The sequence below is a fragment of the Streptomyces sp. NPDC093089 genome, assembly GCF_044754405.1.
GTDB lineage: Bacteria > Actinomycetota > Actinomycetes > Streptomycetales > Streptomycetaceae > Streptomyces.
On the sequence record NZ_JBIVPA010000001.1, the window covers coordinates 535,117 to 590,266 of the forward strand.

Annotated in this window: 54 protein-coding genes, 2 tRNA genes and 1 pseudogene (1 of these 57 cut by a window edge); 18 read left to right on the forward strand and 39 right to left on the reverse strand. The window is 70.9% G+C overall.

Annotated elements, in window-relative coordinates; translation table 11 throughout:
- Positions 1-576, reverse strand: the 5' portion of a protein-coding gene (locus ACIQFX_RS02535; protein ID WP_402458102.1) for a Cof-type HAD-IIB family hydrolase. 306 nt of this gene lie to the left of the window's left edge; only the first 576 of its 882 coding nucleotides appear in the window; its start codon is at positions 574-576; its stop codon lies off the left edge, out of view.
- Between the two features lie 248 nt (positions 577-824).
- Between ACIQFX_RS02535 and ACIQFX_RS02540 the strand changes: the two genes are divergently transcribed.
- A complete protein-coding gene (locus ACIQFX_RS02540; RefSeq protein ID WP_402458104.1) occupies positions 825-1,130 on the forward strand; it encodes a hypothetical protein in 306 nt (101 codons plus the stop codon).
- A gap of 22 nt (positions 1,131-1,152) precedes the next feature.
- Here the strand turns inward: ACIQFX_RS02540 and ACIQFX_RS02545 are convergent, their stop codons facing one another.
- The 6 genes from ACIQFX_RS02545 to ACIQFX_RS02570 all read right to left on the reverse strand — a co-directional run bounded on the left by ACIQFX_RS02545 (position 1,153) and on the right by ACIQFX_RS02570 (position 7,128).
- On the reverse strand, positions 1,153-2,055 hold the full coding sequence (locus tag ACIQFX_RS02545; RefSeq protein ID WP_402458107.1) for an LLM class flavin-dependent oxidoreductase: 903 nt from the start codon (positions 2,053-2,055) through the stop codon (positions 1,153-1,155).
- Between the two features lie 88 nt (positions 2,056-2,143).
- A complete protein-coding gene (locus ACIQFX_RS02550; protein ID WP_402458110.1) occupies positions 2,144-2,596 on the reverse strand; it encodes a hypothetical protein in 453 nt (150 codons plus the stop codon).
- 145 nt (positions 2,597-2,741) lie between these two features.
- Positions 2,742-3,299: an RNA 2'-phosphotransferase gene (locus tag ACIQFX_RS02555; RefSeq protein WP_402458113.1), complete on the reverse strand. Its 558-nt coding sequence runs from the start codon at positions 3,297-3,299 to the stop codon at positions 2,742-2,744.
- Positions 3,300-3,458: 159 nt separating this feature from the next.
- Positions 3,459-4,388, reverse strand: coding sequence for a MerR family transcriptional regulator (locus ACIQFX_RS02560; protein WP_402458116.1), 930 nt, complete (start codon positions 4,386-4,388; stop codon positions 3,459-3,461).
- Between the two features lie 92 nt (positions 4,389-4,480).
- A complete protein-coding gene (locus ACIQFX_RS02565; protein ID WP_402458120.1) occupies positions 4,481-6,283 on the reverse strand; it encodes an SDR family oxidoreductase in 1,803 nt (600 codons plus the stop codon).
- Positions 6,283-7,128: a M24 family metallopeptidase gene (locus tag ACIQFX_RS02570; protein WP_402458123.1), complete on the reverse strand. Its 846-nt coding sequence runs from the start codon at positions 7,126-7,128 to the stop codon at positions 6,283-6,285. Before ACIQFX_RS02570 ends, ACIQFX_RS02565 begins: the two co-directional genes overlap by 1 nt.
- A gap of 271 nt (positions 7,129-7,399) precedes the next feature.
- Between ACIQFX_RS02570 and ACIQFX_RS02575 the strand changes: the two genes are divergently transcribed.
- The 4 genes from ACIQFX_RS02575 to ACIQFX_RS02590 are packed head-to-tail and all read left to right on the forward strand — an operon-like array spanning position 7,400 to position 10,915.
- A complete protein-coding gene (locus tag ACIQFX_RS02575; RefSeq protein ID WP_402458566.1) occupies positions 7,400-8,374 on the forward strand; it encodes an ABC transporter ATP-binding protein in 975 nt (324 codons plus the stop codon).
- The gene (locus tag ACIQFX_RS02580; protein ID WP_402458126.1) at positions 8,371-9,273 is read left to right on the forward strand and encodes an ABC transporter permease; all 903 of its coding nucleotides are present in this window, start codon (positions 8,371-8,373) and stop codon (positions 9,271-9,273) included. Before ACIQFX_RS02575 ends, ACIQFX_RS02580 begins: the two co-directional genes overlap by 4 nt.
- Complete coding sequence (locus ACIQFX_RS02585; protein WP_402458129.1) at positions 9,270-10,181, forward strand: ABC transporter ATP-binding protein; 912 nt, start codon at positions 9,270-9,272, stop codon at positions 10,179-10,181. Before ACIQFX_RS02580 ends, ACIQFX_RS02585 begins: the two co-directional genes overlap by 4 nt.
- A 14-nt stretch (positions 10,182-10,195) precedes the next feature.
- Positions 10,196-10,915 carry an ABC transporter permease gene (locus ACIQFX_RS02590; RefSeq protein ID WP_402458132.1) on the forward strand — a complete coding sequence of 240 codons (720 nt, stop codon included), beginning with the start codon at positions 10,196-10,198 and terminating at the stop codon, positions 10,913-10,915.
- A 184-nt stretch (positions 10,916-11,099) separates the two neighbouring features.
- Here the strand turns inward: ACIQFX_RS02590 and ACIQFX_RS02595 are convergent, their stop codons facing one another.
- Together ACIQFX_RS02595 and ACIQFX_RS02600 are read right to left on the reverse strand one after the other, a co-directional pair.
- On the reverse strand, positions 11,100-12,461 hold the full coding sequence (locus tag ACIQFX_RS02595; protein WP_402458134.1) for a CynX/NimT family MFS transporter: 1,362 nt from the start codon (positions 12,459-12,461) through the stop codon (positions 11,100-11,102).
- On the reverse strand, positions 12,458-13,138 hold the full coding sequence (locus ACIQFX_RS02600; RefSeq protein WP_402458137.1) for a FadR/GntR family transcriptional regulator: 681 nt from the start codon (positions 13,136-13,138) through the stop codon (positions 12,458-12,460). The genes ACIQFX_RS02595 and ACIQFX_RS02600 overlap by 4 nt, the downstream gene beginning before the upstream one ends.
- 131 nt (positions 13,139-13,269) lie before the next feature.
- Between ACIQFX_RS02600 and lpdA the strand changes: the two genes are divergently transcribed.
- From lpdA to ACIQFX_RS02615, 3 genes are all read left to right on the forward strand, one after another.
- Entirely contained in the window at positions 13,270-14,673 is a 1,404-nt protein-coding gene (lpdA, locus tag ACIQFX_RS02605) for a dihydrolipoyl dehydrogenase (RefSeq protein WP_402458140.1), read from the forward strand.
- Between the two features lie 89 nt (positions 14,674-14,762).
- Positions 14,763-15,371, forward strand: a complete 609-nt coding sequence (locus ACIQFX_RS02610) for a rhomboid-like protein (RefSeq protein ID WP_402458143.1) — start codon at positions 14,763-14,765, stop codon at positions 15,369-15,371.
- A gap of 81 nt (positions 15,372-15,452) precedes the next feature.
- A tRNA-Ser gene (locus tag ACIQFX_RS02615) sits at positions 15,453-15,537 on the forward strand.
- Between the two features lie 52 nt (positions 15,538-15,589).
- Here the strand turns inward: ACIQFX_RS02615 and ACIQFX_RS02620 are convergent.
- The 9 genes from ACIQFX_RS02620 to ACIQFX_RS02660 all read right to left on the reverse strand — a co-directional run bounded on the left by ACIQFX_RS02620 (position 15,590) and on the right by ACIQFX_RS02660 (position 25,443).
- Entirely contained in the window at positions 15,590-16,396 is an 807-nt protein-coding gene (locus ACIQFX_RS02620) for an HAD family hydrolase (RefSeq protein ID WP_402458146.1), read from the reverse strand.
- Complete coding sequence (serS, locus tag ACIQFX_RS02625; protein ID WP_402458148.1) at positions 16,393-17,682, reverse strand: serine--tRNA ligase; 1,290 nt, start codon at positions 17,680-17,682, stop codon at positions 16,393-16,395. Before serS ends, ACIQFX_RS02620 begins: the two co-directional genes overlap by 4 nt.
- Before the next feature lie 496 nt (positions 17,683-18,178).
- A complete protein-coding gene (gene pheA, locus ACIQFX_RS02630; RefSeq protein ID WP_402458151.1) occupies positions 18,179-19,114 on the reverse strand; it encodes a prephenate dehydratase in 936 nt (311 codons plus the stop codon).
- Positions 19,115-19,171: 57 nt separating this feature from the next.
- Positions 19,172-20,443, reverse strand: a complete 1,272-nt coding sequence (gene efeB / locus ACIQFX_RS02635) for an iron uptake transporter deferrochelatase/peroxidase subunit (RefSeq protein ID WP_402458155.1) — start codon at positions 20,441-20,443, stop codon at positions 19,172-19,174.
- Between the two features lie 5 nt (positions 20,444-20,448).
- Complete coding sequence (locus tag ACIQFX_RS02640; RefSeq protein WP_402458157.1) at positions 20,449-22,593, reverse strand: copper resistance CopC/CopD family protein; 2,145 nt, start codon at positions 22,591-22,593, stop codon at positions 20,449-20,451.
- Positions 22,594-22,617: 24 nt separating this feature from the next.
- Positions 22,618-23,070, reverse strand: coding sequence for a copper chaperone PCu(A)C (locus ACIQFX_RS02645; RefSeq protein WP_402458160.1), 453 nt, complete (start codon positions 23,068-23,070; stop codon positions 22,618-22,620).
- On the reverse strand, positions 23,067-23,774 hold the full coding sequence (locus ACIQFX_RS02650; RefSeq protein ID WP_402458163.1) for an SCO family protein: 708 nt from the start codon (positions 23,772-23,774) through the stop codon (positions 23,067-23,069). The genes ACIQFX_RS02645 and ACIQFX_RS02650 overlap by 4 nt, the downstream gene beginning before the upstream one ends.
- Positions 23,775-23,810: 36 nt before the next feature.
- Positions 23,811-24,560, reverse strand: a complete 750-nt coding sequence (locus ACIQFX_RS02655; RefSeq protein WP_402458166.1) for a YcnI family protein — start codon at positions 24,558-24,560, stop codon at positions 23,811-23,813.
- 112 nt (positions 24,561-24,672) lie between these two features.
- Positions 24,673-25,443 carry a hypothetical protein gene (locus tag ACIQFX_RS02660; protein WP_402458169.1) on the reverse strand — a complete coding sequence of 257 codons (771 nt, stop codon included), beginning with the start codon at positions 25,441-25,443 and terminating at the stop codon, positions 24,673-24,675.
- Positions 25,444-25,668: 225 nt separating this feature from the next.
- Here ACIQFX_RS02660 and ACIQFX_RS02665 point away from each other — a divergent pair, with 225 nt between their 5' ends.
- Positions 25,669-26,127, forward strand: coding sequence for an ATP-binding protein (locus ACIQFX_RS02665; RefSeq protein ID WP_402458172.1), 459 nt, complete (start codon positions 25,669-25,671; stop codon positions 26,125-26,127).
- 79 nt (positions 26,128-26,206) lie between these two features.
- On the opposite strand, the gene ACIQFX_RS02670 is transcribed toward ACIQFX_RS02665, so the two are convergent.
- Together ACIQFX_RS02670 and ACIQFX_RS02675 are read right to left on the reverse strand one after the other, a co-directional pair.
- Entirely contained in the window at positions 26,207-27,670 is a 1,464-nt protein-coding gene (locus tag ACIQFX_RS02670) for an aminopeptidase P family protein (RefSeq protein ID WP_402458174.1), read from the reverse strand.
- A gap of 127 nt (positions 27,671-27,797) precedes the next feature.
- Positions 27,798-29,249 carry a PP2C family protein-serine/threonine phosphatase gene (locus ACIQFX_RS02675; RefSeq protein WP_402458177.1) on the reverse strand — a complete coding sequence of 484 codons (1,452 nt, stop codon included), beginning with the start codon at positions 29,247-29,249 and terminating at the stop codon, positions 27,798-27,800.
- 554 nt (positions 29,250-29,803) lie between these two features.
- Here ACIQFX_RS02675 and ACIQFX_RS02680 point away from each other — a divergent pair.
- Together ACIQFX_RS02680 and ACIQFX_RS02685 are read left to right on the forward strand one after the other, a co-directional pair.
- Positions 29,804-30,484 carry a bifunctional DNA primase/polymerase gene (locus ACIQFX_RS02680; protein WP_402458179.1) on the forward strand — a complete coding sequence of 227 codons (681 nt, stop codon included), beginning with the start codon at positions 29,804-29,806 and terminating at the stop codon, positions 30,482-30,484.
- 314 nt (positions 30,485-30,798) lie between these two features.
- Positions 30,799-31,395, forward strand: a complete 597-nt coding sequence (locus tag ACIQFX_RS02685) for a hypothetical protein (protein WP_402458181.1) — start codon at positions 30,799-30,801, stop codon at positions 31,393-31,395.
- A 219-nt stretch (positions 31,396-31,614) separates the two neighbouring features.
- On the opposite strand, the gene ACIQFX_RS02690 is transcribed toward ACIQFX_RS02685, so the two are convergent.
- From ACIQFX_RS02690 to ACIQFX_RS02700, 3 genes are all read right to left on the reverse strand, one after another.
- Positions 31,615-32,592, reverse strand: coding sequence for a DUF5926 family protein (locus tag ACIQFX_RS02690; protein ID WP_402458184.1), 978 nt, complete (start codon positions 32,590-32,592; stop codon positions 31,615-31,617).
- A gap of 232 nt (positions 32,593-32,824) precedes the next feature.
- Positions 32,825-33,427: an ATP-binding protein gene (locus ACIQFX_RS02695; protein ID WP_402458186.1), complete on the reverse strand. Its 603-nt coding sequence runs from the start codon at positions 33,425-33,427 to the stop codon at positions 32,825-32,827.
- Between the two features lie 117 nt (positions 33,428-33,544).
- Positions 33,545-34,366, reverse strand: coding sequence for a glycerophosphodiester phosphodiesterase (locus tag ACIQFX_RS02700; RefSeq protein ID WP_402458189.1), 822 nt, complete (start codon positions 34,364-34,366; stop codon positions 33,545-33,547).
- 207 nt (positions 34,367-34,573) lie between these two features.
- Here ACIQFX_RS02700 and ACIQFX_RS02705 point away from each other — a divergent pair, with 207 nt between their 5' ends.
- Positions 34,574-36,184: a S1C family serine protease gene (locus tag ACIQFX_RS02705; protein WP_402458191.1), complete on the forward strand. Its 1,611-nt coding sequence runs from the start codon at positions 34,574-34,576 to the stop codon at positions 36,182-36,184.
- Positions 36,185-36,283: 99 nt separating this feature from the next.
- Here ACIQFX_RS02705 and ACIQFX_RS02710 read toward each other — a convergent pair whose 3' ends face one another.
- On the reverse strand, positions 36,284-36,598 hold the full coding sequence (locus tag ACIQFX_RS02710; RefSeq protein ID WP_402458194.1) for a hypothetical protein: 315 nt from the start codon (positions 36,596-36,598) through the stop codon (positions 36,284-36,286).
- Positions 36,599-37,058: 460 nt separating this feature from the next.
- On the opposite strand from ACIQFX_RS02710, the gene ACIQFX_RS02715 reads away from it, so the two are divergent.
- A tRNA-Ser gene (locus ACIQFX_RS02715) sits at positions 37,059-37,143 on the forward strand.
- Between the two features lie 310 nt (positions 37,144-37,453).
- On the opposite strand, the gene ACIQFX_RS02720 is transcribed toward ACIQFX_RS02715, so the two are convergent.
- The 8 genes and pseudogenes from ACIQFX_RS02720 to ACIQFX_RS02755 all read right to left on the reverse strand — a co-directional run bounded on the left by ACIQFX_RS02720 (position 37,454) and on the right by ACIQFX_RS02755 (position 44,943).
- Positions 37,454-37,921, reverse strand: coding sequence for a hypothetical protein (locus ACIQFX_RS02720; protein ID WP_402458197.1), 468 nt, complete (start codon positions 37,919-37,921; stop codon positions 37,454-37,456).
- 208 nt (positions 37,922-38,129) lie between these two features.
- Positions 38,130-39,368 (reverse strand): hypothetical protein, encoded by a 1,239-nt coding sequence (locus ACIQFX_RS02725; protein WP_402458200.1) that lies wholly within the window; start codon positions 39,366-39,368, stop codon positions 38,130-38,132.
- Positions 39,365-40,111 carry an ABC transporter ATP-binding protein gene (locus ACIQFX_RS02730; RefSeq protein WP_402458203.1) on the reverse strand — a complete coding sequence of 249 codons (747 nt, stop codon included), beginning with the start codon at positions 40,109-40,111 and terminating at the stop codon, positions 39,365-39,367. The genes ACIQFX_RS02725 and ACIQFX_RS02730 overlap by 4 nt, the downstream gene beginning before the upstream one ends.
- Positions 40,112-40,222: 111 nt before the next feature.
- Positions 40,223-40,561 (reverse strand): hypothetical protein, encoded by a 339-nt coding sequence (locus tag ACIQFX_RS02735; RefSeq protein WP_402458206.1) that lies wholly within the window; start codon positions 40,559-40,561, stop codon positions 40,223-40,225.
- A 538-nt stretch (positions 40,562-41,099) separates the two neighbouring features.
- Positions 41,100-42,494, reverse strand: coding sequence for a tyrosine-type recombinase/integrase (locus ACIQFX_RS02740; RefSeq protein ID WP_402458209.1), 1,395 nt, complete (start codon positions 42,492-42,494; stop codon positions 41,100-41,102).
- Positions 42,488-42,691: a helix-turn-helix transcriptional regulator gene (locus tag ACIQFX_RS02745; RefSeq protein ID WP_402458212.1), complete on the reverse strand. Its 204-nt coding sequence runs from the start codon at positions 42,689-42,691 to the stop codon at positions 42,488-42,490. Before ACIQFX_RS02745 ends, ACIQFX_RS02740 begins: the two co-directional genes overlap by 7 nt.
- Positions 42,682-43,077: pseudogene (locus ACIQFX_RS02750) on the reverse strand (replication initiator); the annotation flags it as partial. The pseudogene ACIQFX_RS02750 and the gene ACIQFX_RS02745, both read right to left, overlap by 10 nt.
- A 1,113-nt stretch (positions 43,078-44,190) precedes the next feature.
- The gene (locus ACIQFX_RS02755) at positions 44,191-44,943 is read right to left on the reverse strand and encodes a DnaB-like helicase N-terminal domain-containing protein (protein ID WP_402458214.1); all 753 of its coding nucleotides are present in this window, start codon (positions 44,941-44,943) and stop codon (positions 44,191-44,193) included.
- Between the two features lie 157 nt (positions 44,944-45,100).
- Here ACIQFX_RS02755 and ACIQFX_RS02760 point away from each other — a divergent pair, with 157 nt between their 5' ends.
- Positions 45,101-45,247 (forward strand): hypothetical protein, encoded by a 147-nt coding sequence (locus ACIQFX_RS02760; protein ID WP_402458216.1) that lies wholly within the window; start codon positions 45,101-45,103, stop codon positions 45,245-45,247.
- A gap of 126 nt (positions 45,248-45,373) precedes the next feature.
- On the opposite strand, the gene ACIQFX_RS02765 is transcribed toward ACIQFX_RS02760, so the two are convergent.
- The 4 genes from ACIQFX_RS02765 to ACIQFX_RS02780 form a co-directional block, all read right to left on the reverse strand.
- Positions 45,374-46,240, reverse strand: coding sequence for a GNAT family N-acetyltransferase (locus tag ACIQFX_RS02765; RefSeq protein WP_402458218.1), 867 nt, complete (start codon positions 46,238-46,240; stop codon positions 45,374-45,376).
- Positions 46,241-46,328: 88 nt separating this feature from the next.
- A complete protein-coding gene (locus ACIQFX_RS02770; protein WP_402458221.1) occupies positions 46,329-46,493 on the reverse strand; it encodes a hypothetical protein in 165 nt (54 codons plus the stop codon).
- Positions 46,490-47,614 carry a radical SAM protein gene (locus ACIQFX_RS02775; RefSeq protein ID WP_402458224.1) on the reverse strand — a complete coding sequence of 375 codons (1,125 nt, stop codon included), beginning with the start codon at positions 47,612-47,614 and terminating at the stop codon, positions 46,490-46,492. Before ACIQFX_RS02775 ends, ACIQFX_RS02770 begins: the two co-directional genes overlap by 4 nt.
- Before the next feature lie 193 nt (positions 47,615-47,807).
- Positions 47,808-48,137 (reverse strand): hypothetical protein, encoded by a 330-nt coding sequence (locus ACIQFX_RS02780; protein WP_327163226.1) that lies wholly within the window; start codon positions 48,135-48,137, stop codon positions 47,808-47,810.
- A gap of 322 nt (positions 48,138-48,459) precedes the next feature.
- Between ACIQFX_RS02780 and ACIQFX_RS02785 the strand changes: the two genes are divergently transcribed.
- Positions 48,460-49,806, forward strand: coding sequence for a hypothetical protein (locus ACIQFX_RS02785; RefSeq protein ID WP_402458227.1), 1,347 nt, complete (start codon positions 48,460-48,462; stop codon positions 49,804-49,806).
- Here the strand turns inward: ACIQFX_RS02785 and ACIQFX_RS02790 are convergent.
- Complete coding sequence (locus tag ACIQFX_RS02790; RefSeq protein WP_402458229.1) at positions 49,784-50,317, reverse strand: NUDIX hydrolase; 534 nt, start codon at positions 50,315-50,317, stop codon at positions 49,784-49,786. The genes ACIQFX_RS02785 and ACIQFX_RS02790 overlap by 23 nt on opposite strands.
- Positions 50,318-50,418: 101 nt before the next feature.
- Between ACIQFX_RS02790 and ACIQFX_RS02795 the strand changes: the two genes are divergently transcribed.
- A complete protein-coding gene (locus ACIQFX_RS02795; protein WP_402458231.1) occupies positions 50,419-50,925 on the forward strand; it encodes a hypothetical protein in 507 nt (168 codons plus the stop codon).
- Between the two features lie 476 nt (positions 50,926-51,401).
- On the opposite strand, the gene ACIQFX_RS02800 is transcribed toward ACIQFX_RS02795, so the two are convergent.
- Both ACIQFX_RS02800 and ACIQFX_RS02805 read right to left on the reverse strand, forming a co-directional pair.
- The gene (locus ACIQFX_RS02800) at positions 51,402-52,664 is read right to left on the reverse strand and encodes a hypothetical protein (RefSeq protein WP_402458233.1); all 1,263 of its coding nucleotides are present in this window, start codon (positions 52,662-52,664) and stop codon (positions 51,402-51,404) included.
- A gap of 488 nt (positions 52,665-53,152) precedes the next feature.
- Positions 53,153-53,935 (reverse strand): tetratricopeptide repeat protein, encoded by a 783-nt coding sequence (locus ACIQFX_RS02805; RefSeq protein ID WP_402458235.1) that lies wholly within the window; start codon positions 53,933-53,935, stop codon positions 53,153-53,155.
- Between the two features lie 215 nt (positions 53,936-54,150).
- Here ACIQFX_RS02805 and ACIQFX_RS02810 point away from each other — a divergent pair, with 215 nt between their 5' ends.
- Positions 54,151-54,366, forward strand: coding sequence for an antitoxin (locus ACIQFX_RS02810; RefSeq protein ID WP_402458237.1), 216 nt, complete (start codon positions 54,151-54,153; stop codon positions 54,364-54,366).
- Between the two features lie 220 nt (positions 54,367-54,586).
- Positions 54,587-55,108 (forward strand): O-acetyl-ADP-ribose deacetylase, encoded by a 522-nt coding sequence (locus ACIQFX_RS02815; protein ID WP_402458239.1) that lies wholly within the window; start codon positions 54,587-54,589, stop codon positions 55,106-55,108.
- Positions 55,109-55,150: the final 42 nt, after the last annotated feature.

Sequence of the window (55,150 nt, forward strand, 5' to 3'; positions counted from 1 at the left end):
GCGGGTGAAGGACGCCAGGTCGCCGGCGGCCTCCCCGGCCACCGCGAGGAACACGTCGGGGTCGAGCTCGGGGTGCTGGGCGAGCAGCTTGAGCACGGGGGCGGCGGCGCCGGGCGCCTCCTCGAAGAGGAGCTTCTCGGCGGTGGCGACGGTGGCACCGGGGTCGAGGAAGAACGGCGGGTACTGCGGCTCGTAGTGGATGCCGGTGGTGAGCTCGACGGCGAACGAGGTGCCCGGTGCGGCGGCGCGCAGGGCCGTGACCACGGCGAGGGCGGTCGATCGCTCCAGCGGACGGACCTCGACGAACGTGTTCTCCCCGTGGAGGTCCACGACGGCTGCGCCGTTCGCGCAGATCGCCAGGCCGTGCCCGTGGACGTGGTCGCTGACGACGTCCATCCAGCGGGCGGGCCGGCCGGTGACGAAGAAGACCTCGATTCCGGCCTGCTCGGCCGCGGCGAGGGCGGCGACCGTGCGCGCGGAGACGGACTTGTCGTCGTGCAGCAGGGTGCCGTCGAGATCGGTGGCGATCAGCCGGGGCGCCGGCACGGAAGGGCGCGGGGAACGGGGAGAGGTCACCGCACCATTCTTCCGCACCGCACGCACGTGCGTGCGGGGAGCCGCACATATGAGTGGCCCGGTTTCGGTCGGCCTGTGGCCGATACGGCTCGGTACGACCTCCACGACGGTCCGGTCGCCCTCGGCATGTGGACGTACCGGTCACGTCAAGGCGTACGGACGTGGCCGTAAACGCCCGTTCGGTTCCGGGTTGTGCGGGGAAGACCCTCAGGAGGCAGGGGAGCCGGTGGCGTCTCGGAGGGGTGGGCATGGTCTCGGGTCGGTGGTCCGACGAGTGCGAGTCCTGCGGTGCGCCGTACGGCAGATGGATCGGGAGCCTCGGCATGGCCCTCTGCGGGACCTGCGAGCGGGCCGAATCGGAGCAGCCCGTGAGGGAACCGGTGCTGGTGGGCGACGTGCTGGCCGGCCTGACGGCCGCGGTGTCGTTCGCGGCCGGCTCCGGCGGGTCCGTGCCGGACGCGCGGAACCCGTCGACCGGGACGCGCGACGGGCGCAATGGCGGCGCGGCGCGCACGGACGGCCGACGGGCGCCGGCCAGGGGGCGTCCGGCCTGATCGGCGGGACACCCCCTCGGGCTCAGCCCAGCTGGGCCGGGGCCTCGGTGGCGATCCGCTCGAAGACCGCCTGGTCGGTGGCGAAGGCGGAGTCCGCGATCGGCCAGTGGATCACGATCTCGGTGAAGCCCAGCTCGCGGTGGCGTCCGGCGAAGTCGACGAAGGCGGCCACGGACTCCAGCGGACCGTTCCGGTCCGGGGTGAAGCCGGTCAGCAGGATCTTGTCCAGGTCGGCGACGTCCCGGCCGGCCTCGGCGCACGCCTTGCCGAGCTTGTCGATCTGGCCGCGCAGCGCCGCCACGGACTGCTCGGGGGTCCCCTCCTCGTACAGCTTCGGGTCGCCGGTCGTCACCCACGCCTGCCCGTGGCGGGCGGCCAGGCGCAGGCCGCGGGGGCCCGTCGCCGCCACCGCGAACGGCAGGCGCGGGCGCTGCACGCAGCCGGGGATGTTCCGGACCTCGTCCGCCGCGTAGAAGGTGCCGCGCTCCGTCACCGCGTCCTCGGTGAGCAGCCGGTCGAGCAGGCCCACGAACTCGCCGAACCGGTCCGCCCGCTCCTTCGGCGTCCACGGCTCCTGACCGAGCGCGGTGGCGTCGAAGCCGTTGCCGCCCGCCCCGATGCCGAGGGTGACCCGGCCGCCGGAGACGTCGTCCAGCGACATCAGGTCCTTGGCGAGGGTCACGGGGTGCCGGAAGTTCGGCGAGGTCACGAGCGTGCCGAGCCGCAGCCGCTCGGTGACCGCCGCCGCGGCGGTGAGGGTGGGCAGCGCACCGAACCAGGGGCCGTCGCGGAAGGTCCGCCAGGACAGGTGGTCGTAGGTGTAGGCGGTGTGGAAGCCGAGGTCCTCGGCGTGCCGCCACTTCCGGCGGCCCCCCTCGTGCCAGCGGTCGACGGGAAGGATCACGGTGCTCAGGCGCAGGCTCATGTCACCGAGCCTACGGTGGTCGCCGTCCCCGCGGCCTTCCGTGGCGCCGCTCCGGCCGTCGGCCGCAGGAGCCCGGGGCCGTGGCCGGTCAGCGGACGTTCTTGTTCATCCACGCGGTGAGTGAGACGCCGGGCACGTACTCCGTGTACGTCTCGTCGCCGGGCAGCGGCACGATCAGCCGCCAACCGGGCGGGAAGAAACGGCCCTTCACATGGGCGAGGCCGCCGTGGACGGAGCGGAGGAAGGCGGGGACGGCGTCGCGGGGCACGTCCGCGAACTCGATCCCCTCCACGACGATCTTGGCGTCGTCCTCGGGGAAGACCTGGACGGTGACGGAGGGGGAGCCGCCCAGTTCGACGTAGGCCTCGTGCGGGAGGGATCCGTCCGGGTCGAGGACGGCGAAGGCGCCGGACGAGGTGCGCCTGGACGTCTGGTCCGCGCCGATGTCGTCGGTCACGGTCATCTCCAGGGCGAACTCCTGGGCGATCTCGCGGATCGCGGTGACGACGGCCTCGGTGCTGGGCAGGTGCGGGTGTGCCATGAGGATGATCATGCCGCATGGTCTGTTCCGGGCACGGGTTCACCCTGGAGGGGCCCACTCCCCGGGGAGGGCCACGCCGCACAGGCACACTCGGGGCGGTGCGGCTCGGGGCGGGACGGCTCGGGGCGACCCGGTGCGGGCGGGCTCACCCCGGGAAGCGCAGGAACTCCGGTGGGACGGCGTCGGCCAGCCAGACCCCGTTGGCGCTGATGCGGAAGACGTGTCCGGCCCGGTGCATGGCCCCGGCGTCCACGCTCAGGACGACGGGCCGGCCGCGGCGGGCGCCGACCCGGGTCGCGGTCTCCCGGTCGGGGGAGAGGTGCACGTGGTGGCGGGCCATGGGGCGCAGCCCCTCCGCCCTGATCGCGGGAAGCCGGTCCGCGACCGTACCGTGGTAGAGGTACGCGGGCGGTTCGGCGGCCGGCAGGTCCAGGTCCACTTCGACGGTGTGGCCCTGGCTGGCGCGGATGCGGGTGCCCTCGATCGCGAAGCGCTTCTTGTCGTTGGTCGCGACGACGTGGTCGAGCTCTTCGCGGGTGATCGGGAAGCCGTGGCCGGCGGCGGCGCCCAGGAGCGCGTCGATCTCCGTCCAGCCGTGCTCGTCGAGGGCGAGGCCGATGCGCTCGGGCTGGTGACGCAGATGCTTGGAGAGGTACTTCGACACCTTCACGGTGCGTCGTTCGTCCCTCGGTTGTGAGGTCATCTCGTCAGGATGCCGGAGCCGGGACTGCCGGACCAATGAATTGAATCGCCCTCATGAGTTGCGGCGCACATGTTTGATCCACAGCCAACATGACTTATCCACAGGCAAGTTGGTCACTCTGTGGACAACTACCCTTCAATATCTACTGGATCAGGCAAGTTAATCCATAATGTGGCGATTTGAGGCAAGTGTATCCAATGTCCTTTTGTGGAGCTCTCGTTCGGTGGCCGCGGTGACGAAGGCCGCGACGCCCTCCGCTCCGACGAGATCCTGAACCGCCCTGACCGTCCCGGCCGGTAGCGCCACCGCGCGTGGCTCGTCGGACTTCAGCAGGGGCGCCTCGGGCGAAAGGTGGAACTGGAGGTGCTGGGTCGCCAACAGCTGCATGGCACGTGCCAGTTCGGCGTCGACCGTCTGCTGGGCGAGCGGCCGGAGCCGTCGCACCATGGTCGCCGCCTCGGCCGCGTCGGCGTCCGAGGGCGGCCGGTGCTCCAGATAGCGCGCGAAGACGTGCTCGGTCGTGAACTCCAGGAAACGGGAGGCGATGTGCTCGACCTGATCGCGAAGTTCCCTCAGGTGCCCGGTGATTGCGGTGAGCGGAACCCCGGCCGCGTACAACTCGACGGCCACGGCGAGCTCTTGCGGACTCGGTACGAGGTACTCCTCCGTCTCCCGGTCCGGCAGCGGCTCCAGCACGCCGAGCTCGACCGCCTCCCGGATCGCGTCCTCGTCAGGCCTGCCGCCGAAGCGGGCGTCCAGCTCCGCGCGCGAGATCCGGGCCGCCTCCTCGTCGGTCCACGGACCGTGGACCTCCGCGACCAGACCGAGCACCCCGCCGAGCCCCCGGCCGGTGTCCCAGGCCTCCAGGAGCTCCTTGATCGAGGCCAGGGTGTACCCCCGGTCGAGGAGGTCGGCGATCTGCCGCAGCCGCGCGAGGTGCGCGTCCCCGTACACGTTCGACCTGCCCCGCCGCTCGGGCCGTGGCAGCAGACCGCGGTCCTGGTAGGCGCGGATCGTCCGGACCGTGGCCCCACTGAGATGGGCGAGGTCCTCGATCCGGTACTCCGGCTGTGCTGACTGCTCGGACAAACCCGCTCCCACCGACCGCTTCCCGCACCCCGTCGCCGCGGGGCCCTGCCGGGAGGGATCGTACGACCGCACGTCCCTCCCGCACCCACCCCCTACGCGGGCGGCTGCCAGCGGGCCAGGGCCCGCAGCGCGCCCGGGCTCAGCCGGGACAGGAAGCGGGCGCCCCGGGCCTCCGGCGTCACCGGGACGACGGCCCGGTCGTGCAGGACCGCCCCCAGGATCGCGTCCGCGACCTTCTCCGGCGGGTAGTTCCGGAGGCCGTACAGCCGGGTGGCCTTCTTCTGCCGCCGCTTCTCCTCCGCGCCGTCCGTGACCCCGGCGAACCGCGTCGTCGCCGTGATGTTGGTGTTCACGATGCCGGGGCAGATCGCGGAAACCCCGATGCCCTGACCGGCCAGCTCGGCACGGAGGCACTCGCTGAGCATCAGCACCGCCGCCTTCGACGTGCTGTACGCGGGCAGCGCGCGGGACGGCTGGAACGCGGCGGCGGAGGCGGTGTTCACGATGTGCCCGCCCTGGCCGCGCGCGGTCATCTGCGCGCCGAAGATCCGGCAGCCGTGGATCACGCCCCACAGATTGACGTCCAGGACCCGCTTCCACTCCTCGCTCGTCGTCTCGAAGAAGGAGCCGGCGAGCCCGATGCCCGCGTTGTTGACCAGGACGTCGACGATCCCGTACTCGCTCGCCACCTTGGCGGCCAGCTTCTCCATCGCCTGCTCGTCGGCGACGTCGACGGTCTCGCCCCACGCCTCCGGGGCACCGATCAGCCGGGCCATCTCGGCCGTGCGGGTCGCGCCCTCGCCGTCCCGGTCCACGGCCACGACCCGGGCCCCGGCCTCCGCGAACGCGAAGGCGGTGGCCCGGCCGATGCCGCTGGCCGCGCCGGTCACCAGGACGAGCTGGCCGCCGAACCGCTCGGTGTACTCCGGCTTCACCCCGCTCTTCGCCGCCGTCGCCGCGACCGGCTTCGGCGCCTTCGCCGCCGGCTCCTCGTTGGCCCGCACGAACTCGGCGATCCAGGCGGACAGCTGGTCGGGGCGGGTGCGGGGCACCCAGTGCTTGGCGGGCAGGGTGCGCCGGGTCAGGTCGGGAACCCAGCTCCCCAGGTCGTCGTAGAGCCGCTCGGAGAGGAACGCGTCGCCGGTCGGCGTGATCAGCTGCACCGGCGCGTGGGCGTACGCGTCGGGACGCGGCCGCCCGAGCCGCGCGCGGACGTTGTCCCGGTAGAGCCAGGCGCCGTGCGCCGCGTCGCTCGGCAGGGACGGCGTCGGGTAGTCGCCGGCCGGGACCTTCTCGACCCGCTCCAGGATCTTCGGCCAGCGCTTGCCGAGCGGCCCGCGCCAGGCGAGCTCGGGGAGCACGGGCGTGTGCAGCATGTACACGTACCAGGACTTGGCGCCCTGGCCGAGGAGCTGGCCGACGCGGCGTGGGGTGGGCCGGGCCATCCGCCGCTTGATCCAGTGCCCGAAGTGGTCGAGCGAGGGCCCCGACATCGAGGTGAAGGAGGCGATCCGGCCCTCGGTGCGCGGGACGGTGGCGAACTCCCAGGACTGCACGGAACCCCAGTCGTGGCCGACGAGGTGGACCGGCCGGTCGGGGCTGACGGCGTCGGCGACCGCGAGGAAGTCGTCCGTCAGCTTCTCCAGGGTGAAGCCGCCGCGCAGCGGCGCCGGCGCCGTGGACCGGCCGTGGCCCCGGACGTCGTACAGCACCACGTGGAACTCCTCGGCCAGCCGGGTCGCGACCTCCGACCAGACCTCCTTGGAGTCCGGATAGCCGTGCACGAGCAGGACGGTCGGCCGCTCCGCGTCGCCGAGCTCGGCGACGCACAGCTCTATCCCGCCCGTACGGACCCAGCGCTCCCGCGCCGTGCCGAGGCCGGCGATTCCCGCCATCAGACCGCTCCTTCGTTCCAGCGCCGCACGTGCGGCAGGTCGTCGTCCAGCCAGAAAGCGCTCTGCTCGGGATCCTTCGAGTCGGTGACGACCAGGATCTCCTCGAACTTCGCGCCCGTCCCCCGGAATCCGAGGTGCGGCTCGACCGCCCACAGGCCGGGCCTGGGCGGGTGGTCGGAGAACTTGTACGGCGACCAGAGCGGGGACCAGCCGTCCCGGTGGCCGTGCAGGGCGTCGCTCGCGAGCCCTTTGAGCGCCTGGGTGCCGAACCCGAAGAGCGTAGGCGACCAGCGGCGCTCGCCCACCCGGTCGATCTTGTGGGCGATGACGCCGAAGGGGTAGGCCCGGTGCCGGTTCGCGTACCCCTGGCGGACCATGAGCCGGTCCACGTCCTCGTATATCTCGCGCAGCGTGCGGCGCTCGCGCACCTCGCGCAGGATCAGCTCGCGGTGGTCCCGGAGGTCGGCGAGGAGCTTGTCGTGCAGGGGGTTGAGGCCCAGGCAGCCGCTGTAGCCGATGTCGGCCGTGTACCCCTTGTGAACCGGGGCCATGTCGAGGATGAACGGCATCCCCGCCTCGAGGCGCCGGCCGGTCGGGAAGAACTGCAGGGGGATCTTGAAGTCGACGAAGGCGGTGCGGTCCCCGAACCAGGCGAACGGCCGGTGGAACCAGTCCCGCACACCGCGCTCGTACAGCCACTCCCGCTGCATCCGCGCGGCCTCGCGCTCGGTCACCCCGGGCTTGAGCTGCGCCGCGACGGCTTCCGCGCACTCGTAGGAGAGCCGCTGTACTTCCCTGAACCCCCGCAGCTCCGCGGAGAGTTCCCCTGTCACTGCTGAGGCCATGCCACCCGCCGTCCCGTGTGAGCGCCCGATCGCACTACGCGTCCGTAACTTGACACCGATGAATGTGACAATGCTCGGCGGCTGCGTCAAGGGGTCGGGCGCGAGCCTGTGGAAAACACCGACGGGCGGCCCGGGGGAAGCCCGCCGCGCACACGGGGAAAGACTTTCGTCTCGACCTCCCCTACTGGCTTGTACTCCTCTGGTCGGACAAGGATCGAGCCGTTGGGCTGACGACTGCTGTGGCGCACACCACTACCTTCGAAACGTGACTGTGATCGCGACCGAAAGCCTCAGCAAGCGGTTCCCCCGGGTAACCGCGCTCGACCGGCTCTCCCTGGACATCGGGCCCGGTGTGACCGGACTTGTGGGTGCCAACGGAGCCGGCAAGTCCACCATGATCAAGATCCTGCTCGGCCTCTCCCCCGCCACGGAGGGCCGCGCCGAGGTTCTGGGACTCGACGTCCGGACCTCGGGCGCCCAGATCCGCGAGCGCGTCGGATACATGCCGGAGCACGACTGCCTCCCGCCGGACGTCTCGGCCACCGAGTTCGTCGTCCACATGGCGCGGATGTCCGGGCTGCCGGCGACCGCCGCCCGCGAGCGGACCGCCGACACCCTGCGCCACGTCGGGCTGTACGAGGAGCGCTACCGCCCCATGGGCGGCTACTCGACGGGCATGAAGCAGCGGGTGAAGCTCGCCCAGGCCCTGGTCCACGACCCGAAGCTGGTCCTCCTCGACGAGCCGACCAACGGCCTCGACCCGGTCGGCCGCGACGAGATGCTCGGACTGATCCGCCGCGTCTGGACCGACTTCGGCATCTCGGTCCTCGTCACCTCGCACCTGCTCGGCGAACTGGAGCGCACCTGCGACCACGTCGTCGTCATCGACGGCGGGCGGCTCCTCCGCTCCAGCTCCACCAGCGACTTCACCCGGATCACCACGACGCTCGCGGTCGAGGTCACCGACTCCGACACCCACCCCGACGGCACGGGCGCGCTCCGCGAGGCCCTCGCCGGCGCCGGCGTCACGATCCACGCGGGCGTCGAGGACGGCCTGCCCGGCGCCGGGCACATCCTGCTCCTGGAGGCGGCCGGCGAGGAGACGTACGACCTCGTGCGGGACACCGTCGCCGGCCTCGGCCTCGGCCTCGTCCGCATGGAGCAGCGCCGCCACCACATCGCCGAGGTCTTCCGCCCCGAGGGCGCCGAGGCGTCCGCGCAGCACGAGGAGGTGCAGGCCCGATGAGCACCGACACCTCCAAGGCCGCTCCCGACACGACCCGGATCCACAACATCGGCTACCGCTCCTACGACGGCCCGCGCCTCGGCCGGGCGTACGCGCGGCGGTCGCTGTTCTCGCAGTCGCTGCGCGGCGCGTACGGCCTCGGCCGCAGCGCCAAGTCCAAGGTGCTGCCGATGCTGCTGTTCGCGGTGATGTGCGTCCCGGCGCTGATCATCGTCGCGGTCGCGGTCGTCACCAAGCAGTCCAAGCTGTCGATCGAGTACACGCAGTACGCGCTGTACCTCCAGGTCGTCATCAGCATCTACCTGGCCTCGCAGGCGCCCCAGTCCGTCTCCCGGGACCTCCGGTTCCGGACGGTGCCGCTGTACTTCTCCCGCCCGATCGAGCGCGTGGACTACGTCCTCGCCAAGTTCGGCGCGATGGCCTCGGCGCTCTTCGTCCTCACCGCCTCCCCGCTGCTGATCCTCTGGATCGGCTCGATGCTGGCCAAGATGGACTTCTCCGAGCAGAGCGCGATGTTCGGCCAGGGGCTCGTCTCGGTGGCCCTGCTCTCGCTGCTCTTCGGCGGCATCGGGCTGGTCATGGCGGCCCTCACCCCGCGCCGCGGCTTCGGCGTCGCCGCCGTGATCGCCGTCTTCACGATCTCGTACGGGGCGGTCTCCACCCTCATGGGCATCGCCTACGCCACGGAGAACGAGGGAGCCATCCAGTGGCTCGGCCTGTTCTCGCCGATGACCCTCATCGACGGTGTGCAGACCGCCTTCCTGGGCGCGCCGACGGGCTTCCCCGACGGCGGGGGTCCCGGCGCCGGGGTCGGCGTGGTCTATCTGCTGGTCGTCCTCGCGCTCGTCGCCGGCTCGTACGGCATCCTGATGCGCCGCTACCGAAAGGTCGGGCTGTGACAACGCTCCACATCGACCACGTCTCCCGCTGGTTCGGCAACGTCGTGGCCGTGAACGACGTCACGATGTCGGTAGGACCGGGCGTCACCGGCCTCCTCGGGCCCAACGGAGCGGGGAAGTCCACCCTGATCAACATGATGGGCGGCTTCCTCGACCCCTCCACCGGCACCGTCACCCTCGACGGCGCGAAGATCTGGGGGAACGAGTCGGTCTACCGCGAGATCGGCGTCGTGCCGGAGCGGGAGGCGATGTACGACTTCCTCACCGGCCGTGAATTCGTCCAGGCGAACGCGGAGTTGCAGGGCCTCGGCTCGACGGAGGCCCAGCGGGCGCTGGCCACGGTCGAGATGGAGTACGCCCAGGACCGTCAGATCTCCACGTACAGCAAGGGCATGCGGCAGCGCGTGAAGATGGCCTCGGCGCTCGTGCACGAGCCGTCGGTGCTGCTGCTCGACGAGCCGTTCAACGGCATGGACCCGCGCCAGCGCATGCAGTTGATGGACCTGCTGCGGCGGATGGGCGCGGAGGGCCGCACGGTCCTGTTCTCCTCGCACATCCTGGAGGAGGTCGAGCAGCTCGCCTCGCACATCGAGGTGATCGTGGCCGGGCGGCACGCCGCCTCCGGCGACTTCCGCAAGATCCGCCGGCTGATGACCGACCGGCCGCACCGCTACCTCGTCCGCTCCAGCGACGACCGGGCCCTGGCCGCCGCGCTGATCGCCGACCCGTCGACGGCGGGCATCGAGGTCGACCACGTGGAGGGCGGGCTGCGCGTCCAGGCGGTGGACTTCGGGCGGTTCACGGAACTGCTGCCGAAGGTCGCGAAGGAGCGCGGGATCCGCCTGCTGACGGTCTCGCCCTCGGACGAGTCCCTCGAATCGGTCTTCTCTTACCTCGTCGCGGCCTGAAAGGAGCCTGACCGATGTACAACCCCACAGTCGCCCGGCTCACCTACCGGGCCCTCCTCGGCCGCCGCAGGGCGCTGATCCTCTTCCTGCTGCCCGGCATGCTGCTGCTCATCTCGGCGGCGATCCGCGGCTTCAACGGCGCGGACGACCAGGTCGCGGCCGACGTCCTCGGCGGCTTCGCGCTGGCCACGATGGTCCCGCTGATCGGCGTGATCGCCGGCACGGGGGCGATCGGGCCGGAGATCGACGACGGCTCGATCGTCTACCTGCTGTCCAAGCCGGTGAAGCGGCCCACGATCATCTTCACCAAGCTGATCGTGGCCATCGCGGTCACGATGGCCTTCTCCGCGGTCCCGACGCTGATCGCCGGATTCATCCTCAACGGCAACGGCCAGCAGGTGGCCGTGGCGTACACGGTGGCGGCGCTGGTGGCGTCCATCGCCTACAGTGCGGTGTTCCTGCTGCTGGGGACGGTCAGCCGGCACGCCGTGGTGATCGGCCTGGTCTACGCCCTGGTGTGGGAGACGCTCTTCGGCTCCCTGATCGCCGGAGCGAAGACCCTGAGCATCCAGCAGTGGGCACTGGCCCTCGCGGAGAAGGTCACCGGCGACGGCCTGGTCACCTCGGACGTCGCGCTCCCGACGGCCTCGGTGCTCCTCATCGCCGTCACGGTCGCGGCGACCTGGTTCGCCGGCCACAAGCTCCGCACCCTCAAGCTCGCGGGCGAGGAGTAGTCCCGAAGAAGGAAGCGGTACGGCTCCGGGGGCGTCCCCCGCCCCCGGTAGCCCCACCCCGGAGCCGCCCCGCCCCCGCCTTCCCCGCCCACCGCCCGGCTCGCACGCTCCGGTTCACACCGTCCGGTGCACGCCGCCCAAGGCGCACCGCCCGGCTCGCACCGCCCGGCTCGCACCGCCCGGTTCACACCGTCCGGTCGCGGGCCGCGAGGAGGCCGACGGCGAGGGCCGCGGCGCAGACGCAGAGGACCAGGAAGATCGGCAGGGTCCAGGAGCCGGTGGCCTGGTGGAGGGCGCCGGCCGCGAGCGGACCGGCCGCGGCGAGCAGATAGCCCACCGTCTGGGCCATCCCGGACAGCCTGGCCGCGGTCACCGCGTCCCCGGACCGCAGCACGATCAGGGTCAGGGCGAGGCCCACCGCGCCGCCCTGGCCGACGCCGAGCACCGCGGACCAGAGCCAGGCGCCCTGCACGGGCGCCGTCATCAGCCCGGCGTAACCGGCCGCCACCAGCGTGGTGACCAGGACGATCAGCGGGCGCTGGCTCCGCATCCGGCCGGCCAGCAGCGGCACCAGGAAGGCGCCGGCGACCTGGATCAGGTTGTTGAAGGCGAAGATCACACCGGCGGTGGAGCGGCTCATCCCGTGGTCGGTGAACATCGTCGGCATCCAGGCGATCAGGACGTACGACCACAGCGACTGCAGCCCCATGAACAGCGTGACCTGCCAGGCGAGCGCGGAGCGCCAGACGCGCACCGGTCGGGTGCCGCCGGCCGGGACGGCCCGTACGCCGGGGCCCGTACGGCCGCGGGTGACCAGCACCTGCGGCAGCCAGGCCAGGGCCGCGACCACGGCGAGCAGCGACCAGACGCCGAGCGAGGCCTGCCAGCCGCCGCCCAGCGCCTTCTCCAGCGGCACCGCGGCCGCCGCGGCCGCCGTCGCGCCGGCGATCATCGCGCCCGTGTAGACGGAGGTCATCGCCGCGGCACGGTCCGGGAAGTCCCGCTTGATCAGACCCGGCGTCAGTACGTTGAGCAGGGCTATCGCGGTGCCGACGAGGATCCCGCCGCCGTAGAGCGCGTACACGGACGGCAGGACGCGCGCGAGGATGCCGGCGCCGAGCAGCAGGAGCGCCGCGAACAGCACGCGCTCGGCGCCGAAGCGGCGGCCGAGCCAGGGGGCCACCAGCGCGCCCGCGCCGAGGAACAGCACGGGCACCGAGGTCACCAGCGAGCTCGCCGTGGACGAGAGCCCGAAGTCCTCGGACATCTCGCCGACCAGGGGTGCCACGCTCGCCAGCGCGACCCGCATGTTCAGCGAGGCGAGCACGATGCCGGTCAGGAGCACCGCCGGGTGGGCGAGCAGCGCACGCCGGGCGGCCCCCCTCCCGGACGCCGGCGCTGCTTCGGCCCCTGTCCCCGGACCGGCCCCTGTCCCCGGACCGGCCCCCGTCCCGGCGCCGGCCCCTGTGCCCGTGCCGGCCAGCGCCGCCGCGCCGGTCGGCCCCTCCGTGCGGGTCTCCTCCTCCGCGTGTGCTCCGGTGCTCATCGGTGCTGTTCGGTCAGGGCGGCGACCGTCTCCATCGGGACGCGGAGCAGCTCGCGGGCCTGCCGTTCGGCCGCGTCCGGGTCGCCCGCCTCGATCGCCGTCACCAGGGCCTCGTGGGCGTCGATGTCGACCGGCGGCATCGCGTGGTCGCCGAGGGCTTCCACCAGCACCTCGTGCACCTGGGCGGAGAAGAAGCGGTACACCTCGACGAAGGCCGCGTTGTGGGTCGCGCCCACGACCGCCAGGTGGAAGGCGAGGTCCGCGTCCGCGTCCCGGTCGCCCTCCTCCCGCAGACCGGTCAGGGCCGCCCGCAGTCGCAGCAGGTCGTGGGTGTCGCGCCGGTCGGCCGCGAGCCGGGCGGCCTCGGCCTCCAGGGCGATCCGCAGTTCGAGGACGTCGGACGCGCCCGCGTGGCGCACTCCGTGCAGGACGGCGGTCGGGTCGGCGGTCGACCGGACGAAGGTGCCGTTGCCCTGTCGGGACTCCAGGAGACCGGCGTGGACGAGGACCCGGACGGCCTCGCGGACGGTGTTGCGGCCCACGCCGAGCTGCTGCGCGAGCTCGTGCTCGGTCGGGAGGCGGTCGCCGACCGCCCACTCGCCCTCGGCGAGCTGCGCCCGCAGCTGTTCCACGACGGAGTCCACCAGCGAGGTCCGCCCCGCCGCTGTGAGTGCCATGCCGTTCCGTCCTCTCGATTCGCCCGGTTGCCCAGTCATCCTACAATTGCCCGCCCGACCGTCCGAGGAGCGCCGGACTACTGTGGGGCCGTACGTGGACCGAACACCCTCACCACCCTCGGGAGTCAGTCATGTCAGACCGCTTCGACGTCGTCGTACTCGGAGCTGGCCCCGGCGGCTACGTCGCCGCCATCCGCGCCGCCCAGCTGGGCAAGCGGGTAGCGGTCGTCGAGGAGAAGTACTGGGGCGGTGTCTGCCTGAACGTCGGCTGCATCCCCACCAAGGCGCTGCTGCGCAACGCCGAACTCGCCCACATCTTCAACCACGAGGCCAAGACCTTCGGCATCAAGGTCGACGGCACCGTCTCCTTCGACTACGGCGAGGCCTTCCGCCGCAGCCGTTCGGTCGCGGACGGCCGGGTCAAGGGCGTCCACTTCCTCATGAAGAAGAACGGGATCACCGAGTTCAACGGCCGGGGCACCTTCCTCGACGCGCACACCCTCCAGGTGGCGAAGGCCGACGGCACCTCGGACACGATCACCTTCGACAACTGCATCATCGCCACCGGCGCGAGCCCGCGTCTGCTCCCGGGCACCGCCCTCAGCGACCGCGTCGTCTCGTACGAGCAGCAGATCCTCGCCGAGGACGCCCCGAAGTCGATCGTCATCGCCGGCGCCGGCGCGATCGGCATCGAGTTCGCGTACGTCCTCAACAACTACGGCACCAAGGTCACGATCGTCGAGTTCCTCGACCGGGTCGCCCCGCTGGAGGACGAAGAGGTCTCCAAGGAGCTGGCGAAGCAGTACCGCAAGCTCGGCATCGACGTCCTGACCTCGACCCGCGTCGAGGCCATCGACGAGTCCGGCCCGCAGGTCCGCGTCACCGTCACGGGCAAGGACGGCGTCCAGAAGGTCCTGGAGGCCGACAAGGTCCTCCAGGCCATCGGCTTCGCCCCGAACGTCACCGGCTACGGCCTGGAGGCCACCGGTGTCGCCCTCACCGAGCGCGGCGCGATCGACGTCGACGGCCGCTGCCGCACCTCCGTGCCGCACATCTACGCCATCGGCGACGTCACCGCGAAGCTGATGCTCGCGCACACCGCCGAGGCCATGGGCGTCATCGCGGCCGAGACCATCGGGGACGCCGAGACGATGGAGCTCGACTACCCGATGATCCCGCGCGCGACCTACTGCCAGCCGCAGATCGCCAGCTTCGGCTGGACCGAGGCGCAGGCCCGCGAGAAGGGCTTCGACGTCAAGGTCGCCAAGTTCCCGTTCGTGGCGAACGGCAAGGCGCACGGTCTCGGCGACTCCACCGGCTTCGTCAAGATCATCGCCGACGGCACCCACGGCGAGATCATCGGCGCCCACCTGATCGGCCCGGACGTCACCGAGCTGCTGCCCGAGCTGACCCTGGCCCAGCAGTGGGACCTCACCGTCCACGAGGTCGCCCGGAACGTGCACGCGCACCCGACGCTGGGCGAGGCCGTGAAGGAAGCGATCCACGGTATTGCGGGACACATGATCAATTTCTGAGGTTTCTCCCATCTTGGGGTGATAGGCACTGAAAGGTGCCGAGCAGAACCTCACCGGGTGGCGAACCGTCCCGACCGATCAGGTCGTGGGTGCGTTCGTCACCCGGTACGCACGTGTGGCTGGCGGTCATCGCGTTCACCAGCCTCGTCATCGCGCTCTCCCCGGCCGGTCTGGACGCCTATCTCCTCCACCGCAACAGCAGCAATCTCCACCAGCTCGCCCACCACCCGCTGAGGGCCCTGCTCGGCAGCGCGTTCTGGATCGAGGACCCGGCCGACGTCCTGCTGTACGCGGTGCTCTTCGAGGTCCTGCACGCGCCCGTGGAACGCTGGCTCGGCACCCCGAAATGGCTCTTCACCGTCGCGACGGCGCATGTCGCGGCGACGCTCATCAGCCAGCAGGTGGTCCTCGCGGCCATCCAACTCCACGACGTGCCGCGCAGCATGGCGCACGTCGTCGACATCGGGGTCAGCTACGGGCTCGCCGCCTCGGCCGGGATCCTGACCTGCCGGCTGCCGCGCCCCTGGCGCCGGCTCTACCTCGCCGGAGTGCTCGCCTTCTTCCTCGTACCGCTCGCCGCAGACCGGACGTACACCGACCTGGGCCACGCGATCTCGCTGGCGATCGGACTCGCCTGCTACCCGCTGACCCGGGGAGAAAAATCGGTCGCACGAGAACAGGGCCCCGGCGCAGACTAGTTGTACGGGAGACACGGGGGATCTCCCGAAGGGAGCGGCCGCTTCGAGCGCGTGGACACGTCCGCGCGGGCCGCTCCCCCCGGAGGATTGGCCGAGTGGTAAGGCAGCGGCTTGCTAAGCCGTAGTCGGGGGAGACCCCGCGCGCGTTCGATCCGCGCATCCTCCGCCGCGTACGACGAAGGCCACCCCGGAGGGTGGCCTTCGTCGCGTTCGGAGGGTCAGGCCGACAGCAGCCGTTCCAGGACGACCGCGATGCCGTCCTCCTCGTTGGAGGCGGTCACCTCGTCGGCCACCGCCCGGAGTTCCTCGTGCGCGTTCCCCATGGCCACGCCGTGGGCCGCCCAGCCGAACATCGGGATGTCGTTCGGCATGTCGCCGAAGGCGATCGTCTCCGCGGCCTTCACGCCGAGGCGGCGGGCCGCGAGGGAGAGGCCGGTCGCCTTGCTCAGGCCGAGCGGGAGGATCTCCACGATGCCGGGCCCGGCCATGACGACGTCGACGAGCCCGCCGACGGTCTCACGGGCGGCCCCGGTCAACTCGTCGTCCGTCAGCGTCGGGTGCTGGATGTACAGCTTGGTCAGCGGCGCCGACCACAGCTCCGCCGGGTCCTCGTACGGCACGTACGGCAGGGGGCCTTCCTGCGCCCGGTAGCCGGGGCCCATCAGGACCTCGCCGTCCAGACCGTCACGGCTCGCGGCCAGGGCCAGCGGGCCCACCTCGGCCTCGATCTTGGACAGGGCGAGCCCCGCGAGCTGCCGGTCCAGGGTCAGCGAGGTCAGCAGCCGGTGCTCGCCGGCGTGGTAGACCTGCGCGCCCTGCCCGCAGACCGCGATCCCCTCGTAGCCGAGGTCGTCGAGGATGTGCCGGGTCCAGGGCACCGCCCGGCCGGTGACCACGATGTGCGCGGCGCCCGCCGCCGTCACGGCGGCGAGCGCGTCCCGCGTACGGCCCGAGACGGACTCGTCGGAACGCAGCAGCGTGCCGTCGAGGTCCGTCGCGACCAGGCGGTAGGGGAAGGGGCTCACTTGGCGATCGGCTCCAGGACCTCGCGGCCGCCGAGGTAGGGCCGCAGGACCTCGGGCACCCGCACGGAACCGTCGGCGAGCTGGTGGTTCTCCAGGATCGCCACGATCGTGCGCGGTACGGCGCACAGGGTGCCGTTCAGGGTGGCCAGCGGCTGCACGGTCTTCTTGCCGCCCTGCTCGTCGCGCATGCGGACGGAGAGGCGACGGGCCTGGAAGCTGTCGCAGTTCGACGCGGAGGTCAGCTCGCGGTACTTGCCCTGGGTCGGGATCCACGCCTCGCAGTCGAACTTGCGGGAGGCGGAGGCGCCGAGGTCGCCGGTGGCGACGTCGATCACCTGGAAGGGCAGCTCGAGGCCGGTCAGCCACTGCTTCTCCCACTCCAGGAGGCGCTTGTGCTCGGCCTCGGCGTCCTCCGGCGCGACGTACGAGAACATCTCGACCTTGTCGAACTGGTGGACGCGGAAGATGCCCCGGGTGTCCTTGCCGTACGTGCCGGCCTCGCGGCGGAAGCAGGGCGAGAAGCCCGCGTACCGCAGCGGAAGCTTGTCGGCCTCGATGATCTCGTCCATGTGGTACGCCGCGAGGGGCACCTCGGACGTGCCGACGAGGTAGTAGTCGTCCTTCTCCAGGTGGTACACGTTCTCCGCGGCCTGGCCGAGGAAGCCGGTGCCCTCCATGGCGCGCGGACGGACCAGCGCGGGGGTCAGCATGGGGATGAAGCCGGCCTCGGTGGCCTGCGCGATCGCCGCGTTGACCAGGGCGAGCTCCAGGAGCGCGCCGACGCCGGTCAGGTAGTAGAAGCGCGAGCCGGAGACCTTGGCGCCCCGCTCGACGTCGATGGCGCCGAGCGCCTCGCCGAGCTCCAGGTGGTCCTTGGGCTCGAAGCCCTCGGCCGCGAAGTCGCGGATGGTGCCGTGCGTCTCCAGGACGACGAAGTCCTCCTCGCCGCCGACCGGGACGTCCGTGTGGACGATGTTCCCGAGCTGGAGCAGGAGGCGCTTGGCGGTCTCGTCGGCGTCGTTCTGTTCGGCCTCGGCGGCCTTGACGTCGGTCTTGAGCTGCTCGGCCTTCTGGAGGAGCTCGGCGCGCTCCTCGGGGGTGGCCCTGGGGATCAGCTTGCCGAGCGCCTTCTGCTCGGATCGGAGCTCGTCGAAGCGGACGCCGGACGACCTGCGCCGCTCATCGGCGGAGAGCAGGGCGTCGACGAGCGCGACGTCCTCTCCACGGGCGCGCTGGGAGGCGCGAACACGGTCGGGGTCCTCACGGAGCAGGCGAAGGTCAATCACCCCACCAGGCTACCGGTGCGCGTTCGCCCGGCCCTACCGGATAAGGGCGCGCGTTGTCGTGCGTGCGGTTTTGCCCGAATTGGGGCCCGCGTGAATGCTGGACCCGGGGCCTCGCATTCACTTATCCACAGGCTGTGCGGAAGATCTGTGGACTACGGAGAAGAGTTCACGGATTTCCGTCGCCACTCCTGGGAATTCCGTGATCAAACACCATTCCCCCACTCATTTGGGTGGGAATTGCTCGCTCCAAAGGGTTGATCGGGCGAGAGGTGCTGACGCGGGCGCCCGTTGGGCGCTGTGGACGGGCGTCGACTGGGCGAGGAATCGGCAGGGTGATTTGTCGACCTTGTCGGAGTGAGGTGTCGACTTGTCCCCAGGCTGGGGGGAAAGCCTGTGGATAACTTCTGTGGGTAACTGAAAAGTATGCAGGTAGGACTAGTGGTTCGTACCTGTGGACGACCGCCCCCGGCGGCGGGAGCGGTCGGTCACCATCGGATCAGGCCCGACCGTCCTGGGCCCTCGCCAACCAGTCGGAGGCCGCAGTGAACGCCTGGTCCGAAGTCCCGCGCCGCAGCGGCAGCACGTCCTCGACGGCGACACCCGCCCTCGGGTACGAGCCGAGGAACCGCACCTGGGGGCAGATCCGCTTGAGCCCCATCAGCGCCTCGCCCACCCGCCGGTCCGAGATATGGCCCTCGGCGTCCACCGCGAAGCAGTAGTTCCCGATCCCGGCCCCCGTGGGGCGGGACTGGATCAGCATCAGGTTCACCCCACGCACCGCGAACTCCTGGAGCAGTTCGAGGAGGGCACCCGGATGATCGTCACCCAGCCACAGCACCACCGAGGTCTTGTCCGCACCCGTCGGGGCCGCCGGGCGGGCCGGCCGGCCCACCAGCACGAAGCGGGTCTCGGCGTTCTCCGCGTCGTGGATCTCCGTGACCAGCGCTTCGAGGCCGTACGTCGCCGCCGCGAACTCCCCCGCGAAGGCGGCGTCGAAGCGGCCCTCCTGCACCAGCCGGGCGCCGTCCGCGTTGGAGGCGGCCGACTCCCACACCGCGTCGGGCAGGTGCGCCCGCAGCCAGTTCCGCACCTGCGGCTGGGCCACCGGGTGGCCCGTCACCGTCTTGATCTCCGAGAGCCTGGTGCCGGGCCGCACGAGCAGCGCGAAGGCGATCGGGAGGAGCACCTCGCGGTAGATCATCAGCGGCTCGCCGGAGGCCAGCTCGTCCAGGGTCGCGGTCACCCCGCCCTCGACCGAGTTCTCGATCGGGACGAGCGCGGCGGCGGCCTCCCCGTTCCGCACGGCGTCCAGCGCGGCCGGGACGGAGACCATCGGGACGAGCTCCCGCGTCGCCGCCTCGGGCAGCGTACGGAGCGCGGCCTCCGTGAAGGTGCCCTCAGGGCCGAGATACGTGAACCGGGTGGCGGACATACCGTCACCCTAATGGTCGCCGGAGGCGCGGGCCGCCCGCTCGAACAGACTCTCCGCTCACGCCTCCAGGAGCCGCTGGCCCACGTACTCGCCCTCGGCGGGGCCGCCCGGCACGGCGAACAGGCCGCTGGCCTCGTGGCGGATGAACGCGGACAGCGCGTCCCCCCGGTCGAGCTTCCGCTGCACCGGGACGAAGCCCTTCAGCGGGTCCGCCTGCCAGCAGACGAAGAGCAGCCCGGCGTCCGGAGTCCCGTCCGGACCGATCCCGTCGTGGAAGGAGAACGGCCTGCGCAGCATCGCCGCCCCGCCGTTCTGTTCGGGGGCGGAGATCCGGGAGTGGGCGTTGTCGGGGATCACCGGCTTCCCGTCGGGGCCGAGCTTGTTCAGGTCGAGCTCGGTCGTCTCGCCACCGCCGCTGAGCGGCGCCCCGTCGGACTTCCGCCGCCCGATCACCCGCTCCTGTTCGCCCTGCGGCAGCTTCTCCCAGTCGTCGAGCAGCATCCGGATCCGGCGCACCACCGCGTACGAGCCGCCCGCCATCCACTCCTCGGCGCCGCCGGCCCCGGCCGGGACGAAGATCCGCCGGTCGAAGTCGGGGTCCGTGGGCTTCGGGTTCCCGGTGCCGTCGACCTGGCCCATGAGGTTGCGGGCGGTCATCGGCTTCGCGGTGGCACCGGCCGAGCGGTTGAAGCCGTTCATCTGCCAGCGGACCCGGGCGGCGTCGCCCGCGTCCTTCTGCAGGGCGCGCAGCGCGTGGAAGGCGACGAGCGCGTCGTCGGCACCGATCTGCACCCACAGATCGCCCTCCGAGCGCCTGGCGTCCAGGGCGTCGGCGGAGAAGGCCGGCAGCGGGTCGAGCGCGGCGGGGCGGCGCGCGGCGAGCCCGGTGCGGTCGAAGAAGGTGCGGCCGAAACCGAAGGTGACCGTGAGGGAGGAGGGACCCGCGTCGAGCGCGACACCCGTGTCCCCGGTCGGCGCCTCGCCCGCCATCAGCGTCTTCGCCGTGGCCGACCAGCGGCGCAGCAGCGCGGCCGCCTCCTTGCGACCCGCGCCGGGGGCGAGGTCGAAGGCGACCAGATGGCCGCGCGACTGGAGGGGGGTGGTGATGCCGGCCTGATGTTTCCCGTGAAACATCACCTCGGTCGCGCCGACGGTGGTCAGCGCCGGCGAGCCGGCCCCCCCGGACCCGTCGGCGCCGTCGCCGCCGGACACGGCCGCGGAGACGCCGACCCCGCCGGCCGCGCCGATGACGAGCCCGGCGGCGCCCGCCGCGCCGACGGTGCCGAGCAGGCGCCGCCGGGAGATCTCAAGGTTGTCGCTGTCGGTCACGTCGCTCAGCCGATCTTCACGTTCTTGTCGATGGTGGTCTGGTCGATCTCGGAGGTGCGGACGGTGACCTGGATCTTCCACTCGCCCGGCAGCGGGATCTGGACGCCGCTCGCGCTCCAGTGTCCGGTCTGGATCCGGTCGGGGGCGACGGGCAGCGGCCCGATGTCCTTCGCCTCCAGGGTGAGGGCCACCTTGATCTCCGGGACGTCCAGCGGCTTGCCGTTGGGGCGCTCGACGAAGAGGTGGAGCGCGTTGGCGCCGGTGCGGCCGGGGTCGAGGCTGAGCCGGACGACGCCCTTGCCGTCGACGCCCCCGGTGTCGAACGGCAGCCGGATGTCGACCGGCCGGTCGGGCACCGCGGCGGGACCGGCTGCGGTGGCGCCCGCCTTTCCGGCCTCCTCCTCGGTGCGGCCCGGCTCGGTCGACGTGAGGATCGTGGTCACGGCGAGCAGTACGACGGCGACGGCGGCCTCCGTCAGCACTGAGCGGCGCAGCCCGGCCCGCTCCGGATCGGCGTCCCGCTCCCGCTTCCGCCGCGCGGTGGCCACGGCGGCCCGCTGCCGGGCCAGCTGCGCGGCCCGCTCGGGGGCGATGTCGGCGGCCTCGGCCTCGGCCTCGGACTCGGACTCGGAGCCGGACTCGGGCCCGGAATCGGACTCCGAGGCAGCCTCGTACTCCGAGGCGTCCCCGGTCCCGGAGACAGCCCCGGCCCCGGCCCCGGCCCCGGTCTCGACCTCGGCCTCAAGCTCGGCGTCGGTGTCGGCGTCGATACCGGCGTCGGCCTCACCGTCGGCCCCGGCCCCGGCCCCGGCCCCGGTCCCAGTCCCGGCCCCGGTCCCAGTCCCGGCCCCGGTCCCAGTCCCGGTCCCAGTCCCAGTCCCGGCTCCGGCCCCGGTCCCGGTCCCGGTGGTGTCGGCCAGGCGTTGGGTCCAGCGGCGGGACGTCCAGGCGATGCCGATGAGGACGGCGAGGAGGCCGAGCTTGACGAGGAGCAGCCGGCCGTAGCTGGTGCCGGTGAGGGCGGACCAGGAGCCGACCTGGCGCCAGGACTGGTAGAGCCCGGTGGCCGCGAGGACGGTCACGGAGCCGAAGGCGACCGTGGAGAAGCGCGCGACGGCACGGCGATCGAGGGACGGCGCCCGGTAGAGGGCGACGAGGAGGACGGTGAGCCCGCCGAGCCAGGCGGCCACGGCGAGGAGGTGGAGGATGTCGACCGGCATGGCGATGCCGGGCTGGATGCCGGTCGAGGCGTGCTCGGCCAGGGCCCAGGTGCCGGCGATGCCCGCGGCGACGACGGTGCCGCCGATGCCGAGTCCGAAGGCGAGGTCCTTCCTCTCCTTCGGGTCGGTGCGCCGGGGGTAGGCGCCGAAGAGGACGGCCACGAAGAGCGCGGCGGCGCCGAGCAGCAGCAGCCGGGAGGTGAGCGCGGCCCCGGTCTTGGTCTCCAGGACGGCCTTCAGGCCCGCCAGGTCGAAGGCGTCGGCGAGCTCGCCGGAACCGGTGTAGGGGTTGCGCAGGAGCAGCATCACCAGGGTGGCTCCCGTGAGGGTGAGCCAGCCCCGTACGACCGTCTGCTGGACGGGCCGGACGCTCGCGCCGCGCGGCCAGCAGACCAGGACGAAGGCGCCGCCGCCGACGAGGACGGCGAATCCGGCGTACGAGAGGTAGCGCGCGATGCCGTAGAGGACGCCGACGGGTCCGCCGCCGGCCGCCTGGTCGGGCAGGGCGACGGAGGTCGTGGAGGGGGCGCCGATGGAGAAGGTGAAGGCGCCGGCGATGGGGTGGCTGTCGGCCGAGACGGTCTGCCAGGCGACGGTGTAGGTGCCGTCGGGCAGTCCGGCGCGGAGCCCCACCCCGTAGCGGACGACGGATCCGCTGCACAGGTCCCGTATCTCTCCGGTGTCGGCCCGCCGGCCCGCCGGGTCGAGGACCCGGATCGAGTCGGTGCTCATGGCCACCTGTTCGGAGAAGGTGAGGTTCACCTCCTTGGGGGCGGTGGCGACCACCGCCCCGTCCTTCGGGTCGCTTCCGGTCAGCGCCGCGTGCGCGGAGGCGGGGGCGGCGCCGGCGAGGAGCGTGCCGAGCAGCGCGGCCGCGAGGACGAGCAGCCGGGCCAGGGCGGTACCGAGGCGCGGGGCGGTGGTTGTCATCTCTGTGTCACTCCGTCAACGAGCTCAGTGCTGCTGCGGGTTGTGGTTGGCGGCCTCGACGGGAACGTCGACCGTGATGGGGTCGGCCTTCTCGAAGTGCAGCTCGATGCTGACCTTCTCGCCCTGCTTCGGCTTCGACTTCAGTTCCATGAACATGATGTGGTTGCCGCCGCGTTCGAGCTTCAGCTCCCCGTTCGCGGGGATGTCGAAGGACTTCACCTCCCGCATCTTCTGGTCCTTCGTCTCGTGGATGGTGACGTCGTCGGAGAGCGGGCTGGTGACGGAGGTGAGCTTGTCCGCCGTGTCGCCGTCGTTCTTGATGGTGAGGAAGCCGCCCGCCATGTCCATCACCGGCTGGGGCATGAAGGCGCCGCTGACCTCCAGGCGGGGCTTGCCGTCGGAGGACGAGCACCCGGTCAGCGCGAGCGAGGCGGCGAGCGCCACGGCGGCGGTCAGGGCGGTGGTGCGGCGGTTCACGGGTTCTCCCCCTTGATGATCTTCGGCAGGTCCTTGGCGTAGTCGTCGACGGACGCGTCCTCGCCGTACAGGACGTAGCCCTGGTCGGTGGCGGGCGAGAAGGCGATGACCTGGGCTCCGTGCATGGAGACGACCTTGCCGTCCTCCACCTTCGGCGGGTCGATGCCGATGCCGATCTGCTTGGCGCCCGCCTGGATGGCGGAGAAGTCGCCGGTGAGACCGGTGAAGGAGGGGTCGCCGGCGGCGGGCAGCCACTTGGCGAGCTCGGCGGCGGTGTCCCGCTGGGGGTCGGTGGTGACGAAGACGACCTGGAGCTTGTCCTGGTCGGCCTTGGGGAGCCGCTTCTTGGCGATGGCGATGTTGCTCATCGTCAGGGGGCAGACGTCGGGGCAGTGCGTGTAGCCGAAGTAGATGAGGGTCGGCTTGCCCTTGGTGCGCTCGACCAGGTCGTACTTCTCGCCCTTGGTGTCGGTGAGGACGAGCGAGGGCTTGGTGAACGGCCGGTCGAGGACGGTCGCGGCCTTGGTCGGGTCGGTGCCGCCGGTGACCTCGGCGACCGGCCCGGAGGCCTTGTCGTCGGTGCCGCCGAGGCCGACGGTCGCGGTGAGGCCGATCGCCGCGGCGATGGCGACGGCGGCGATGACCAGGGGGGTGCGCCGCCCGGGGCGGGCCGTGGCCGCCCCGGACGTCTTCTCTTCAGACATGGTGGTTCTTTCGGTTCTCGGGTGGGGGTGCGGCCGTCAGGCCGAGCGGCGGCGTCCGGCGAGGAGGCCGAAGGCGAGGCCGGCGACACCCACGAGGATGCCGACGACGCCGAGGACGCGGGCCGTGGTGTCGCTCGACGAGGGTGCGGCCGCGGTCTCCTCGTGGCCGCCGGCCTTGTCGTCGTGCCCGCCCTTCGCGTCCGCGGAGGCGGTGGCCGTGGGAGTGGCGCCGCCGCCGTGGTGGTCGGCGGACGCGGCGGAGAGCTTCAGGACGGGGGCCGGGTTCTGCGGCTCCTCCGTGCCCTCCTTCGGCTCCTCGATCCAGCGCACGACCTCCTTGTTGTCGTACGTCTGGATCGCCTTGAGCACGAGCTCGTCGGCGTCCTCGGGCAGCCGGCCGAGGGAGAGCGGGAACTGCTGGAACTCGCCGGGGCCGATCTTCGAGCCGTCGGCGGTCCAGGTGACCTTGGCGACGGCCTGGTCGATCTTCTTGCCGTGCAGCTCCAGCGGCTTGTCGAGCTTGCTCTTGGTCACCACGGCCTTCCAGCCGGGGACGGGCTGCGGCATGACCGAGGCCAGCGGGTGGTCGAGCGGGAAGTTGACCTCGACCTTCACGGTGGAGGCGTTGTCGCGCTCGTTCGGGACCTTGAGGTTGACGGTCGCGTAGCCGCCCTTGGCGGCCTCGCCCTGCGGCTGGACGCTGATGTGCGCGAAGGCCGTACCGGAGAGCAGGACGACGGAGGAGAGGGCGATACCGCCGGCGAGGGCGACACGGGAGACGTTCATGGCAGAGGACACTCCAGCTCGGAGGAAGACGGGGAGTCCGGCGCGCCGGGGGACGGTGTCCCCGCACGGGCGTGCGGACGAGCGCGGCCCCGCTCCCGGTGAGCGGTCCGCGTCAGGCTGCGAGGACGCAGTCGGCGGCCGGCGGGCCGCGCCTGATCACCGTGTTCCTGAGTGCCTCGGCCACCGGCGGCGGCGAGGAGTCGCCCGCGGTGCGGACGGCCGGCCGCGGTCCCGTGCGCGGGTCCGTCGGCAGTCCGGCGAGCAGGGCCCGTACGAGGCGCAGCGCGGCCCGCAGGGAGCGCACCGGAGCGCACTCGGCGAGCTCGGTGGCGCCCTGCTCGGAGAGCTCGACGAGCCGGCGGAGGGCGCGGTCGCCGCGGCGCAGCAGCCAGCCCGTGGCCAGCGCGGCGAGCAGGTGCCCGAGGAGCATGGGCAGCCCGGGCAGCAGGTCGCCGGCGGGCGCGGCGGCGTGCCCGGTGTGGGCGTGCGGGCCGGCCGGGTCGAGTCCGGCGTCGGTGACGATCCGGGCGGCGTCGGCGGTGCTGAGGGACGTCGGTCCCGCTCCGCAGACGAGCCGGGCGGCCATCCGTACGAGGGCGTCGTCGGCCTCGGTGCCCAGGGCGAGCCGGCGCTGTCCGAGGCCGAAGAGGACGTGCAGGCCGAGCTGCCCGCCGGCGAGGGTGGTGACGACGAAGCCGAGGGAGCGCTCGCGGTCGGCGAAGAGGACGGTGATCCCGAAGACGCCGAGGAATCCGGCGAGGAGGGTCCACAGGGCGATCCCCGCGCAGGCGGCGAGGGCGTGGCCCAGCGCGGACAGCACGACGCAGACCGCGGTGAACACCGCGGCCCTCAGCAGCCGTGGAGCGAGCGCGGGGGCATACATGGCGGGCCCATCATCGCACCAGGGTCCGCACCGCCATGCGGCAGGTCCGGAAGGTCGTTCTTGGGCCTCTTCGGGGTGACATACGGGGGTCTTCGGCCCGGCATACACCGGCGCACGACCGGTCGCATCCGCCGAACGAGCGCTCTTGACGGCTTCGGGCGCTTACGAAGGGTTCCGTCCGGCAATAGGTATCGGTATGTCGAGCCGCTGCCGGGAGGCTGGAGCATGAGCATCTGGTGGTCACTCCATCTGCGGCGCGAGGCCGCGAGCGTGCCCCTCGCCCGGCGGCTCCTGCTGGGCACCATGGAGACGGCGGGCGTCGATCCCGACGTGTCCTACGACCTGTCGGTCGCGCTCACGGAGGCCTGCGCGAACGCGGTCGAGCACGGTGGCGGGGCCGGGCCCGGCGCGCCGGGCGGATCGCCCTCGGGGGCGTACCGGGTGACGGCGTACCTGGACGGCGAGACCTGCCGCATCGAGGTGGCCGACGCGGGACCGGGCTTCCCGGGCGCCGGGGCGCCGCGGGTGCCGTCGGACGACGCCGAGCACGGCCGGGGGCTGCGGCTGATCGAGGAGCTCGCCGACCACGTGCAGTTCGGGAACCGTTCGGTCCGGGGCGGCGCGGTGGTCAGTTTCGACAAGATCCTGAAGTGGCGGGACAGCCCGTCCCTGCTGCTGGCCTGAGCCGGGGCGTACGCGGACACGGGGAAGGGCCCCCGCCGGTCGGTCGGCGGGGGCCCTTCGGTTCCAACGTACGCGGAGGTCAGCCCTTCAGCGCGGCCATCCACGCCTCGACCTCGTCGGAGCGGCGCGGCAGCGCGTCCGACAGGTTCCGGTTGCCGTCCTCGGTGACGAGGATGTCGTCCTCGATGCGGACGCCGATGCCGCGGTACTCCTCCGGCACGGTCAGGTCGTCGGCCTGGAAGTACAGGCCCGGCTCCACGGTCAGGCACATGCCCGGCTCGAGGGTGGTGTTCACGTAGTTCTCGGTGCGCGCGGCGGCGCAGTCGTGGACGTCCATGCCGAGCATGTGGCCGGTGCCGTGCAGGGTCCAGCGGCGCTGGAGGCCGAGCTCCAGGACGCGCTCGACCGGGCCCTCGACGAGGCCCCACTCGACGAGCTTCTCGGCGAGGACGCGCTGGGCGGCGTCGTGGAAGTCGCGGTAGGCGGCGCCGGGCTTCACCGCGGCGATGCCGGCCTCCTGCGCCTCGTACACGGCGTCGTAGATCTTGCGCTGGAGCTCGGTGTACCGGCCGTTGATCGGCAGGGTGCGGGTGATGTCGGCGGTGTAGAGCTCGGTGGTCTCCACGCCGGCGTCGAGCAGCAGCAGGTCGCCGGAGCGGACGTCGCCGTCGTTGCGCACCCAGTGCAGGGTGGTGGCGTGCGGGCCGGCGGCGCAGATGGAGCCGTAGCCGATGTCGTTGCCCTCGACGCGGGCGCGCAGGAAGAACGTGCCCTCGATGTAGCGCTCGCTGGTGGCCTCGGCCTTGTCGAGGACCTTCACGACGTCCTCGAAGCCGCGGGCGGTGGAGGCGCAGGCCTTCTCCAGCTCGGCGATCTCGAAGGCGTCCTTGACGAGGCGGGCCTCGGAGAGGAAGACCCGCAGCTCCTCGTCGCGCTCGGCGGTGACCTTGTCGGTCAGCGCGGCCTCGATGCCGGCGTCGTGGCCGCGGACGTTGCGGACGGGGCCGGTGGCCTCGCGCAGCGCCTCGGCCAGCTCGCGGACGTCCTTGGCGGGGATGCCGAGGAGCTGCTCGGCCTCGGCGAGGGAGTGGCGGCGGCCGACCCACAGCTCGCCCTGGCCGTGCAGCCAGAACTCGCCGTTCTCGCGGTCGGAGCGCGGCAGCAGGTAGATCGTGGTCTCGTGGCCGTCGGCGGTGGGCTCCAGGACGAGGACGCCGTCCTGGGTCTGGTCGCCGGTGAGGTACGCGTACTCGGTGGAGGCGCGGAAGCTGTACTCGGTGTCGTTCGACCGGGTCTTCAGGTTTCCGGCCGGGACCACCAGGCGCTCACCCGGGAAGCGGGCGGAGAGGGCGGCGCGGCGCGCGGCGGTCTCGCCGGCCTGGGCGATCGGCGCGAGGTCGCGCAGCTCGGTGTCGGCCCAGCCGGACTTCATGTTCTCGGCCAGTTCGTCGGAGACGCCCGGGTAGAGGCCGTTCTTCCGCTGCTTGATCGCCTGCTCTTCGGTCGACTCTTCCGGGGTCTCCGGCGTGAGCTCCTCGGCCACGGGTCTGCCTCCTCTTGGTACGACACTGAACCCCCACCATCGTACGGTCGTACGGAAGGGGGCACAGGGCCGGAAGGCCTCTTACCGAAGAGTCACGTTCCGCTTACACCCATCGGGCTCGCGGGGATCACTCGAAGCGCGCGGCGAGCAGGACCACGTCCTCCCCGTCCACGGCGGGGTCGAGGCCCTCGGGCAGCAGGGTCCGCAGGACGTGGTCGGCGACGGCGCCGGGGTCGCCCCGGTCCGCCTTCGGCACGCTCGCGGCGGCCGCGTGCAGCCGGGCGAAGGCGCGGTCCATGGCGTCGCCGGTACGGCGGAGCAGCCCGTCGGTGTAGAGAAGCACCGTTTCTCCGGGTGCGGGGGACAGCTCCAGGCTCGGCGCCTCCCAGCAGGAGAGCATGCCCAGCGGGGCCGACAGCGAGGTCTCGACGAACTCGGTCCGCCGGTCACCGACGACCAGCGGCGGCGCGTGCCCGGCCCCGGCGAGGACGATCCGGCGCTGCGCGGGCTCGGCGTACGCGAACAGTGCGGTCGCCGAGCGGGCGGGCTCGGTGAGCCGGAGCAGCAGTTCCAGGTCCGAGAGGACCGCGACCGGGTCCTCGCCCTCCATCACGGCGTACGCCCGGAGCGAGGCGCGCAGCCGGCCCATCGCGGCGAGCGCGCTGGGTCCGGTCCCGGAGACGGAGCCGACGGCGAGCCCGAGGGCGCCGTCGGGCAGCGGCAGCGCGTCGTACCAGTCGCCGCCGCCCAGCGCGCCGGTGCTGTGGCGGGCGGCGAGTTGGACGCCGGGGACGCGCGGGAGGCGGCTGGGGAGCAGCTCCTCGGCGACGGTGGAGATCTGCACGCGGGCGCGCTCGACCTGGAGGAGGCGGGCGAGGTGCTCGGTGGCGAAGCGGCCGTAGAGCCCGATGAGGTGGCGCTGGCGGTCGGTGGGTTCGGCGGGCTCGTCGTAGAGCCAGACGGCCGCGCCGAGCCGGCCGGCCTCCTCGGTGGCGAGGGGGAGGGCGTAGCTGGCGGCGTAGCCGAGGCGGGCGGCGACCTCGCGGTGGCGCGGGTCGAGGCCTTCCTCGGTGCGCATGTCGCGGATGGCGATGGGATCGGGGACGTGGCCCGGGCGCCCGGAGTCGGGGAGGCCGTCGAGCAGGCGGCCGTAGCTGGTGGCGCCGCGCGGGACGGTCTCGATGGTGCCGAGGTCGGCGTGGGCGAGGCCGAGGCCGATGGTGGCGGCGGGGCCGAGGCCGTCGGCCGGTTCGAGGACGGCCATGCCGCGGCGGGCGCCGACGAGCGCGGCGCCGGCGCCGAGCGCCTCGCGGAGGGCCTCGTCGAGGGAGGAGGTCCTGATGAGGCGCTCGGTGAGTTCGTGCAGCGTGGTGAGGTCGGAGACCCACGCGGCCAGCCGGTCCTGGATCAGCGCTCCGGGTGGCGGGACCGCGTCGGAGGGGGGCGCTGCCGCCGGGACACCGGGGAGGGGCGCCGTAGTGTGCGGGGGCCCGGGGACCGTGGCATCGATTCCAGCCACTTTCGGCATGTGCGGGGCACTCATGTCAGTCGGCTTTCCGACCGGTGCGTTTGACGCCATAGCATCGCAAACCCCCATGTCATTCCGAGCCGCTCGATGCCTCCACATGTACACGCACCGGAGGAACGATGTCCAGCATTGTCCCCATGGGACTTGTGGTGTCCAGGAGGTCGTGCGCAAGGGTTGAAGTGCGCGGGAAGTTGGCCGAAAATTGTCCCCGGTGTGCACCTTTTGCGGTCGACTGGCGTCGTTTGAAAGCGCGTCATTCCGAGCGTGCTGGGTACGTAATCGGTGACAGGCAGGGGCAGTTGGAGCTGCCCCGGAACGTGACGCGGGACCCCGGCGTCTTTCATGCCGCAGGCCGCATCCCCCTCCCGCGTGGCGGGGAACGTGTTCCGACCCGCCGCCGGAGACGGCTCGGCACCACCTGGTTCTGACCTGGCTCCACCTGGTTCCACTCGGCTCGACCCGGTTCCACCTGGTCCCGGCCCGGTCGGCCCCGCTCCGACGCGGGGCGTCACCCCGCCGACCCGGTACGCGCTGATACGCACGGTGAAGTGTCCTGCACATGGTGTGATGTGGATTCGGCGTTCAACGGAAAGGAACGAGCGCTCATGCGCGAGATCCTCGGAAGGCGACGCAGGCTCCGGTCCCGGCGCAAGGCGAGGACCGCCCGGCTCGACGCGGCGGTCACCTTCGCCGTCGAGTGGGACTGGCCCGTCCTGCCGGGAGCGGGCCTGAGAACGACGACCCGTACGGCCGCCGGCGCGGCCTGCGCCTGCCCCGACCCCGACTGCGCGGTCCCCGGGGCGCACCCGTACGACCCCGGACTGCTCGCGGCCACCACGGACGAGCGGATGGTCCGCTGGTGGTGGACCCGGCGTCCGGACGCTCCGGTGCTCCTCGCCACCGGCGGCCGCGCGCCCTGCGCCGTCAGCCTGCCCGCGGTGGCGGGCGCGCGGGCCCTCGCCGCGCTCGACGCGGCCGGCATGCGGCTGGGCCCGGTGGTCGCCACCCCGACCCGGTGGTCGATCCTCGTCGCCCCGTACGGCCTCGAACGGCTGGGCGAGCTGCTGTACGCGAAGGACAGCGTGCCCAGCTCGCTCCGGTTCCACGGCGAGGGCGGCTACCTCCTGCTGCCGCCCTCCGTCACGGGCACCGGCCAGGTCCGGTGGGAGCGGGCGCCCCTCGCGGGCTCGGCCCGCCCCTGGCTGCCCGACGTCGAGGCGGTCGTCGACGCCCTCGTCGAGGCGAGCACGAGCACCCCGGGCGGCGGAAGCCGACTGACGTACTGAGGGGGCCGGGGCGCCGGGGCGGCCGGAGCTGTCCTGACGCCTGAGAGGCCATGGCGGGCGCGGTCGTGCTCAGTGCCGGGATGCCGGGGCGGGCGCGGCGGTGCGGCGCCTGGGGTGCCGGGGCGGGTGTGGCGGTGCCGGCGCCCGGGATGCCGGGGCGGGCGCGGTCGTGTTGGCGGGCGTTCACCCGAACGGGTGTGTCCGGGGTCGACTTGTCCGGGAAACGGGCGCGCGGCAGGCGGGGCGCCCGCCGCCCGCCGATATGTTCACCCCACCGTTCGAGATCTCCAGCCGAGCAGGAGCAGGTGGGTTCCATGAGTCCGGTGAACCTCCGCGTGGTCGGACTCGGGACCGCCGTCACGGTGGCCGTCCTGCTGCCGCTCGTCGCCATGGCGGGGCCGACGGGGGACCCCGCGCGCTCCTCCGGCGCGGGTGACGCGAAGGCGGGGGAGCTGCTGAGGGGCCTCGGCCTCGGGCCGCGTACGGCCGCTTCTCCCGCGTCCCCCACTCCTCCCGCTCCGGCCGCTCCCGGCGCGGCCGCCGCTCCGGCGTCCCCGGAGCGGGTCACGCGCTGCGGTCCGGAACTCGCCTCCCCCGAAGGGGTCGAGGCGCAGACCTGTGTGCTGAGCGAGGGCCTGGACGTCTGGGCGCGCACGTACTACCGGAACGCCACGCGCCAGGACCTCGACGCGTTTCTTACCCTCATGGCCCCCGGCGGGCGGACCGTTCACGTGCGTTGCCCGGTTCCCGCGCAGGACGAGCCGGGAACCTGTGAAACGCCTCCGGAGCGTGCTCGCGGCGCGGCCACCGCCTATACGGCGGTGTCGGAATTCGCGGGCACGGGAGAAGGCGCGGGAACCCCGCTGTTGCTGCGCTCGGGCAGCAACACGGCGGACAGCGAAGGAAGTTGAGCGTCGACGCGCCGGCCGAGCCGGAAGCGGACATGGAAAGGCCCGATCGCTGGCGACGGGGGATGCACCAGCGACCGGGCTTCCAGAACGGTAACAAGAGATCTGCTGTTCGCAAATTCGATCTCGGTTATTCGGACAGGGATTTACCCGTCCCCCGACCGTGTTGTGGCGGAAGTCACCGACTGGTCGGTCTGTCAGTCACCGATACCACCTGGGGTATCAGCTGAGAGTCACCTGACGGTTCGTGAGGCCGCCGCGCGCCCGGCGCTCCTCCGCCGTGAGCGGAGCGTCCGAGGCGAGCGCCCCGGCCAGCCGCTCGGCGAACTCGGCCGCGGGCTTCTCGCAGTCCTCGGCCGTCATCGACGACGGCAGGTCCCACACCGGCACCATCAGGCCGTGTGCCCGGAAGGAACCGACGAGCCGGGTGTCCGCGCCGAGGGAGGTGCCCTCGCCGGCCTGGAGGCGGGCGAGCGCGTCCAGGAGCTTCTCCTCCGGGTACGGCATGACCCAGCGGAGGTGGTTCTTGTCCGGAACCTCGCACCAGTACGCCGAGTCGACGCTCGCCAGCTTCACGGTCGGGATCGCGGCCGCGTTCGCCCGCTCCAGGGAGGCCGCGACCTCCGGGTCGCCGCCCTCCGCGGACTGCGGGATCCAGAACTCGAAGCCCGTGTGGACCTCGGGCGCGAACACGGCGTCCGCGTCGAGCAGCTCCTGCAGGCGCGGACCCTCGGCCGGCACGCGGCGCGCGGGGACCGGGGTGCCCGGCTCGGCCTCCAGGGCGCGCTGGAGGGTGTCGGCCAGATCGCGGGCGAGGTCGCCGGAGGTGGAGTCGTTCTGCAGGGCGAGCAGGACGGAGCCGTCGTCGCGGCGGAGCGCCGGCCACGCCATCGGCAGCACGGTCGCGAGCGTCACGGACGGCACGCCCTCGGGCAGCCCGCCCTTCAGGGTGAGCGGCACGGTGGCGGCGGGCACCAGCTCGCGCAGCGCGACCCAGTCGCACTCGCCCGGCAGGCCCTCGAAGGGGCGCTGGACGAGCTCGGTCACGGCGTGTGCGGCGGCCCGGCCGTGGCACGCCTTGTAGCGGCGGCCCGAACCGCACGGACACGGCTCGCGGGCACCGACGACCGGGATCTCCCCGCTCGTGACCTGTGCCTGACCGGTCTTGCCGGCCTTCGTCTGGGGGCGCTTCTTGGCCATGGTGTGGCTTTCTCCCGATCGCGGCGTGCTGCGCGCTGTGTGCGCTGAGTGCGTGCTGTATCGGGCGCGAGCCTAGCCGCACCGGGCCCGGGTGCCCCTCAGGCGGGGCGCGGAGCCCCGTCGCGGGACCGGACCTCGCCGGTCCGTCGTGCGGGCGTCGATTTCTCGCCGCCCGGGGCGTCGGGGCCTTGCCAACCGGGCCCGTCGGGTTCCGGTCGGTCGCGGTCCGGGGTCAGTCCAGGTCGTCGTACGCGTCCAGGAAGTCGAAGCCGGAGCCGCCGCCGACGCGCGCCGCGAAGTCCTCGCGGCGGTGTCCCTCGGTGACCACCACCCAGACGGTGACCTCGCCGGTCGCGCTGTCCCGTACGCCCCAGTCCTGGGCCAGCGCGCCGATGATGTTCAGCCCGCGGCCCCCGTGCGCGGTGACGGAGGGCGTCGACGGAACGGGGCGCGTCGGACCGCCGCCGTCCGTGACCTCGACCCGCAGGCCGCCCGCCGGATCGACCCGCCAGGCCGCCCGTACGTCACCGTCGCCCCGATCCGAGCACCCCAGCGGCCTGCCGTACCGGCAGGCGTTGCTGAGCAGCTCGGAAAGGATCAGCACCGCGTCGTCGACGACCGATTCGGAGACCCCGCTGCGGTACAGCTCGTCCCGCATCCGGTGCCTCGCCTCACCTACGCCGGCAGGGCCATGGGGAACGGCCATGCTCGACGACGTGGGCACTTCTTGTGCCACCACCAACGCCACCCCCGAGACCTCCTTTGCCCCACGCCACCGTGTGGATGCCCCAATGGCCTGGACCGGAAACCGGCCAATCCGCGTTCGATGAGGCACTCGTGACGATCGCGTACACACGGAACGCGCCGGTGCACTCCCTGTAAGTCCTGTTGTGTCCCGTGAAGGGTGGGAAAGGAGAGGCGGGCGAACACGGAGAAGTCGGTATATCGACGCTCAGTCGCGACCCAGTTGGGCGAGCACCTGCTTCGGGCGGTTGGTGATGATCGCGTCGACGCCCAGGCGCTCGCAGAGCTCGACGTCCTCGGCGTCGTCCACCGTCCAGACGTGGACCTGGTGCCCGGCCTTCTGGAGCCGCAGGACCACCGCCGGGTGGTGGCGGACGATCCGGATCGACGGACCCGCGATGCGCGCGCCCGCGGGAAGCCGCCCGTCGCGCAGCCGGGGCGAGACGAACTGGGCCAGCGAGACCGTGGGCAGCGTCGGCGCCGCCGCGGCGATCCGGTGCAGCGAACGCGCCGAGAAGCTCATGATCCGTACGGGAGAGTCGTCCGGGGACTCCGGCTCGTCCAGGCCGAACCGCTTGAGCAGCTGGAGCAGCCGCTCCTCGACCTGGCCCGCCCACCGGGTCGGGTGCTTGGTCTCGATCGCCAGCTCGACCCGGCGCCCGGCGTCGGAGACCAGCTCCAGGAGGCGCTCCAGGGTGAGGACGGACGTCGAGCCGGGATCGCTCCAGTCCGGGCTCTCGCCCGACTCGTCGCGGCCCTTCCAGGTCCCGAAGTCCAGCGCCGCGAGGTCGGCCAGTTCGAGGGTGGACACGGCGCCGCGGCCGTTCGAGGTGCGGTCGACGCGGCGGTCGTGGACGCAGACGAGATGGCCGTCGGCGGTGAGTCGGACGTCGCACTCCAGGGCGTCGGCGCCGTCCTCTATGGCCTTCACGTACGCGGCCAGGGTGTGTTCCGGGGCGTCCTCGGACGCTCCGCGGTGGGCGACGACCTGGAGGGGGACGCGGTTCGGGTGCTGCCGTGCGTGGGTCACGGCGTCATGGTGCCATTGGCGGGGTGCGGCGGGCACACCGGAGCAGGTCCGTTCTGTCCGTATATAAAGATGTGGGTGCGTACGCACAGCTCCGCCTTACAGCGGTCTGACGTCCGGTGGGAAAAGCTGGTGCAGCACCCTGGAGAAGTAGAGCAGTAGGTGGTCGGCAGGATCACCGCCCCGCGCAGTCAACGAGGAGAGCGAGCTGTGAGCACCGAGAACGAGGGCACGGCGGTTCCGGCGGACCCGGCTGCCCCGTCCGCCCCTCCCACGCCTCCCGCACCCCCGACGACTCCGCCCACGAAGAGCGCGACGGATGCGTCGGACACGGCGGACATGCGAGACACGGTGGCCGCGTCCGCCCCGGCCGCTCCCGCGGAGCCCGAGCCCGCCCCGACGCAGACGCTGCCCCGGACCGAGTCCCAGGCGCCCGCCCCCGACCAGGCCCCCACGCAGGCCCAGCCCGCCTACGACCAAGGCCCCACGCAGGCCCAGCCCGCCTACGACCAGGCCCCCGGCCACGCTCGGCCCGCCGCCGACCCGGCTCACGCCCAGCACGGCTACGCCCAGGCCCCGGCGGCCGCGCAGGCGCCGGCCCACGCCGGCGCCGGTGGCTGGCCGCCGCCCCCGCCCGCGGTACCGGCGTGGGGCGCGCCGCCCCCGCCCGCGCAGCCCGCCCCCGGGGGCCGGAAGCGGGCCGGCGGGATGGTCGCGGCCGTCCTGGTGGCGGCGCTCGTCGCCGGCGGCATCGGCGGAGGCATCGGCTACTGGGCGGCGGAGCGCGGCGACAACGGCGGCTTCAGCTCGACCACGGTCTCCTCCGGCGACGCCCCGGCCTCCTTCAAGCGCGAAGCGGGCACGGTCGCCGCGGTGGCGGCGAAGGCGCTGCCGAGCGTGGTCACCATCCAGGCGAAGTCCGGCGGCAGCGAGGGCGAGGGCGAGGGCGGCACGGGCACGGGCTTCGTGTACGACCAGGAGGGCCACATCGTCACCAACAACCACGTGGTGGCGTCGGCCGCGGACGGCGGCACGCTCTCCGTGACCTTCTCGAACGGCAAGTCGTACGACGCCGAGGTCGTCGGCCGGGCCCAGGGCTACGACGTCGCCGTACTGAAGCTGACGAACGCCCCGAAGGGGCTGGCGCCGCTGCCGCTCGGCGACTCCGACAAGGTCGCCGTCGGCGACTCGACGATCGCGATCGGCGCGCCCTTCGGCCTGTCGAACACGGTGACGACGGGCATCATCAGCGCCAAGAACCGCCCGGTCGCCTCGGGCGACGGCTCCGGCGGCAGCAACTCGTACATGAGCGCGCTGCAGACCGACGCCTCGATCAACCCGGGCAACTCCGGCGGCCCGCTGCTCGACGCGAGCGGCGCCGTGATCGGCATCAACTCGGCCATCCAGTCCACCGGCAGCGGCTTCGGCCAGTCCCAGGCGGGCTCGATCGGCCTCGGCTTCGCCATCCCGGTCAACCAGGCCAAGAACGTCGCCCAGCAGCTGATCAAGACGGGCAAGCCGGTCTACCCGGTGATCGGCGCGACCGTGAACATGAACGACAAGGGCGGCGGCGCCACCATCGCCTCCCAGGGCGCCGGCGGCACCGCCCCGGTCACCGCGAACGGCCCGGCGGCCAAGGCGGGCCTCAAGGCGGGCGACGTGATCACCGGCTTCGGCGGCCACCAGATCGACAGCGGCCCCACCCTCATCAGCGAGATCTGGACCCACAAGCCCGGCGACTCCGTCGAGGTCACGTACGAGCGCGACGGCAAGACCGCCACGGCCACCGTCACCCTCGGCGAGCGCACCGGCGACAGCTGACGACCCCCGCCGCACACGAGGGAGGGGAGCACCGGACACCCGGTGCTCCCCTCCCTCGCGTCACGCCCGCCCGGTCGGTGCGGAGCGACGGCGGGCCGGTCAGCCGCGGGCGGACGCGGGCGGCGGGGAGTCCGGCGGCACGTTCGAAACCCGCCGCCAGAGACGACGTGCCGCAGGGGCGGGCTCCTGGCGCCACTCGTCGACGACCCGGGCGACCGGGCTCGGACTCTCCGTGACCGTCTGCAGGTCCCGGAACAGGAGCTCGGTGAGCTCGCCGTCGAGCCGCTCGCCGACGCCTTCCGAACTCCACCGCACCATGAGCTGGGCGGCCCGGTCCAAGCCGTCCTCGGTCGCCTGCGGATAGGCCGGCGCCAGGGATGCCCGGGCGATCTCCACCGCGCTTCGCGTACGCATCCGTCAACCCCTCCAGTTCGTCCTGCTCATCCTGCTCGTCCTGCTCGTTCTGCGCGTTCTGCGCGTTCTGCGCGTCATGGCCGGACGGACCCATGGGGTCCGTCGGCCCCGTTGACCCCGTCGGCCCCGTTCAGATCCGGCGCGCCGCGCACACGACGCACTGTCCGGCGGTGGCGGCGGATCCAGGTTGTACGGCACAGGAAGACTGCTGATGGACAACGGTGATGCCCCTCCAGATCCGACGCCATTCCCACCCCGAACCGGTCCCCCGGGCACAGGCGCCACGCCGGAACCGCACCGACGAACTCGTCCACCGTTCCCACGTGTTGACCGGACCGAACAGGATCATCCCCCGCCCCACCACCGCTCGACCCTCCGCGCACCCCGAAAAGTCAGTACATCCGCAGCAGCGCCCAGCCGGTAGGCTGTAGCCGCTCCGCAGCAGGTGAGGCGGGGCACAGGTGGGTTGCCCGAGCGGCCTAAGGGAACGGTCTTGAAAACCGTCGTGGCGCGAGTCACCGTGGGTTCAAATCCCACACCCACCGCGCAGGTCAGCATGTGTGCTGGTCACAAGGGGCGCCCCTGGCATGGGGCGCCCCTTGTATAGGGATCCTGTCTCACTTTGATCCGCCCTTGTCACGTCTCTGATCAGCGTGTGTGGACCAGATGTGGACCAGATTCGCGCAGCAGCATCGGCGAGCGCACAGGGACATGGGCGTACTGCTCGGTGTTCGCCGCGTTGCGGGGGATATCTCGACAGCTGCTGTCCTTCTCTCGATGGGCGAGAGAAGGATCAAGGGTGCGTTGAGGACGGTCCTTGAGCACTTCAGGAGTGGAAACAAGGCCCGCGTGCGCTCATCTGCGAGGGGTCAGCATCCGTAGCCGCCACGGTGTGAGCACGAAGGCAATGAGGCCAATGGCGAAGAGAGCGAGGCTGACCGCGAGGCCGAGAGGATGCTCACCTGCGGGGAGCCTGGTGAAGTCCCACCACGGGTAAGAACCGTTCGAGTCCCGGACGCCCCAGTAATTGAGGATGCTGAGGGCCAGTGCAGGCAGAACCCAAGCCTGCCGCCATCCGAGGAGCCGCCCGCTCAGCAGACCGACGCCGGTCCACCCCGGCAAAGCCAAGGCCATGGCTTCGAGCACTTGACCTTCGACCTTGATAGCGCTGGTGCCCAGAAACACCACCATGCTCACGCACCAGAGCCCGGTCAAGCGCATCGCTCGGCCCCGGTGGAAGCGGCGGGTAGCAGATGCTTCCAGGTCGGCCATCGGGCTGTGCAGAGCCAGCAGCGGCAAAACACCGGCGAACATCGCGAGCATCCGCCAACTGGGTGTGCTGGATTCCTCGCCCCCCACGGAGGTTGGGAGCGGGCTGGGCGTGTCGCCGAGCCAGGCCACTGAGATACCGACTACGAGCACTCCAACTAGTACCGCAGCTGGTCGCTGCACGCCGCAGGCCGGGCGGAAGCGTCCTTCGGAACGGCTATGCCGGCCCGAAGTGGCGACGTCCTCCGTTGCCGTTTCAGCGTCATGCACAGTAGGTCTCCAGGACGAACTTGACAGTATCGCGCGCCCAGCGTTCCTGTTCAGCCGACGACTTGTCCACCATAGCCATCCCTTTCTGGATGGCAGCAGCTTGCGACGCGGACATGCCACTCTCGGTGTACTCCGGCCTGCCACCGCCAGCGAGGCGCTTCTCCAACCAGCGCTCCAGAGCGAGCACGGACTGGTCTCCAGCCTTGGTGTACTTCTCCCAGCCACCCTGCTCGCAAGCCTTGAAGGTCGTCCCGGACACAGCACGCGTTACGCCATCGGCCAGTGCCCACTCGGATCCGCTGTCCAGGTCGAAGTCACCGACAAGGTGGTTGCCCATCCGGATCAGACCGAGGGAGTAGACCTTGTCCGGCATCAAGAGTTCCTTGGGAAGGCCGTCGGTACGGGCAAGCACCCGTTCGGCCATCGCTTGGTACTTCTCTTCTTCCGGCCACAGGCAAATCGAGGTTGAACCCTTCACACAGAGCATGGTGCTGGAGTCCCACCTGGGCTCGATCACCGAGACTCCCGTGGCTACAGCCGTTGAAGTGAGAGCGACGAGGGCGGCGACTCCGGGCACCGCAGCGCGCAACATCCTCTCCCTTCCGAGGGGCAACCACAGGCACACGCCGAGCAGCAGGACGGCTGCTGCGATCCGAGCTCCGATCAACAGCAGGTCGGGCTGCTCCCGAGCCGGGCCACCTACCACCACGAGGTCGCTCTTCACCGCCAGGTTGACGATCACCCATCCGAACGCGCCGGCGAGAGGACCCCAACGACTAGGGAGGATGCGTCCGACAAGCCAGCCCCATCCGCAAGCCAGCATGAGAGCGGCCAAGCCGAGCAGCGCATAGCCGAGATATTGGTTGAAACCGGGGGGCCACGTACGCGCGGTGATGGAGAACGCGACGAGCTGACCAATCAGATAGGGCACGAGCACGATGAAGAGCAGTGCGAGCATGCGAGGCAGCTCGGTGCGCTGAGAGGTCCGAGGCATCGCACGAAGCGGTTCAAGGACTTCGGGTCGGTCGCGGAGGGACGCGGTCCATGCGGCGGCACCCGCGGCAAACATGCCCAGGTAGAGGGTAGGCGTCTGAGCCGTGGCACCCGTGTCTCCCCACAAGCCGTGCCAGAAGTCGTCCCGGGCCAGAATGAGCACCACATCAAGGACGAGAAGGGGAGGGAGGAACCAGCGCAGCGGAGTAGAGCGCAGGTGTAGCAGGAACGACTTCACAGGTGTCGCTCCTCAGCCGGGAGAAGCTCCATGTATGCACGCTCCAGCGGGGTTCCCCCAGGCATGCCCTCGCGTCCGTGTGCCGCCATCTCCGTTGTCGTTCCGTCGAAGAGGATGCGGCCGCTGTGTAGTACGACAACCCGGTCACATACGGCAGCCACATCATCAATGAGGTGGGTACTCAGCAGGACGGTCGTGTCCTTGAGTTCAGAGAGGATGCGGCGGAACTGAAGACGCTGACGTGGGTCAAGGCCCACGGTCGGTTCGTCAAGAATGACGAGCCCGGGGCGGCCTACGATGGCCCAAGCGATGCCTGCACGCTGACGCATTCCGCCGGAGAGGCGGGACATCCGCTCGTTTCGGCGGTCTGCAAGGTCTACTTGGTGAAGTGCTTGCTCGACCGCCTGCGAGCGATGATCATCGGGGACTTCTCTCAACCACGCTGCGTACTCGACGAAGTCGCGGATCCTCATCCCAGGGTCCCAGCCGAACTTCTGTGGCAAGTAACCAATGCGGCGCCGTACTGCTTGTGCCGTTCGCTCGCTTGTGACGTTGGTTTCGTCAAGCGTGAGTGTTCCACCCACAGGAGGTTGCACCGTCGCCAGGGTCCGCATCAGAGTTGTCTTGCCTGCGCCGTTCGGCCCAAGAAGGCCGGTTACGCCGGGCTTGAGCGTCAAATCCAAACCGTCCAGGACGACTCGTGATCGGTACGCTTGTCGCAGTTTAGACAGCTGAACGTGCATGGGGTCCCTTTTACGGTCGAGGCATACAATCGGCACACGGCCCTTCCGTCCGCAGCTGCAATGCGGACGGAAGGGCCCCTGGCGTCAATCCTCCTGAGACGGAGGCGCCGTTTACGAGAAGTACCAGGTGCTGCCCACGTTCACGCTCCACGTGCAGTCAGCACCGTCGACGACGGCGGTGCTGTACCGGTAGCGGTAGATCGTCATCTCCTCGTCCGGCTCGTAGCTGCAGGCAGCCGTCGTCTTGTAGTTGCCGGTCTGCCAGGCGCCGCCGGAGCCGCAGAGCTGGTCCCAGTCGGTGTTGTAGTAGCGCCCGAAGCAGTTGTTGGCCGAGTTGCTCTGGGTGTAGGCCGACGCGTTGGTCGCGAACATCACCGAGGCGCTGCCGGCAACCAGAAGCGCCGCAGCGGTCGTGACCGCGCGCGCCTTCAGAGCAATGCTGTTACGCATGTCCGATCCCTTTTGTGCGAATGTGTGGGAACTTGTTGAATGCGGATCATTCAATGCGGACGCGAGATCTTAGGCAACTAACTTACGACAATCCGCAGTATGATCCCCGTCACATTCTCGATTCGGTGCGGTGCTCGACGAAGGTCAGCTTGATTCCGCTGAACCTGCAGGGCCGATCGCTCGTCTTGTGCGGTGCTGGGGCGTTGACCTGCATGGAAGCCATGAAATACGCCACGCTTGAAGGGTCCGCAGCGGTCATTTTTCGCCAAAGTGGGAAAGTTTCCTTCTGGTTGCACTGAGGTGTGCATGGCGTCTGTTTTCGGCCTCTTGGCGAGAGTGTGGACTGCTTATAGCAGAGTCAAGCGATTCTCATTGGCTGAATCTGGCTCTCGTGATCTTTCGCGGGAAATGGAAGGCGCCACAGACTTGACGAAGTGCGCAGAAAGAATTGCGGCAAAGTGGGAAGAGCTTCGCCGCAGGCATGGCGACCGTCTGCACCTCGGCAGGTGCCACCAGCGGCATCGGCTGTGGGTCGGACCTAATCGTGATCGGCGGTGTCCAGGGCCCGCTCGATCTGCTGGTTCGCGTGGTGCTGGTTGCGGCGGATGGCCTTCGCGTAGAAGCGGAACAGCACGGCGATGCTGTGGCCGGCGCGGCGGGCGACTTCGGCCGGGGAGACGCCGGACTCCAGCCAGAGGGAGACGCAGGCGGCGCGGAGGCCGTAAGGGACCTCGGCCAGAGGCGTCTCAAGCTCGTGGGGGGTGAGGACGACTTCGCGAGCGGCCTTCCAGATGTCGCCGTATTCCTTGGTGAGCAGGCCGCCGTTCCGGACAGCGCGGAAGAGCCGTCCGTCCTCGGCCGTGCCGAACTCCTTGATGTGGTCCCGGATCAGGCGGACGAGGACCGGGGGAATGGGCACCTCTCGTGTGGCCCGCCGAGCCCGCTTCTTGAGGCCGCGGGAGTCGTACGACTCACCCGAGTCGGTCCAACCGGAGCCGACGCGTGCCGAGCTCGACGACAGGACGACCTCGCCCCAACCTTCCTCGGGCAGCGTGAAGTCCGATGCCCGGAGGGTCACGGCCTCGCCGGGGCGGGTTGCCGCGTAGTAGATGCACCCGAAGTACGCCTTGAGGTGCCGTCCTCGAACTCCTTGTTCGCCCACGGCATCGATCAGCTTCCGGGCCAGAGCCGGGCCGGGCACGTAGCGGAAGTCGATCTCGTCGTCCGTGTCGGGCGGCGTCCAGTCCACCTTGGCCAGGGGCAGCGACGGCAGGCGTTCCAACTCGACGGCGTAACGCAGGCAGTTACTGAATACGGGCACCTTGCGGTTTACCGTGTTGTCCGCCGCAGCGGTGCCGTCCATCTTGCGGGCCAGCGCGTCCAGAGCGGACCGCACGACGGCCGGTGTGTTCAACGCTGAGATGTCCACGGACTTGCGGCCGATCCAGTCGAGGGCCGACGAGATGGCTCCGGGCGCTTCCTCGGCTTCGACGCGGGCCACGAGTGCGCCGTCCTGGTCGAGGACGAGCCGGAAGGCCCAGGAGTAGAGCGCAGCGCGGAGGACCCGAGGAGTGGGAGTCCCGCGACTGTCCTTGACCAGGCGGGGTGTGACCGTGGCCAAGGCGTCCGCGATGCTCGCGCGGTGCTTGGCCGAGGCGTTCGGCCACTTCATCGCCACGTACTCCCGGGCGTGGGCGTACCAGGTGGGGTACTGGGCAGCCAGTACTTCGGAGGCCGGCAGGCCGGTCTCGGTGTCGAACTGCTCGCGATTGCGCAGCGCGGTGAGCAGTTCGGAACGTCGCCCGTCTGCCTGGGCCTTGAGCTTGTAGCTCTTGGAGAACGGCTGGGCACCGACCCGCCAGCGCAGCTGGTAGGCGGCGGCGCGGTCGGGGCGCTTGCGGATGCCCCAGATCTTCACGTCGTACGTCAGCACGTCGGCACCTCGCAGCTGTCGAACCACGCGTCGAGGTCGGCCCGGCGGATGCGGATCTGTCCGTTGGGGAGCTTGAGGCAGCGGGGGGCGTTCCCGCGAGCGCGAAGCCGGTAGAAGGCGGCCCGCGACATGCGCAGCTCGGTCAGCGCCTCTACGAGGGTCAGCATGCGGGTGGTCGGTGCGGCGGTCACTGCCATACCTCCCCTTCGGTCTTGGCCCGTTCCTTGTCAGCGCGGGCCTGGTCGATGTCGTGGCGGGTCTGGGCGGCGAGGAGTTCCTCGCCGGGGCGGTAGCCGGAGGCGAGATAGGCCCAGGAGGACTCGGTGACGAGCACGGTGTCCGGGCCGGGGGCGGGTTGGCCGACGCGGGTGCGGGCTGCGTCGGCCTGGGCGAGGCGCCAGGCGCGGCGGACGTCGCGCAGGGCTCCGAGGGTGGTGGAGTAGGCGCGGGACTTGGTGGAGAAGTGGCCCCGGAAGCCGAGCATGTGGGCCCACTTGCAGAGCTTGAGGTCCGCGAACTCGGGCAGGCCGCCGAGGTCCCAGGCAGTGCGGATCATCTGCCGGACGTGCCGGTGGACGGGCAGGGCGGACCCCCTCCGGCGCTTGCACCCGTTCCGCCATGACCGTCTCCTTTCGTGCACTCGGACCGGTTTGGCCCTCTCGCCTGCTACAGGTGGGGAAAACGGCCTCGGTGTGACACTCCGCCCATGTGGTGCGCGTCACGATCAACTCCCCCTCGCGGGCCTGGCTCCCTGGTCCGTGCTGACAAGGATCCGGAGAATCCCCGGTTTGGCTAACCGGCGATCGTCGGCTATGTTCACCGGCCCGCAATCCCGGATCACGTATAGAGGTGCCAGAGCCGCCCTCCGTGTGACCTTGCAAGTGGTGGCCTGGGTCACGCCTCCCGCGCTCGCGGGAATAAGCCTCTGCCCTCAACGCAAGCCGCGCAAAGTCGATAAAACGGAAATCTCCCCCAAACGGTCATTTCGCGGCCCTTCAGCTGTGGATAGCACGACGAGATGAGAGCCAATCCCGGTTCGCCTGTGGATAGTTTTCGTCGATTCCACGAACAGGCCCAAGCGGAAGCGGGTTACTCTGCGATTCAGCTGATAAACGGCGCAAAGCATGGCAAAGCAGCCCACTCCTACCGGCCGAGGCGGCCGAAGGGGTGAGCTGTCCAAAGTTTCTTTACTGGATCAAGGCGGCCCGCTGGCGCGGGCCGCGCGGCGCGGCGGCCCCAGGCCGCCGCTGGCTCCATGTCTCCGCCAACGCCCGCGACGGCCCCCGCCCACTCGCGCCGCAAAGCCCGAGAAGCGGGCAGACAGAACCGTGAAGAACCCTGACGGCCGCCCCATGGCGGGCACGGCCGACAGGGGCGGGGTGCATGCAAGTCCGCATCAGTCATAGCGGATTGCCGTTCAACCAACTGTGGCTGGGGCGGCCGGCCTCCACGGCTTTACCCACCTGTTCGGGCCGGGGCCCGCGTCGGGCAAGTCCAGGGGGCCACTCGTTCAAATTCCGGGCAGGGGCAAAGCCTGCCCGAGTTGCCGGGCCAGCGTACGGCCCCCTGAACATGCCCGACCCCAACCCGAACAGGACACCGGCCAAAGCCGCTCCGGCCGACCGCGGGGTTTGGTGCGGCCGACTGGTCGCTGGCGCCTGCCACCCCGATCACGCCATCGTGACGGGCGTGTCAGCTAGGTTTGCTGCGGGTGCATCCGATGCGGATGTAGTTCAGGCACCCGTTCGTGCTCCCTGAGACCTTGATCGGCCTCTGAGTGTGGGCTAAGGAGCGATGCCAAACGTTCCCGGCGCGCAACGGCGGTGTCTCGAACCTTCCGGGCGTTCAGCGAAGCGAACTCCGGGATGCTCAGACCTGCCTCGTACGCCCCCTTCATGGCCGCTCTCAAGCATTCGTACAGGTACTCCTCCCCACCACACAGCTCAAGTTGCCCTCGCCGTTCGAGCTCCGCAGCGACATGCGGCACGCTGGTTGACATTCCTGCCTTGTGAAGGTCGACCAAGACCTGATAGATCAGCCCGTTGTTGGCGGCCACAACTGGCCTGGCACGGAACGATTGAGGGATGTAGCCCGAAGCCGGTCCATCCACTTGCTCACCTGTGCGTGGCGCGGGGATGGAAGCCATCGGCGTATGGGAGTCGTGTGCCTCGTCCCAGAGCTCCTTGAAGCGGACAATCTCTGTGTCCGCGTCGAGACGTGGACGCACCTGGACGGCCAGTTGCTCAACAACGACCTCGACTACGCCCCACGAAGGGAGAAGCGGCTTGATGAAGGCGTGGTGAATTTTCGTGTGGCTGACGACCTTCCCCACAGCCAAGTAGAGATTGCGGGCCGATGGGTAGCCGGCTTTCCCATGGAGCGCATGGAGCTCGTGCTTGAAGGTCCGCAGGGGACCTTCGGGAAGATCCGGCATCTGCCAGCGCGCCATCCGGCTGCTCCCATCTCTACGCTCAGGACTGCCAGCATGGTGTCACGTAGCGTCACGCCTTGTCAGGAACTGTCAGAAATCGCGAGCAACTGTAAGGGCACGTCAATGAGGGGATGACGGCCTCAATGCTGGTCCTAAATCGCCTATCGGAGGATTGATGGACCAGTTCAGCTCACGCACTCTTCTGCTTGCTCTTGTTGGCACTGCCACCGTGTATCTGGCGCTTCTCAGCCCTCAGTTGGGAGCAGCAATCGGCGCGGCCGTTGCGCTCGTAGCGCTTCTCCGCGACCTGTCGAAGAAGTGACCCGGCTGGTGTTGGTGCCCGCAGGGTCCGTTGCTGGCACGAGCAGGGAGCTTGCGGCCGCGGTGCAGGACGCCAGGAAACGACCGTAGTCGGCGCTGTCGATGGCGCCCTTCGAGGCTTGCGAGGTTACGCCGGTGTGGTGTGGGTGAAGCCGAGAGAGGTGAGTCCTTCGGACTGGCACAGCCGGTCGGAGGCGCCGCCGACCTCGGTCTGGAGGAGCTGGTAGGCGGCGCCGTGAGACTGACCCCAGTGCATCGCTGCCCGCCACAGGACGCGGCCCAGGCCCTGTCCTCGGGTCTCGGGCAGGACGGCGAAGTACTGGGGCATGAGCTGGGGGCAGCCAAGCGCGTCGAGGCGGACTTCCATGGGGCCGATCGCCCCCACGATGCGGTCCTCGACGGCGGCGGCGAGAACCGGGCCGCACCGGCCGGCCTGCATCTGTGCGTGGAGGAAGGCCAGGCCATCGCCCGCCATGGCCTCGGCGAACGGAGCGAAGGTCTCCTGCACGACGGCCGGCCAGTCGGTGATGGGGCGGACCAGACTGCCCGGGTCGGGGCATGACCCGGCGGTGAAGTCCTTCAGCTGGATGCGGGTGCCGCGCGGGCGTGCGCTCTCGGGGCCGAGGGGGCGTACGACCCGGGCGTTGACCACGTCGTGCGCGGCGGCGAGCTTGGCGGCCAGCTCGGCGGCCTCATCCGTGACGCTGTTACGGAGCCCGTAGGCGAAGACCTTCACGGTGCCGCGTCCACGTTGGGTCAGGGTGGGGATGAGGGTGTGCTCAGGTTGGTGGACCACGTCGCTGCGTAGGACTCTCTCGTCCTTCTTGCCGCCCCAGCGCCGGTCCTTGTCGTACGGAAGGAAGTCTCCGGTATCGGCCGCTCGCAGGGTGTCCTCGAACATGCCGACGGTCAGGGCGTCGGGGTGGACGGGGCCGAGAGTCGGCACGATCGGCGCGGTCAGTACGGGCCGGAGCCAGTCCCAGCGGAAGAACATGACCGGCACCCTAGCGGTGAGCCGGTCAGGGCTCAGGCCCCGACGCGAGTACGCCGGGGCCTGAACGGAGTTGACCGGATCATGTCGGTCAGTGGGGGTTGTCGTCCCCGGCGTCGCAGGAGCACTCCGCGCTCTCCACGATCACGTCGAGGTCCTGGACCGCGGTGATCGACGCGGTCGCGACGGGCGGGGCCGCGCGGCGGGCCGAGGCCGGCGGGCCGGGGAGGATGGTCACCGATACGGGCGGGGTCATGAGGCGTTCTCCTTGTCTCCGTGCTGGCAGTAGCTGTGCAGCGGCGCCTTGGCCTCCTGGTAGTGCTTGGCCAGGGGGCGGCAGACCCGGCAGGTGCCGGACAGGGCGCAGCCCTCGCACCCACCGGTGCGAAGCATGAGGCGGTCGGCGATGGCGCCGAGCCGGGTGAGGCCGTCGATGCCTTCGGTCATGAGGTCGATCTGGTCGTCGCGGCCGACCTTGCAGATCGAGACCTTGGCGTGGGGGTCGGCGTGGAAGAAGGTGTGTCCCGCGTTGCAGCCGGCGAACGGCTTGCGTTGCCGCAGGTGGGCGGCGGACTGGGCGAGCAGCGGCTCTCCGCCGCCGTAGATCGTGGGCGTCATGTTCGTGTACGCGTGGTTCTCGACGTTCCACTCGTCGGCGAGGGCGGCCATCTCGTCGGCCTCGGAGGCGTTGTCCTCGGTCACCACGACGTTGATGCGCAGCGGCAGGCCAGCCTCGCGTGCGGCGTCCATGCCGCGCCGGAACGCCTTCCAGGCCCCGCGGCGCTGGGTGAGCGTGTCGAAGGACTCCTCGCTCGCCCCGTACATGCTGACCACCAGGCGGTAAGGCGGGCAGTCGCGGAAGAGCTTGAGGAGGTCCGGCCGCCAGAGCAGCGAGCCGTTGGTGGAGATGGTGAGCATCATCCCGGCCTGCCAGGCGTACCGGTAGGCGCCCTGGAAGTGGGGATCCATGGTGGGCTCGCCACCGGTGATCTGGAGCCAGAGGACGCCGGACTCGCGCATGATGTCGAGCAGTCGCACCTTGTCGTCCCAGCCGAGGCCGGAGAAGGGCCGCTCGCCGAGGTAGCAGTGCTTGCAGCCGAAGTTGCAGCCGAGGTTGATCTCCCAGGACGCCCGGCAGTAGCCGTACGGGGACGGCTCGCGCACCAGGACGGTGCCCTGCGCGGTCTGGCCGTCCAGGTCGATGCCCCACACGTCGGCGGCGGTCTGCACCGCCCAGGCGGGAAGCGACTCACCGCCGGTGGTGGCCTGGCGCAGGCCCTCGAAGTGGTCGGCGGAGATTCGGGCGCCGGCCCTTGCTCCCGGCTTGAGGAGAAGGTACCCGTCGAGGAACGGGGAGGCGATCAGAGCGTGGGCCATCGGTGGCCCTCCTTTCGGATCACGGAGCGGGACAGCGCATGGGACTCCTGGCGGCTGGCGCGGCAGTGGATCTCGCCCAGCCCGTTACAGGTGCCGCAGGTCTTGCCGGACGAGTTGGCGCCGCTGCCACCGCAGTCCCCGCACCGTTCGTTGCGAGGCGAGCGAGAGCGCCGGGTCTTGGGCGGGCTCGCGATCAGTTGGTGCACGCGACCTCCTCCAGGGCGTCTTCCCAGGTGTGCTGTTTGGCGTGGTCGGCGAACAGACAGCAGCCCTCACCGTCAGGACCCGGGGCGGCCACCGGGCAGTCCGGCAGTACGACAAGTTCCGCCTCGTCCGTCCCGTGCCAGCGGAGCCACAGCGCGGTCCCGTACGCGTCGGCGTCGGTGAGGAGACCGAAGTGCTCACCCTCGTCGTGCGCGGACAGCTGGCACTGCACCGCCCTGTCGATGTACGTGGCGGCCGACTTCTCCCGTGCTTCCCTTGCCAGGTCGAGGGGCACCCGGCGCCAGTGCGCGCAACGCATCACGACACCATCCGGAAGGACGCGACGGCATTCCGTTCCTGCTGCGAGCACCGGGGGCAGACGCACGGCGGGTAGCGTCCCGGGTTCTCCGGGACCACCGGGTCCTCGCCCACGCGTACCTCCGTGAGAGGTCCCCACGTCTGGCCGGAGTCGCGGGAGACCCGCAACGTCATCCGTACGTCGTCCTGTCCGTTCGCCATGCCAGGAGCATCGCGATCCGCGGGACCGGCCAGAAAGGCCAAGCGGATTACCCAACTTGGGTAACATCACCCTCGGTTGACCAAGTGCAGCGATCCGTAGTCCTCATGCCGGAGCGTGCCCGATGCCCGAGCCATCTCGCTCGAAGGAACTCCCGGTCAGCCTGCTCACGGACCCAGTGATGATCGATGCATGCCAGGCCAGAGACTTCGGCCGCATCTTCCAGCTGATCAGGGCACGAGCAGGCATCTATCCGTCGATGATCGCGCGCCGCTGCGACCTGACCCCGAGCCGCGTGGGCGAGGTGATCGCCGGACGGCGGCAGTTGCTGCACATGGACGTGATCGAACGGATCTCGGACGGATTACGCATCCCCGGACACATGCTCGGACTTGCCCGACGCTCCTGGGAGACGCCGCCCAGCCTGACGGTCACACCCCGCGAACCGGCCGAGGTACCGGCCTCAGCCGTCGAACCGCTTGCCGCCGGACTGCCAGGGGCGGACGTTGACAGCATCCTCGCCCTGGCGGCCGAGCGGGATCTCAGCGCGTCGACGCTGGACGCGTTGCACTCGACGATCGCCGACTACTGGCGCCGGGACGACGAGCACGGCGGCGAGACCTTACGGCCGGCGGTCGTCGGCCAGCTCCGCTACGTCGTCGATCTCCTCAAGGAGCAGCGTCCGGATCCTCTGCGGGACGGCCTGCACAGCATCGCGGCCGAGCTGGCCCGGCTCACCGGATGGACCTACTTCGACGCCCGCCAGTACAACCAGGCACGCGCCTACTTCACCGAATCCCTCGGTCTGGCCAAGGCCATTGACGACCGCCAGTTCATGGCCAACGTCCTCGCCTGCATGAGCCTCCAGGCGACCTACCAGGACAAGCCCGGCGACGCCCTCGCACTCGTCACGGCCGCCCAGGACCAGGCCCGAGCGGCCGCGGGGACGACACCGCGGGTACTGGCCATGCTTGCGATGCGCGAAGCCTTCGCCCACGCCACCCTCGGCAACCACGGCGCGACCCACACCGCGATCTCGGAAGCCCACACCCAGTTCGGACGGATCGGCACCGGCGATCCGGACCCGGCCTGGGTCGCCTACTTCGACGAACCGAAGCTGATCGTGGACACCGGCATCGCGCACGGCCGCCTGGGCGAAGCCGCCCTCGCCGAACCTCTCATCGCGGATGCTCTGCGCCGAGAACACCAGACGAACCACCGAGGCCGCGCCTTCCACGCTTTCTGGCTCGCCCGCACCCAGCTCCAGCGCGGCAAACTCGACGAGGCGTGCCACACGGCCATGGACGCCCTGGCCCCGGCGGCGGCCGTCAGCTCGCAACGAGTCGCCGGCCACCTCCGGGAGTTCTACGAGCAACTGGAGCCCTTCCGCGGCGAACCGGCCGCGGTGGCATTCGAGGCCCGGCTCCGTGAAGTGCTGCCCCGCCAGGTCAGCGGATCGCCTCGTCCATGAGGACGTAGAGCACCCCGACGAGGGAGCCGCTGCTGACGATCTCGCGCCGGTCGATCATGCCCCGCACCTCGGCCAGCGGGATCCACTCGATCCGGTCCGACTCGTTCTTCTCGGTTGGCGGGCCTTCGTACATCGCCCCGTCAGCCCGGAAGACGTGGTGCTGGGAGTCGGTGATGCCGTTGGCCGGCTCGGCGTAGATCAGCGGCTTGATCGGGCCGGGGCGCCAGCCGGTCTCCTCCAGCACCTCACGGGCTGCTGCGTCTGCAGGTGTCTCGCCCTCCTCGACCAGGCCCATGGGCAGCTCCCACGCCCAGGCGTCCGTGATGAAGCGGTGCCGCCACATCATCAGCACCTCGCGGCGATCGTTGACGACGGCGGCCACGGCCAGGTGCCGGAGCTTGACGACGTGGTGCTCCCAGCGGTTCCCGTCCGGCGTTTCGACGTCGGTGAGCCACAGGTTCACCCAGCTGTTCTCGTAGATCGGACGTTCCCCGTGGATCTTCCACTGCATCGCTGCGGCCCCTCTCGATCGGCCTCCAGCATCGCAGAGAGGGGGATGGTCAGGGCGGGGTTCGGCCAGGAGTCATGTCAGGGTGACGAATAGGGGCGGCGATGTCAGTGGCCGCTGTTAGCGTCCGGCCGTTCTCGAAGAACTGTGTGGGGAGGGGTCGGCATATGGGCGCGTCAGGGTGGGACTACTCGGTGCCGCATCAAGAGGATCTTGTCGGGGCGTTCGATGCGCTGCGGCAGAAGGTCTTCGAGGAGCGGGAGTACTACTGGGGGCCGGGCGGTGACTGGCGGCCGGAGGAAGAACGGCTGCCGTGGCCCGAGACCGAGGAGGAGCTGTGGGAGCACGAGCTCGTGCAGCACGACGGGACTCACTCGATTCTCGACATCTTCCAGATCATCGGACCGGACGAGGAGCCGGATTACTCCACGATGAAACAGGTGACCGAAGAAGAGGCGCTGCGTGTCCTGGGCACGCGGAAGCTGACTCGGGCGCACGTGCCGAGGTTCGAGGAGTTCGATTACTGGCGTTGGTACGGGCGGTGCGCCGTACTTCATGACGACCAGGGGGAACCGCGGGAGATCTACTTCTGGGGCTTCTCCGGCGACTGAGTCGGCCCAGTGGACCAGGTGTGGACCGCCAGAGGCGGTGATGGGCCCGGATGGCGGGGAACGAGCAGGTCAGGCACGCCAGAGACGCTTCCTGCAGCACTCTCTTGAAAACCGTCGTGGCGCGAGTCACCGTGGGTTCAAATCCCACACCCACCGCCGGCCGGAACGGCCCCTGACCAGGTAACCGGGTCGGGGGCCGTTCTCCTGGGCCTCGCCCTGGCGGTGAACTTCCGGGGCGTCCCTGCGCGGCTGCCCGATCGGCAGTGGGGCCGCCGGTCGGGCTACTTCGCCTCGTGCGACTTCCAGCGGGCCATCGGCGCGGTGCTCGCTCTCGGGGGAGGCTGGAGGATCGTGGCGACCGGTTGGCGGCTTGCGACGGGCTGAGGCCCACCCACCGCAGACGAACGGCCCCTGACCGGATGGAACGGTCAGGGGCCGTCGGCGTTCCCGGGGCCGTGGTGAGGGGAGCCGGTGGGTCAGGGGTGGCTGCGGGCCTGGGGGTCGTTCAGGCAGAGGGCGATGTTGCGGACCGCCGCGGTGAGTTCCTCGATCACCCGGGCCGCCTGCTCCGCGTTGTGGAAGACCGGTCGGTCCGTGAGGGAGCGGCTCAGCTCCTCCGCGGCCCGGACGGCGGGGCCGGCGTCCCCGGCGGCTACGGGAGGGGCCGCGGGCACGGGCGCCGCGCTCTGAGGGGGAGGCGGAGGCGGAGGGGCGGAGGGGTATGACTCGGGCTCCGCCCGGTAGCCGCCGAAGGACGGCGAGAAGGTGCCGGAGCCGACGGCCAGGGAGGTGCGCGCCTCCTCCCGGATGTGCGGGGCCGCGAAGTGGTTCTGTTCGTGCTGAGGGGGCGCGAAGTGGTTCTGCTCGTGCTGAGGGACCGCGAAGTGATCCTGTACGTGCTGGGGAACCGGGCCCTGCACGTGCTGGGAGACCTGAGCCCGGTCGTGCTGCGGGAGCGGGAGCGGGGCCGGGGCCTTCCCGTGCTGGCGGGCCCGTGGCAGGGCCAGGTGGTCGAAGCCCGGGAACGCCGGCGTGGTCGGGTGCGCGGTGGGCTGGGGGTACTCGCTCTGCCACTGCGCGCGGTAGTACTCCACCTGGTCCTCGCAGGAGGAGCGGGAGTGGAAGACCGCGGTGTCGTCGCCGAGGTCCGGGTACCAGAGGTTGGGGCCGGGGAAACGTACGGTCCGCATGCGGGGCTTGATCTGCTCGGCGCACCCCATGCAGCAGCCCTCGGGCACGATGAGCGGGATGCCGCCGCTCTGCTCCGGACGCCGGGGGCCGCCCTCCGGGCCGTACTCCCCGTGGTGGCAGGGCGGCAGTTCGCCGCAGGCCCGGCAGACGGCGTAGTGCTCGGGGAGGACCTGCCAGTCCAGGCTGGCGGGGGCGCACCAGTGCTTCACCGCCGACCGGGGCAGGTTCTCGTCGCGCAGCACGAGCACCACCGGTCGCCTGTAGAACTCGGCGCGATCGGGGGCCGGTTTGAGCGCCTGGTTCTCGGCCCGCCGCAGTTCGTTGGCGTGCCACCACAGCTCCACGTGGTCGCGCCATGCCTTCTCATAGGATTTCGGCCATGAGTTGTCGGGGTAACCGGTGATCTCCAGGACACGCCACGCCCGCCGGTCCAGCACGACGATGGAGCCGGCCCGGAGCCGCAGATGTGTTCCCTTGCCGTCCTCGTCCGGCCAGTTGTGACGGCCGATGAGAGTGGGCTGGTCCGGGAGCCACCTGCGAATCTGCATGACACGCTCCTAGGCGACGAAACCTCGTAGTTTCAACTGGGGCAGTAGGTGACATTCTGAACAATCTAGGCGTCGGCTCGGGGTTAGACACGCACACGGCGCTGATCGATTGAGGGCCGGAAACGCCTTCTGAACCGGGCATTTCGCTTCTCCCGCCCGACGGGATCCGGAGGCGCGCGTCCCCACCCGACACCCACTCGTACGCGTGACGCCGCTTCCACCGTCGTCAGCCCGTACGTATGCATCATCCCGTGCGGTGGCCGCCGGGTGCTCCGGACAGGGGTTTCCCGGTCCGGAGAGGTGGTAAAGCGGCCGTCCTTCCGCGGACGGGGCCGGTAGGGCCCGGGAACCGCGGAGACGGGGAGGGGGGTGGGCATCGCAGCGGGCGTGGGTCGTTGCCCGGCTTTCACCGCCCGGCCTTTGCCGCCCGGCCTTCAACGCTCGGGGTTCCGGCAGGGGTTCCGGCCGGCGGTCGGTGAACTCCCGGTTCAGTTGCCGTCGATGCGGGTGAGGAGGGCCTCGGCTTGGGTGGTGCGGATGTCGGCCGGGCCGAAGGCGGTCAGGCAGGCGTCGTGGACGGAGGCGGCGAGCGGGCGGGCCTCGGCGTCACGGCCGAGGCCGTGGAGGGCGGTGGCCGTGGCGAGGTCGGCGGCGCCGGTCTCCGGGCCGCGGTGCTCCGGGGGCAGGGCGCGGTGGATCTCGTCGGCGCGTTCCGCCTCGGCGAGGGCCTCCTCGTGGCGGCCCTGGGCGTTGAGGCTGGTGGTCAGGGAGAGTTGGACGATCAGGGTGAACTGGTCCGTGCGGTTGTAGGCGGAGAGGAAGTCGCGCGTCAGCTCCTCGACCGCCCGGTAGTCGCCCAGCGCGCTGAGGGCCGCGATCTGGCTGTTGAGGGCGGCCACCAGGACGTACGGCGTCTCCGGCGTCCGGTTGCTCATCGCGAGGTGCATGACCTCCGTGCACTCCGCCTTGCACTCCTCGTGCCGGCCGAGCAGGTTCAGTGCCTGGGCGCGGTCGGTGCGCAGCTTCAGGGTCATCGTGTGCTCGGGGCCGAAGACCTTGTCGAAGTCCGGCAGCAGCGCGTCGTAGAGGGCGAGTGCCTCGGTGTTGCGGCCCAGGGCGCTGACCGAGAGCGCGGCCATGCCCAGCGCCATCGGCGCGTACGGCTCGTCGTGCGGCCGCTCCTGTGCCGCGGCGACGGAGCGGGCCCCGGCCTCGGCCTCGGCATAGCGCCCGGCCTGGTAGAGGGCTCTGACCTCGGCTAACGCGTTCATCGTCCGCAGTCCGGCTTCGTGTGGGTCGCGCGATCCAAAGGGCGTCATGCCCAGAGCATACGAACGCCACGTACGTCCGTTCGGAGAAGTCCGGAGAAGTCCGGACGGTCGGAGAAGGGTGCGGGGCTTCGGGGTGGGACGGACGGCATCAGCGGATGCGGATTGCGTGGGGTGCCGTGATGCTGGAGGGGCTGGAACCGCGCTAGGAGGCCAGGATGTCCATGTTGGACAAGCTCAAGGGAATGCTGAAGGGTCACGAGGAGCAGGCGTCCCAGGGCATCGACAAGGCCGGCGACTTCGTCGACCAGAAGACCCAGGGCAAGTACAGCAGCCACGTCGACACCGCCCAGGACAAGCTCAAGGAGCAGCTGGGACGCACCGACCCGGGTCAGGGGCAGGCTCAGGGGCAGGACAGGCCGCCCCAGCAGTAGGATCGCGCCGGTCCCGCCGCCGCGGTGCCGGCCGGTAGGTCCGTACGTCGGACGGTGAAGAGGCGCCCCGGGTTCTTCCGGGGCGCCCCTTCCGGGTTGTGCGGCGCCCCTTCCGGGTTGTGCGGCGGCCCGTCAGGGGCGCGCGGCGGGAAATCCGGTCGCCGGGGCGCGTCCCAGGGGCTTGAATCCGGCGGGGGACGACCGGAGGAAGGGGCTCATCGTGGTGCGCATCGTGCTGGTTCAGGGGGACATCACCGCGGAGGCGGCGGACGCCGTGGTCAACGCCGCGAACTCCTCGCTGCTCGGCGGCGGCGGGGTCGACGGCGCCATCCACCGGAAGGGCGGCCCGGAGATCCTCGCCGCCTGCCAGGACCTGCGCCGCTCGCACTACGGCAAGGGCCTGCCGACCGGGCGGGCCGTGGCGACCACGGCGGGGCGCCTGCCGGCCCGCCACGTGATCCACACGGTGGGACCGGTCTGGTCGCGGGACGAGGACCGCTCGGACCTGCTGGCCTCCTGCTACCGCGAGTCCCTCCGGGTGGCCGACGAGCTCGGGGACCGCACCGTCGCGTTCCCGGCGATCTCCACCGGCATCTACGGCTGGCCGATGGACGACGGCGCCCGGATCGCCGTGGAGACGGTGCGGGCGGCCCGTACCGAGGTGGAGGAAGTGCGCTTCGTGCTGTTCGACGCGCCCGCGTACGCGGCTTTCGAGGCGGCGGTGGGGGACGCGGGCGTGTAGACCGCGCCGACGCGGGCGGGTGGATCGTCCCCACGGGCGGGT

Bases quoted from the DNA above. Each gene is read 5' to 3' on its own strand.
- ACIQFX_RS02540 (WP_402458104.1), top strand. From the start codon at position 825: ATGGTCTCGGGTCGGTGGTCCGACGAGTGCGAGTCCTGCGGTGCGCCG.
- ACIQFX_RS02545 (WP_402458107.1), bottom strand. From the start codon at position 2,055: ATGAGCCTGCGCCTGAGCACCGTGATCCTTCCCGTCGACCGCTGGCAC.
- ACIQFX_RS02550 (WP_402458110.1), bottom strand. From the start codon at position 2,596: ATGGCACACCCGCACCTGCCCAGCACCGAGGCCGTCGTCACCGCGATC.
- ACIQFX_RS02555 (WP_402458113.1), bottom strand. From the start codon at position 3,299: ATGACCTCACAACCGAGGGACGAACGACGCACCGTGAAGGTGTCGAAG.
- ACIQFX_RS02565 (WP_402458120.1), bottom strand. From the start codon at position 6,283: ATGGCGGGAATCGCCGGCCTCGGCACGGCGCGGGAGCGCTGGGTCCGT.
- ACIQFX_RS02570 (WP_402458123.1), bottom strand. From the start codon at position 7,128: ATGGCCTCAGCAGTGACAGGGGAACTCTCCGCGGAGCTGCGGGGGTTC.
- ACIQFX_RS02580 (WP_402458126.1), top strand. From the start codon at position 8,371: ATGAGCACCGACACCTCCAAGGCCGCTCCCGACACGACCCGGATCCAC.
- ACIQFX_RS02590 (WP_402458132.1), top strand. From the start codon at position 10,196: ATGTACAACCCCACAGTCGCCCGGCTCACCTACCGGGCCCTCCTCGGC.
- ACIQFX_RS02595 (WP_402458134.1), bottom strand. From the start codon at position 12,461: ATGAGCACCGGAGCACACGCGGAGGAGGAGACCCGCACGGAGGGGCCG.
- ACIQFX_RS02600 (WP_402458137.1), bottom strand. From the start codon at position 13,138: ATGGCACTCACAGCGGCGGGGCGGACCTCGCTGGTGGACTCCGTCGTG.
- lpdA (WP_402458140.1), top strand. From the start codon at position 13,270: ATGTCAGACCGCTTCGACGTCGTCGTACTCGGAGCTGGCCCCGGCGGC.
- pheA (WP_402458151.1), bottom strand. From the start codon at position 19,114: ATGTCCGCCACCCGGTTCACGTATCTCGGCCCTGAGGGCACCTTCACG.
- ACIQFX_RS02640 (WP_402458157.1), bottom strand. From the start codon at position 22,593: ATGACAACCACCGCCCCGCGCCTCGGTACCGCCCTGGCCCGGCTGCTC.
- ACIQFX_RS02650 (WP_402458163.1), bottom strand. From the start codon at position 23,774: ATGTCTGAAGAGAAGACGTCCGGGGCGGCCACGGCCCGCCCCGGGCGG.
- ACIQFX_RS02655 (WP_402458166.1), bottom strand. From the start codon at position 24,560: ATGAACGTCTCCCGTGTCGCCCTCGCCGGCGGTATCGCCCTCTCCTCC.
- ACIQFX_RS02660 (WP_402458169.1), bottom strand. From the start codon at position 25,443: ATGTATGCCCCCGCGCTCGCTCCACGGCTGCTGAGGGCCGCGGTGTTC.
- ACIQFX_RS02665 (WP_402458172.1), top strand. From the start codon at position 25,669: ATGAGCATCTGGTGGTCACTCCATCTGCGGCGCGAGGCCGCGAGCGTG.
- ACIQFX_RS02675 (WP_402458177.1), bottom strand. From the start codon at position 29,249: ATGGCGTCAAACGCACCGGTCGGAAAGCCGACTGACATGAGTGCCCCG.
- ACIQFX_RS02680 (WP_402458179.1), top strand. From the start codon at position 29,804: ATGCGCGAGATCCTCGGAAGGCGACGCAGGCTCCGGTCCCGGCGCAAG.
- ACIQFX_RS02685 (WP_402458181.1), top strand. From the start codon at position 30,799: ATGAGTCCGGTGAACCTCCGCGTGGTCGGACTCGGGACCGCCGTCACG.
- ACIQFX_RS02690 (WP_402458184.1), bottom strand. From the start codon at position 32,592: ATGGCCAAGAAGCGCCCCCAGACGAAGGCCGGCAAGACCGGTCAGGCA.
- ACIQFX_RS02710 (WP_402458194.1), bottom strand. From the start codon at position 36,598: ATGCGTACGCGAAGCGCGGTGGAGATCGCCCGGGCATCCCTGGCGCCG.
- ACIQFX_RS02720 (WP_402458197.1), bottom strand. From the start codon at position 37,921: ATGCTCGCGATGTTCGCCGGTGTTTTGCCGCTGCTGGCTCTGCACAGC.
- ACIQFX_RS02730 (WP_402458203.1), bottom strand. From the start codon at position 40,111: ATGCACGTTCAGCTGTCTAAACTGCGACAAGCGTACCGATCACGAGTC.
- ACIQFX_RS02735 (WP_402458206.1), bottom strand. From the start codon at position 40,561: ATGCGTAACAGCATTGCTCTGAAGGCGCGCGCGGTCACGACCGCTGCG.
- ACIQFX_RS02745 (WP_402458212.1), bottom strand. From the start codon at position 42,691: ATGGCAGTGACCGCCGCACCGACCACCCGCATGCTGACCCTCGTAGAG.
- ACIQFX_RS02755 (WP_402458214.1), bottom strand. From the start codon at position 44,943: ATGGCGCGCTGGCAGATGCCGGATCTTCCCGAAGGTCCCCTGCGGACC.
- ACIQFX_RS02760 (WP_402458216.1), top strand. From the start codon at position 45,101: ATGGACCAGTTCAGCTCACGCACTCTTCTGCTTGCTCTTGTTGGCACT.
- ACIQFX_RS02765 (WP_402458218.1), bottom strand. From the start codon at position 46,240: ATGTTCTTCCGCTGGGACTGGCTCCGGCCCGTACTGACCGCGCCGATC.
- ACIQFX_RS02770 (WP_402458221.1), bottom strand. From the start codon at position 46,493: ATGACCCCGCCCGTATCGGTGACCATCCTCCCCGGCCCGCCGGCCTCG.
- ACIQFX_RS02775 (WP_402458224.1), bottom strand. From the start codon at position 47,614: ATGGCCCACGCTCTGATCGCCTCCCCGTTCCTCGACGGGTACCTTCTC.
- ACIQFX_RS02780 (WP_327163226.1), bottom strand. From the start codon at position 48,137: ATGCGTTGCGCGCACTGGCGCCGGGTGCCCCTCGACCTGGCAAGGGAA.
- ACIQFX_RS02785 (WP_402458227.1), top strand. From the start codon at position 48,460: ATGCCCGAGCCATCTCGCTCGAAGGAACTCCCGGTCAGCCTGCTCACG.
- ACIQFX_RS02790 (WP_402458229.1), bottom strand. From the start codon at position 50,317: ATGCAGTGGAAGATCCACGGGGAACGTCCGATCTACGAGAACAGCTGG.
- ACIQFX_RS02795 (WP_402458231.1), top strand. From the start codon at position 50,419: ATGTCAGTGGCCGCTGTTAGCGTCCGGCCGTTCTCGAAGAACTGTGTG.
- ACIQFX_RS02800 (WP_402458233.1), bottom strand. From the start codon at position 52,664: ATGCAGATTCGCAGGTGGCTCCCGGACCAGCCCACTCTCATCGGCCGT.
- ACIQFX_RS02805 (WP_402458235.1), bottom strand. From the start codon at position 53,935: ATGAACGCGTTAGCCGAGGTCAGAGCCCTCTACCAGGCCGGGCGCTAT.
- ACIQFX_RS02810 (WP_402458237.1), top strand. From the start codon at position 54,151: ATGTCCATGTTGGACAAGCTCAAGGGAATGCTGAAGGGTCACGAGGAG.